This window comes from Streptomyces capparidis, assembly GCF_054782095.1.
In genome coordinates, this window is record NZ_BAAGTD010000058.1 from 1 (window position 1) to 43,652 (window position 43,652).

Sequence of the window (43,652 nt, forward strand, 5' to 3'; positions counted from 1 at the left end):
CCCGGCCTCCGCGGCCCGCCGCTGCCGCCGAGGGGCGCGGCCCTACGCCCGCTGGGCCGGGCGCCGCCGCCTCGTCGCCGCCGACCAGTTCCTGCGGGGCGCCTGCTACGCCGCGGGCGCCACCGCGGTGAGCCTGCTCGCCCTGTGGCTGCGCACCCGCTGAGCCCGCCGCCGCGGGCGGAGGTCAGGACGGCGGGACCACCGCGCCGTCCAGCACCGGGGCCAGCTCGGTGACGACGGCGTCCAGTGGGCCGGTGTCCCGGTGGGCGCGCGCCAGCACGATGGCGCCCTCCAGCGCGCTGATCATCACCACGGCGAGGGAGTCGGCCCGCGCGGGGGGCACGCCCATCCCGGCGAGGGCGTCCCGCACCGGCCGCTGCCAGGTCAGGAAGGCGCTGCTGGCCGCCTCCCGCAGGCCGTCGCTGACCGCGGCCGTGTCCGTGGTGGCCGCGGCGACCGGGCACCCGCGGTCGAACCCGGAGCGGGTGAACTCGGTGCGCCACTGGTCGGCCATCGCGGCGAACAGGCCGGACGGGGTGGGCGGCTCCAGGGCCGCCATGAAGTGCGCGACCCGGCCCGCCGCGAACTCGCCGGCCCAGCCGATCGCCTCCCGCACCAACTGCTCCTTGCCGCCGGGAAAGTAGTGCTGGAGCGAGCCGCGGGGCGCCTCGGCGCGGGCGACGATCTCCCGCAGACCGGTGGCGCTCACCCCTTGGGCGCGGATGAGCTGGGCGGCGCTGTACACGATCCGCTCGCGTGGCGACCACTGCCTGCGCGCCATCGCCTCTCCCTGCCGCCGTTGCCCCGCGCCGCCGTTCCGGCTGTCATCGTAGGGGGTCGGGCCGGCCGCCCCCGTCCCCCCGCTCCCGCGGCAGCCCACCGCTGAGACCCACCGGGTTGCCCGCGGGGATCAGCCCCGAGCGCAGCACCGTCCCGGCCAGCGGCGCCAGCAGCTCGCCCAGCCGCACGGCGGAGTCCCGGCCCAGGGCCCGCCAGGGCCGCTCGGCGGCGTCGTCGGTCGCCTGCTCGACCGCGGCGCGCCCGGCCGCGCCCGCCGCGGTGAGGCGCCCCTGCCCGTCCAGCCACCCGCGCTCCCGCAGTTCCGCCCCGGCGGCCCGCCACCGCGGCACGTCCCACTTGCGGCCCTCGCGCAGCAGCTCGCCGTCCGACTCCCCGGCGGCGGCCTTGAGCACCATCGCGGCCACCGGCCCGACACCGTGGGCGACCAAGGCCGCGACATGCCCGTCGCCGCGGTGCTCGCGCAGCGTGGTGCACGCCTGCCACAGCCGCAGGTGGGGCTCGGCGGGGCGGGGCAGCGCCTGGTTGGCCGCGCCGAGCACCCGGCCCTCGGTGTCGGCGGCCTCGGCGGCCCGCCAGGCCAGGTCGGCGGCCTCGGCCAGTTCCGGGCCGTCGATCGCGTCGGCGCCGAGCAGCCGCCGCGCGGCGCCGTCCACCGCCCGCAGCCGGGCCGCCAGCACCCGCTCCGGAGTGGCGTACTTCCAGGCGTCCGGTATCGCGCGCGCCACCCGCTCGGGGTGGAAGACGTAGAACGCGCTGTTCACCACGGCGCCGCCGACCGGGCCCAGTGGCGCGGCGCGCAGGGCGAAGTACCCCATCCAGAAGCCGCGCAGCCCGGCGGCGTCCGCCTCCCGCCGCGCCTCGGGGGTGAAGTACACCAGGTCGTGCACCGGCTCGTAGCGCTCCCACATCCAGCGGGCGAGGCCGCCTTCCACGCCGGTTCTCGCGTCGGCTCGCACATCGGCTCCCACGGTGTCCGTGGCGCGTCCGCCCTTGACCATGACGGCTGTCATAGCCAAGCATGGGTCATGACAGTCGTCATAACAACACCGCCGGCGCGGCCCGCGCCGTGCGGTGGTACCCGTCCCCGGACCGGCCGGGCGGCGGTGCGGCAAGCGAGGCGGGACGGCGCCGCGGCGGAGCTCCGCCGCGCCCTTCCCCTTCCCTACGTGGTGAGGCGAGTTTCATGACGGTCGACGTACCCGCGAAGGTCGGGTTCCTCGGGCTCGGGCTGATGGGGGAGCCCATGGCGCTCAACCTCGCCAGGAGCGGCACGCCCCTGGTCGTCTGGAACCGGAGCCCCGCCAGGTGCGCGGCCGTGCGCGCGGCCGGCGCCGAGGTCGCCGCCGACCCCGCCGAGGTGTTCCGCACCTGCGCCACGGTGTTCCTCATGCTCGCCGACGAGCCGGCCGTCGACGCGGTGCTCGGGCGGCGCGGCTCCGCCTTCGGCGTCGGCGTCGCGGGGCGCACGGTCGTCCACATGGGCACCACCGCGCCCGGCTGGTCCAGGGCGCTGGGCGCGGACGTCGAGGCCGCGGGCGGCCGGTACGTGGAGGCGCCGGTCTCCGGCTCCCGCGGGCCCGCGCGGGACGGCACCCTGGTCGCGATGCTCGCGGGCGACGGCGCGGCGGCCGAGGCCGTGCGGCCGCTGCTCGCGCCGATGTGCCGGGACGCCGTGTACTGCGGGCCGGTGCCCGGCGGGCTGCTGATGAAGCTGTCCGTCAACATCTTCCTGATCACCATGGTGACCGGACTCGCCGAGGCGGCGCACTTCGCGGCCAGGCACGGCCTGGACATGGACCGCTTCCTGGCCGTGCACGACGCGGGCCCCATGGCCAGCGACGTGTCCCGGGCGAAGCTCCGCAAGATCGTGACCGGGGACTACTCCGCGCAGGCCGCCGCCGACGACGTGCTGAAGAACAACCGGCTGATCCACCAGGCGGCGCGGGAGGCCGGACTGCCCTCCCCGCTCCTGGCGGTCTGCCACGACCTGTTCGACCGCACGGTGGCCCTGGGCGAGGCCAAGTCGGACATGGTGGCGGTGCTCAAGGCCATCGAGGCGCTCACCGAGTGAGCCCCGCGGACCCCGGGCCGAACAGCCGCGGCGGCACGGCGTCCGCCAGCGCCCGGTAGCCGACCGGGTTCAGATGCAGGTGGTCACCGGTGTCGTAGGCGGGCAGCAGCCGCCGCGGCTGGTCCGGGTCCCGGGCGGCGCGGTCGAAGTCGAGCACCGCGTCGAACCGGCCGCTGGTGCGGATCCACTCGTTGACGGTCTCCCGGGCGCGCTCCCGGTGCCCGTCCGGGTCGTCGTAGTTGGTGTTGCCGCCGAACGGCGTCAGCGTCGCGCCGTACACCCGCAGGCCCTTGGCGTGGGCCCGCAGCACGATCTGGTCGTAGGCCGTGATCAGGTCCTGCGCCACCCGCCGCTGGGCCTGTTCCGTGGCCTCGGCCGTGCCGATGTCGTTGACGCCCTCGTAGACCACCAGCCAGGTGGCGCCGCTGCGGGCGAGCACGTCGCGGTCCAGCCGGGCCAGGGCCGCCGGGCCGAGGCCGTCGTTGAGCACCCGGTTGCCGCCCAGCGCCTGGTTCACCACCGCGACGCCCTGGGTGGGCCGCCGCGCGTGCAGGCGCTCCAGCAGTTGGTCCGGCCAGCGGTCGTTCCCGTTGGTGGTGGAGCCCCGGCCGTCGGTCAGCGAGTCGCCCAGCATCACGGCCGACCCGGTGCCGCGCCCGGACCACACCTCCACGCCGCTGAGGAAGTACCAGTGGTCCACGGGCGTGGCGCCGGGCAGGTCGGTGTCCCGGACGTGGTCGCCCCGCAGCAGGTGCGAGGTGGTGCGCGAACCGGGGTGCGAGGTGACGTCCTCGGACGCCTGGCCCTCGGCCAGGTACACCGTCACCGTCAGGTTGGTGCGGGGCTCGACCGCGAAGTCCAGCGGGTCGGACACCATGTGCGTGCCCTTCGGCACCACCACCGAGGACCTGCCGTGGAACGTCACCGGCCGGGAGCTGCCCGGGCGGATGGCGCTGACTCCGGCCCGCCCGTCGGCGGGGAGGGCCACCGAGACGGATGTGATCGGCAGCGGCGCGCCGCCGAAGGCGTTCGACAGGTGCAGCCGCACCCGGTCGCCGCCCAGCGAGACGTGCACGGTCTGGCGCAGCGTGGTGTCCGCGAGGACCAGGCCGTCCTGGGTGAACGGCGCGGGCGGCATGTTGTGCGGCTCCGTCAACTGCGGGGCCGCCGTCCAGGTGTCCACCCAGTGTCCCCGCGCGGACGCGGCGGGGACGGCCTCCCCGGGGCGCGGCCCCGGAGCCGTGTGCCCCACGGCCGTGGACAGGGCGGCCGCGGCGGCGAGGAGCGCCGCGACGAGCAGGCCGACCAGCGGCGAGATCCGGTTCATGGCTCGGGCACCCTCCGTCGCAACTCCCCGCGGGGTCCGGCCGCCACCGGCCCGCCGCGGCGCATGACACGAACTCAGGCGGGCACCCACGCCACTTCCGCCCCGCCGCGAGCGAAGCTAAGCCGGTCGAGTTCCCCCGTCAAGGCGGCGGCAGGCTTTTTTGAACGAGTCCGGACAAACCGGGGTAATGCCCCGCGGTGACGGCGGGGCGCGGCCGGCCGGGGCCGTTGGTGTGAACGGGCGCCCGGGTCAGCGGTGCTGCGGCCGGGTCGCCGGGCCGAGCGGTTACGGTCGGCGTGTTCCCAGGTGGCGCACGGTCCCGGTGGTCGGGTGCCCTGTCGCGAGCGGACGGCGGGGGCGCCGCACGACCGTGAGCCCCGGTCCATCCACGACAGGCAAGGACGGTCCACCATGGCCAGCAGCACCGAGACCGGCGAGGTCACCGGCACCAAGGACAAGGACTACAACCTCATCTGGTACGTCGAGAGCTGCCTCAACAACGCCCTGCGCCTGGAGACCTACGTCCAGGACGCGGAGCGGGCGGGCGACCAGGAGCTGGCGGAGCTGTTCCGCAAGGCCCAGGCCGACAGCCGCAAGGGCGCCGAACTGGGCAAGCAACTGCTGCGCGGCCGCCTCGGCGCCTGACCCGGAGGCGGGCGGGCGCCGCGGGGAACCGCTCGGGAAAGTGCGCCCGGCGCGCCCGGAACCGCCCCCGCGACGGGCCCGCGCGGGGGCGCCCGCGGCCTTTCCCCCGTCCCCCCGCCGGGGGTGCCGCCCGCCCCGCCCGGGCCCCGCACACGGCCCGCCGACGGATCCCGCTCACCCAGGCTGACCTGGGCATTCACCTCGTCCGCCCCTACGATTCCCGCATCGCTGAAAGGGGATCGGACGATGGACCGGAACATCCGCACCGTCGAGGACGTGCTCCAGCTCCTGGACGGCCTGTTCACGCCGGAGGCGGACCGCTGGTCGGCCGGCGCGGCCGGCTGGTGGGACGACTTCTACACCGACCGCTCCCGGCCGGTGCCGTTCTTCGCGGCGAAGCCGGACGAGAACCTGGTCGCGTACCTCGACCGGGGCCTGATCCCCCCGGGCCGCGCCCTCGACCTGGGGTGCGGCCCCGGCCGCAACGCGCTCCACCTCGCCGCGCGGGGCTTCGAGGTGGACGCCGTGGACCTTTCCCCGGCGGCCGTCGCCTGGGCGGAGGAGCGGGCCCGCGAGGCCGGGGCCGAGGTCCGCCTCCACCGCGGCGACGCGTTCGCCCTCGCCTCCTCCGGTGCCCTCGGCGGCCCGTACGACCTGGTGTACGACTCGGGCTGCTTCCACCATCTCCCGCCCCACCGGCGGGTCAGCTACCTGTCCCTGCTGGACCGTGTGCTCGCGCCCGGCGGCGCGTTCGCGCTCACCTGCTTCGCGGCCGGGGCCATGGGTTCCGAGCTGTCCGACGCCGACTTCTACCGGCAGGCCCGCCTGGACGGCGGCCTCGCCTACACCCCGGAGTCGCTGCGCCGGATCTTCGCGGACCTGACCGAGGTGGAGCTGCGCCGCATGCGCGACGAGCCGCCGGGGTCACCCCGCTTCGGCGAGCCGTTCCTGTGGACGGCCCTGTTCCGCCGCGGCCCCGGGCCCGCCCCGGCCTGACCGCGCCGCCGCCCTCACCCCCGGACCCGCCGCCGCCCGTCGCGGGCGCCCGGCCGGTGAGGCGCGCGTCACACCGGACCCGCCAACACCCCCTGACCAGGCCCGTGGTCCTCCGCACGCCCGGCCGTCGCCGCCCGGCGGGCCTTGACACCCGCGCGCGGCCCCCCGCAGGATGCCTCGCGTGAACCTGTCAGACAGCCAGACAGGTGGGGCGGTGCCCCGTCGTGTCAGCGCGATGGAAGCGGTCCTCACCCACCTCCGCTCCGCCATCGAGCGGGGAGAATACGCCATAGGGGACAAGCTCCCCTCCGAGGCCGAGCTGTGCCGCGCGCTCGGGGTCAGCCGCCCGCTGCTGCGCGAGGCGCTGCGCGCCCTCCAGGTGATGGGCCTCACCGCCTCACGGACCGGCAAGGGCACGTTCGTGATCTCCAACGGGCCGGCGCAGAACCCCACCTTCGGCGACTACTCGGCGAGCGACCTGCTGGAGGTCCGGCGGCACGTCGAGATCCCGATGGCCGGGTACGCGGCCGTGCGCCGCACCCCGGAGGACCTCGACCGCCTCCAGCACCTGCTGGAGCGCATGGAGCGGGAGACCGACACCACGGCGTGGGTGGCGATGGACACCCTCTTCCACATCACCGTGGCCCAGGCGGCGCGCAACCCGGTGTTCCGCAAGGTCATCGAGGAGATCCGGGACGCGCTCGCCCGGCAGTCCGCGTTCCTCAACGACATCGGCGGCCGCCGCGAGCGCTCCAACCTCGAGCACCGGGCGATCGTCGAGGCCCTGATCGAGGGCTCCCGGCAGGAGGCCGTGGACGCGATGAGCCACCACTTGGAGTGCGTCGAGTCCACCCTCACCTCCATCGTGCGGGCCGATCCCACCGAACCACCGAAAGAAGACGGAAGCCAGGCATGAGCAAGCAGAGCCTGCTGCGAGAAGAGCCCCGGAAGACCCCGGCCGCGCACGTCGACGCGGGCGACGCCGGCTACAGCAAGTCGCTGAAGGCCCGGCACATCAACATGATCGCCATCGGCGGCGCCATCGGCACCGGGCTGTTCCTGGGCGCCGGCGGGCGGCTCGTGGACGCCGGCCCCTCCCTGGCCATCGCCTACGCGGTCTGCGGCCTGTTCGCGTTCCTGGTGGTGCGGGCGCTCGGCGAACTCGTCCTGCACCGCCCCTCCTCCGGGGCGTTCGTCTCCTACGCGCGGGAGTTCCTCGGCGAGAAGGGGGCGTACACCGCCGGCTGGATGTACTTCCTGAACTGGGCGACCACCGGCATCGCCGACATCACCGCCGTCGCCACCTACACGCACTACTGGGGCATGTTCACCGACGTCCCGCAGTGGGTGATCGCCCTGATCGCCCTCGCGGTCGTGCTCATGGTGAACCTCATCTCCGTGAAGATCTTCGGTGAGCTGGAGTTCTGGTTCGCGATCGTCAAGGTCGGCGCGCTGGTGCTGTTCATGGCGATCGGCATCTTCCTCCTCGTCACCCGCCAGCCCGTGGACGGCCACACCCCCGGCCTGTCCGTGATCGGCGACCACGGCGGGGTGTTCCCGCACGGCCTGCTCCCGATGCTGCTGGTCGTCCAGGGCGTGGTGTTCGCCTACGCCTCGGTCGAGCTGGTCGGCGTCGCGGCGGGGGAGACCGAGGAGCCCGAGAAGATCATGCCGAGGGCCATCAACTCCATCATGTGGCGGGTGGCCCTGTTCTACGTCGGCTCCGTGGTGCTGCTGTCGCTGCTGCTGCCCTCGGACCTGTACTCGTCCGACGAGAGCCCGTTCGTGACCGTCCTGTCCAACATCGGCGTCCCCGCCGCGGGCGGCGTGATGAACCTCGTGGTGCTCACCGCCGCCATGTCCAGCCTCAACTCCGGTCTGTACTCCACCGGCCGGATCCTGCGCTCGATGGCCATGGCAGGGTCCGCGCCCCGCTTCACCGGCGTGATGAGCCGCACCCAGGTCCCCTACGGCGGCATCCTGCTCACCTCGTCCGTCTGCGTGCTGGGCGTCGGGCTGAACTACGTCGTGCCCAGCCAGGCGTTCGAGATCGTGCTGAACTTCGCCGCGATCGGCATCCTCAGCACCTGGGCCATGATCATGGTCTGCCACCTGATCTTCTGGCGGCGGGCGCAGGCCGGCCTGCTCAGCCGGCCCGGCTACCGGCTGCCCGGCTCCCCGTACACCGAGGTCGTCACCCTGGTCTTCCTCGCCTCCGTCCTGGTGCTGATGTGGGCCGACGGCGGACCGGGGCGGCTCACCGTGATGGCGCTGCCCGCCCTCGCCGCCGCGCTGGTCGCCGGCTGGTTCTGCGTCCGCGGCCGGGTCGACGCCGTACGGGACGCCGCCGAGGCCGCCGGACCGGAGCGCTGACCCGCCCCGCGGTCACCGTCCCGCGCCACCGCCGCGCACCAGCACCAGCACCAGCAGTACCAGCACCGAAAGGAACCATGGACAACGCCACCTGGCAGCGCCCCGCCCCCGCCGCGGGGCGCGCCCCGCTGGAACCGCCCGCCGTCCGCGAACCCGCCCATGTGCCGGTGGCGCACGTGGTGCGCGCCGGCATCGTCGAGAGCGTCCACCACGGCTCGGTCGTGGTGCTGGACGCCGACGGCGGCGTGCGGTTCCGGGCCGGTGACATCGACGCCGCGTTCTACCCGCGCTCCGCGCTCAAGCCCGTCCAGGCCGTCGGCATGCTGCGCGCCGGGCTGCCCCTGGACGGCGAGCTGCTGGCGCTGGCCGCGGCCAGCCACTCAGCGCAGGAGCGGCACCTCGACGGCGCCCGCCGCATCCTGCGGGCGGCCGGCGCCACCGAGGCCGACCTGCGCAACGTCCCCGACCTGCCCCACGACCCCGCCGTGCGCGAGGAGTGGCTGCGCCGGGGCCTTTCCCCGTCCCGTCTCGCCCAGAACTGCTCGGGCAAGCACGCCGCGATGCTGCTCACCGCCAGGCTGCGGAACTGGTCCACCGGCGACTACCTCGACCCCGGCCACCCGCTCCAGCGCGAGATCGCCCGCACCGTGGAGGACCTCACCGGGCAGGCGATCGCGAGGGTGACGGCCGACGGGTGCGGCGCGCCGCTGTTCTCCGTCTCCCTGCGCGGGCTCACCCGCGCGGTCGCGCGGATCGCCGCCGCCCGCCCGGGCACGCCCGAGGCCCGGGTCGCCGACGCCGTGCGGCAGCACCCGGAGATGGCCGCGGGCACCGGCCGGGACGTGGTCCGCCTGATGCGGGCGGTGCCCGGCCTGCTCGCCAAGGACGGGTTCGAGGGCGTGCAGGTGGCCGCGCTGCCCGACGGCCGGGCCGTGGGCGTGAAGATCGCCGACGGCGGCGACCGCGCCCGGATGCCCGTCACCGCCGCGGCGCTCGCCCTGTGCGGGGCCGACCCGCGCGCCCTGGCCGACTTCACCGGCGCGCCGGTGCTCGGCGGCGGCGAGGTCGTCGGCGGCCTGCGCCCCGCGGGCCCGCTCGCCGCGGCCGTCCCGCCCCCGCCGGCCGCCTGACCCCGGCCGCGTCCCCCACCCACCACCAGCGAGGAACCACCCGGACGATGAACGCCAGCCATCGCATGGAACACGACCTGCTCGGCGAGCGCGAAGTGCCCGCGGACGCCTACTGGGGCATCCACACCCTGCGCGCCCGCGAGAACTTCCCCATCACCGGCACGCCCATCTCCGCCCACCCGCACCTGATCGACGCGCTCGCCGCGGTCAAGGAGGCCGCGGCGCGCGCCAACGAGGACCTCGGCCTGCTCGCCCCGGAGAAGGCCGACGCGATCGCCGCCGCCTGCCGCGAGATCCGCGACGGCCGCCTGCACGACCAGTTCGTCGTGGACGTCCTCCAGGGCGGTGCCGGGACCTCGACGAACATGAACGCCAACGAGGTGATCGCCAACCGGGCGCTGGAGATCCTCGGCCACGCCAGGGGCGACTACCGGCACCTGCACCCGAACGAGCACGTCAACCTCGGCCAGTCCACCAACGACGTCTACCCGACCGCCGTCAACGTCGCCACCGTCCTCGCGGCGCGGGAGCTGCTCGCGGCCATGTCCGTCCTGCGGGACGCCTTCGCCGCCAAGGCCGCCGAGTTCCGCGACGTGCTGAAGATGGGCCGCACCCAGCTCCAGGACGCGGTCCCCATGACGCTGGGCCAGGAGTTCTCCTGCTACGCGGTGATGCTGGACGAGGACATCAGCCGGCTGTCGGAGGCCGTCCTGCTCGTGCACGAGATCAACCTGGGCGCCACCGCCATCGGCACCGGGCTCAACGCCCCCGACGGCTACGCCGAGGCCGCCCGCCGCCACCTCGCCGACCTCACCGGGCTGCCGCTGGTGACCGCCGCCAACCTGGTCGAGGCCACCCAGGACTGCGGGGCGTTCGTGCACCTGTCCGGCGTGCTGAAGCGGATCGCCGTCAAGCTCTCCAAGAGCTGCAACGACCTGCGGCTGCTGTCCTCGGGCCCGCGCGCCGGGCTGAACGAGATCAACCTGCCCCCGGTGCAGGCCGGGTCGAGCATCATGCCCGGCAAGGTGAACCCCGTCGTCCCCGAGGTCGTCAACCAGGTGGCCTTCCAGGTCATCGGCAACGACGTCACCATCACCATGGCCGCCGAGGCGGGGCAGCTCCAGCTCAACGCGTTCGAGCCGGTGATCTGGCACGCGCTGGCGGAGAGCATCACCCACCTGCGGAACGCCTGCCTGGTGCTGGCCCGCCGCTGCGTGTCCGGGATCACCGCGAACACCGAGACGCTGCGCGCGGCGGTGGAGAACTCCATCGGCCTGGTCACCGCCCTGAACCCGCACATCGGCTACGGCGCCGCCACCGGCATCGCCAAGGAGGCGCTGGCCACCGGGCGGGGCGTGGCCGAACTCGTCCTGGAGAAGGGCCTGATACCGCCCGACCGGCTGGCCGAGCTGCTGCGCCCCGAGCAGCTCGCGGGCGCCGCCCCCACCGGGCCGGGGCGGCCCCCGGAGGGGGACCCGGCCTGACGCGCTTCCGCCGCCCCGGGCGCGTGACCGAACGCGCCCCGGGCTCGTTGGCCGGGCATGAAGAAAGCCCATATGATCATCGCCACCGGTCTGGCCGCCGCCGCGGCGGCCCTCACCGCTCCGAGCGCGTCCGCCGCCGTGCTGGACGCCTCCGCGAACGCCTCCGTGTACGGCGTCCACGTCGGGACGGACACCACCGTGATGAACTCGGTCCTGTTCGGGAACCGGACGCACCTCACGGCGGGCCCGGCCCACCTCCGGGCGCACCAGGCCATCCGCTGACCCTCCGTCCGGCCCGCCCCGGCCCCGCACGGCGCCGGGGCGGGCCGGACACCCGCGTCGCGGCCCCCGGCACCGCCGCCGGGCCGGTGCCCCCGCGGCCGGTGGCCTCACCGGTGGCCTAGGGTGTCGGGCCGTGACATCCCATGATCCAAGCACCCCGCCCGGCCCCGCCCCGCAGCCCGACCCCCACCTCCCGGTGCTGACCCGCCAGCAGGCCGACCGGCTGCGCGGCCTCGCCGCCGCGTACTTCGCCCGCCGCGGCACATCCGTCGCCGTGGACGGCGCGAGCCTGCGCACCGAGGACCGCCTCCTGGCGCTGGAGAACCTCGCCCACCTGTGCCGCTCGTCCGCCGACGACCGGTGGCCCGAGCTGGTCGACAGCCACTTCACCGCCCTGCTCGCCGTGAACCCCGACCCCGGCCCCGCCGACCAGGTGCTGCGCAACGCGTACCTGCGGCTCATACCGGACGACGCGCTGCCGCCCGAGGTGATGCGCGGCTTCAGCTACGTCCGCCCCGCGGCCGACGGGCTGCTGGAGGCGATCGCCCTCGACGAGCCCGACACCGTCCGGCTGCTGGACGACCGGGACGTGGCCGCCGTGGGCATGGAGCGGCTGCGCCCCGCCGCGCGCGCCAACCTGCTCGCCCTGCCGGTCGGGCACGAGACCGTGCGGGGCCAGGGCGGCGCGACGCTGCACGTCCTGCGCGGCCGGTCCCTGTTCGTGGCCGGGAAGGCGCTGGTGCTGGACGAGGTGATGCGCACGGTGCTGGGCCACGAGCCGCCGGACGAGGGCGCGCTGCTGGCCGTGCCCACCCGCCACCACCTCGCCTTCCACCCGATCGCCGACGGCCGGGTGGTCGACGCCGTCAACGACCTGGCGGGCTTCGGCCTGCGCACCTACCAGGACAATCCCGGCTCGCTCTCCCCCCGGGTGTACTGGTGGCACCGGGGCACCCTCACGTCCCTGACCGTCATCGACCACGCCACTCGGGTGTTCTCCATCGAGCCCCCCGAAGAGCTGATGGCGATCATGCGGCGCCTGCACGCGTCCGCGAGCTGACCCGGCGCTCCCGCGCCGTCCCGGCCGCTCGGTTCCGTCCCGGCCGCTGAGCGCCGCAGGCCCCGCCCGCGGCCGGGACCGCGCCGTCCACCTCCCGACACCTGCTCATTAACCGGTTCGTTGACGCAGTCGCAGCGGACCGCCGCAGGCGATGCGACTCCCGCCCATGTCCCGCATTTTCGGCAGTTGACGACCGAAGGCTCAGACCTTTACTCCCACCTGAACCGGTTCTGCGCAAAGCGTTGTGGTCCCCGCGGCCTCCTTCTACGCTGAGGTCCGCGCCGAACCCGGGGGAGGACGACCCCCGCGGTCCGGTCCGCGCCCCGTGGGCGTCCGCGGGGCCGCGTTCCCTGCGCCACTCGCGGACGGGCGCCCCGGCCGCCGCCACGCACCGCCCTGCATGGCGCACCCCCGCCCCTCCGCCCGGACCCACCGGGCCGGCACTCCACCGGGAGTCGGTCATGAGAGCACGGCACACCTGTAGATCCCGAACGGCCGCCGTCGCCGCGGCGCTCCTGGGCGTCCTGCTGTCGATGCTCGCGGTCTCACAGCCCGCGCACGCCGCCACGGGCCTGCACGTCGGCAACGGCCGGCTGCTCGAGGGCAACGGCAACGACTTCGTCATGCGCGGCGTCAACCACGCCCACACCTGGTACACCGACCGGACCGCCACGTCGCTGCGGGACATCAAGGCCCTCGGCGCCAACACCGTCCGGGTGGTCCTCAGCTCCGGGGACCGGTGGACCAGGAACGACACCGCCGACGTGGCCAACGTCGTCTCCCAGTGCAAGGCGAACCGGCTGATCTGCGTGCTGGAGGTGCACGACACCACCGGTTACGGCGAGCAGAGCGGCGCCGTCACCCTCTCCCGCGCGGCCGACTACTGGATCAGTGTCAAGAGCGCCCTGGACGGCCAGGAGAACCACGTCGTCGTCAACATCGGGAACGAGCCCTACGGCAACACCAACGCCTCCGGCTGGACCGCCGACACCAAGGCCGCCATCGCCAAGCTCCGCAACGCGGGCTTCCAGCACACCCTGATGGTGGACGCGCCCAACTGGGGCCAGGACTGGTCGTTCACCATGCGGGACAACGCCGCGTCGGTGTTCGCGTCCGACCCCGCGCGCAACACGGTGTTCTCCATCCACATGTACGGCGTGTTCGACACGGCCGCCGAGATCAGTGACTACCTGAACCGCTTCGTGGCCGCCAAGCTGCCGCTGGTGGTCGGCGAGTTCGGCCACAACCACTCCGACGGCGACCCCGACGAGAACGCCATCCTCGCCACCGCCCAGTCGCTCGGCATCGGCTACCTCGGCTGGTCCTGGAGCGGCAACGGCGGGGGCGTGGAGTACCTGGACATGGCGACCGGCTTCAACGCCTCGGCGCTGACCTCCTGGGGCCAGCGCATCTTCAACGGGACCAACGGCATCAAGGCCACCTCCAAGGAGGCCACCGTCTACGGCGGCGGCGGTGGCCCCGACATCGCGGCGCCCACCGCGCCCGGCACCCCCGCGGCCTCCGGCGTGACCTCCACCAGCGCCACGCTGTCCTGGGCCGCCGCCACCGACAACGTCGGGGTGACCGGCTACGACGTGGTCCGGGTCAACGGCTCCACGGAGACCGCGGCCGCCACCACCTCGGGCACCTCCGTCACGGTGACCGGGCTGAGCGCGGGCACCACCTACTCCTTCGCCGTCTACGCCCGCGACGCGGCCGGCAACCGCTCCCCGCGCTCGGCCGCCGTCTCGGTGACCACCACGACCGGCGGCGGCCCCGCCGCCTCCTGCGCCGTGGACTACCGGATCACCGGCCAGTGGCCGGGCGGCTTCCAGGCGGACGTCACCATCCGCAACACCGGCACCTCGGCGGTGCGGGGCTGGACGCTGGGCTGGAGCTTCACCGGCGGGCAGACCGTCACCAACCTGTGGGGCGGCACCGTCCGGCAGAGCGGCGCGGACGTGACCGTGACCTCCGCCGACTACACCGCCGCCATCCCGGCGAACGGCTCGGTGAGCATCGGCTTCACCGGCACCTCGACCGGCGGCAACCCCCGCCCCGCGGCGTTCACCCTGAACGGCGCGGCCTGCTCCGTGCCCTCCTGACCGCGCCCTTCCCCCCACCCGTGGCCCGCTCGCCGCACCGGTGAGCGGGCCGTGCGCCGTCCCGGGGACGGGTCAGCCGCGGAAGAGGCGCCAGAACGCGGCGGCCGCCTCCTCGGCGGGCACGGGCGAGTCGTCGGCGACCCAGTGGGCGAGGACGCCGACCAGGGCCCCGGCCAGATACGCGGCGTGTACGTCCGCCGGCACCCCGGCGGGCCCCGGCGGGCGCCTGCCGTCGCGGAACGCCGCGGTGAGCTCGGCCGTCAGGAGCTCCCGCATCCGCGCCCCGAACAGCGCGCTGCCCTGGGCGCCCAGCATCCGCCGGTACAGGGCGGCGCTGTCGGCGACGTGCCGGAACAGCCCGGTCAGCGGGGGAGGGGGCGCGTCGCGGTCCGCGTCCCTCGGGCACGCGGCCGCCGCCCGGGCCACCTGGGCCACGGCGTCCTCCATCGCGTCGGTCACCAGCGCGTCCACGTCCGGGAAGTGCTTGTAGACCGTGGCCCGGTTCACCCCGGCGAGCCGCGCGACCTCGGCCATGGTGATCGCGCCGGGCTCCTTGTCCGTGACCAGTTCGAGGATCGCGGTGCGCAGCCGGGCCCTGCTGCGCACCGCACGGGGATCGTGCACGTTCATGCCGTCCAACACTAGCCGACAGATGTCGCTTTACTGAGCGACAGTTGTCGATTAGTGTTCCGGACATGCGCATCGAAATATGGGCAGACGTGGTCTGCGCCTGGGCCTACATCGGCAAACGGCGTCTCGAGGCGGCCCTGCGGCGCCCGGGGGCGGCTCCCACCGCGGTGGAGGTGGTCTGGCGGCCGCTGAGGATCGACCCGGGCGCGCCCGCCCAGGCCGTCCCGCTGGAGGAGGCGCTGCGGGACCCGGTGGCGGACGAGGCCCTGCGCCGGTGCGCCCCCGGCCTGTCGCCCGAGGAGAACCGGGTGCGGGTCTCCCGGATCGCCGCCGAGGAGGGGATCGGGCCCCGCTGGGGCGCGGTGTGGCGGGCCAGCAGCCACGACGCGCACCGCCTGCTGGTCCTGGCGCTGGAGCACGGCGGCGCCCCGTTGCAGAACCGGGTGGCCGAGGAGGTGATGCGGGCGCACTTCGTCGAGGGCGCCGACATCAGCTCCCGCCGCGCCCTGGACGGCATAGCGGCCAGGTCCGGCTTCGCCGAGGGCGGCGCCCTGCTGGCCACCGGGGCGGGCGAGCGCGAGGTGCGGGAGCTGCTGCTGACCGGCAGGGCCCGCGGCATCGCCACCTCACCGACGCTCGTGGTCGGCAATCGCGCCCTCGCCGGTGCCCAACCGCCCGAGACCATGGCGGAGTTCCTCGCCGGTGGCGGCCCCGCGCGCCCGCTGCCCGAGGAGGTCAGGCGCCTGCGGGACGCCGAGTCGCTGCTGGAGCAGCGCGACGCGCTGGGCGCTCTCACCCTGCTCGAGCCCCTGCTCGACGCGCACGGCGGCGACCCCGGCGTCCTGCTGCTGGCGGCCCGCGCCTACTTCCACTCCGCCCAGCTCGCACGCGCCCGCCGGACCCTGGAGCGGCTGGTCGCCGACCGGCCGGACGACTCCTACGCCCGTCTCCTGCTCGGCCGCACCCTCCAGCGCCAGGGCCTGGCGGACCAGGCCGCACCCCACCTGAGGCTGGCCGCGGCCATGACGCCCGACTACGCGTGAGGGGGAGCGGCGGCGGCGCTCCCGTACGGGGGAGCGCCGCCGCGGCGCCCGGATCGGGCGCGGTCCCCCCCGCGGTGAAACGCCGTGCAGCGGGAAGGAGGCTGCTCGTGACACCCACGCAGTCCAGGGATCCGACCGCACAGGAGGTCCAGACGTGCCCGTCACCTTCCGCAAGTCGCTGCGCATCCTCCCCGGCGTGCGCCTGAACCTGAACGGCAGATCGTGGTCCATCACGGTGGGCAAGGGGAGGGGCCCCAGGCGCACCTGGTCGAGCACCGGCCGCCGCACCACCTCCATGGACCTGCCCGGCCCGTTCGGCTACCGCCGCACCAGGGGCCGCCGCACTTACCGCTGACCCGGCGCCCGCGGCCCCGCGCCGGGACAATCGCGACCGGCACCGCCCCGCTCCGCGCTACGCTGCGGCCCTCTGCCGCCGACGCCCGAGGAGCCCGGATGAGTGCGCAGTGGCGGACGCTGACGGAGCGGGACCTGGCGGCGGTGGCCGCGCTGGCCGGTCGGTGCGCCGCCGCCGACGGCGGGCTGCCGCTCACGGCGTCCGCGGACTTCCTGCGCCGGCGCTGGTTCGGGGACGGCGCGGTGGCCCTCGGCGCTCTCGGCGAGGACGGTCTGCTCGCGGCCGGCCGTGTGCGCACGGCTGACGGCGGGCCGGCCGCCTCCGGCCTGGTCGCCCCGGAGCGCCGGGGCCGCGGGCTGGGGGCGGACCTGCTGGACCGGCTGCTCCGCGAGGCCGGGCGCCGCCCCGGCCGGCCGCGCCTGGAGACGGAGTCGCTGACCGGCCCGGCCGCCGAGCTGTTCGCGGCGCGCGGCTTCCACCAGGTGTTCGCCGAGGACGTGCTCCGCCGCGACCTGCGCCTCCCGCTCCCGCTCGCGCCGCTGCCCGCCGGTGTGGTGACCCGGACGTGGGCCGACACGGGCGGGGCGGGTTTCCACGACGCGTACCGGGCGTCGTTCGCCGACCGTCCGGGCGGGCCCGGCCGCTCCGAGCGCGAGTGGCGGCGGTGGACGGCCGCCGAGGGCTTCCTGCCCGGCTGCTCGCTCGTGGCCCACGGCGCCGACGGCGCCGCCGCGGGGTTCGTGACCTGCGCGGAGGGCTTCCTCGTCCAGGTCGGCGTGGTGCCGCGGTGGCGGCGCCGGGGGCTGGCCAGGGCGCTCGCCGCCGCCGCTCTCGAGGGCATGCGCCCCGGCGGCGGCGAGGTGTTCCTCGACGTGAACGTGGACAACCCCGCCTCGGCCGCTCTCTTCCGCGGCCTCGGCTTCACCGCCGTCGCCAGGCGCGCCCGCTTCGAGCCCCGCCCCGGCGGCTGAGACGCGGGCCGCGCCCCGCCCCGCGCGGCCCGCCGACCGGACGCACACCACCCCGCCCCGGCCGGATGATCACGTTCAGGGCACCATTGCCCCGGGTGCCGCCAGGGGACGCGGCCGCGGCGGTTAGGGTACGCCGGGCGCCCAAGTGGCGGCACAGTGATCATTGTTCGCGAGGGAGGAGACTGTCGTGGCGGATATCGAGGCGGCCAAGGCGACGTTCGCGCGGTTCGACGCCAACCAGGACGGGCTGGTGACTCCGGAGGAGTTCAAGCACGCGATGGCCGAGATGGGCGATCCGTATGTCACGGGCCCGGTCGCGGAGGCCGTGATCGCGGCGAAGGACACCGACAAGGACGGCCTGCTGTCCTTCGAGGAGTTCTGGACGGCACTTCAGAAGAGCTGACGACCGCCGGAGAGGCGGGCGCCCCGGCCCTTCGCAGGCGGGGCGCCCGTGTTCGTTCGCCGCCCGCCCCTCCTCCTCGCGCCGCGCCCGCCCTCGCCGTGGCCGATCTTTCACCGCGCCGTCACCTGCTCGATGGCCAGTGCGCGGGCGAACGGGTAAAAACTGTTCTGCGCATGCCAAGCCGCCCCGGGCGCCACCCCGCGGACCGGCGCCGACCCACCCGCCCCGCGCGGGCGGACGAGCAGGAGGACGCAGTGAACAGAAGGTCGCTCGCCCGCAAGGCCCCACTCATCCTCGGCAGCGCCATCGCCCTGGTGATCGCCTTCCCCAGCAGCGCACTCGCCGTTCCTCCCACGGCACTGCCCGCCAACGCCGACAGCTTCGAGCGCACGTACCAGCCGGCCTACGACTACGACACCGACGGCTGCTACTCCACTCCCGCCATCGGCCCCGACGGGACCCTCAACCCCGGCCTCAACCCGTCCGGAGCCCTGAACGGCCAGTGCCGCGACGCCTCGGACCTCGACAACACCAACGGGTACTCCCGCTACAAGTGCAACAACGGCTGGTGCGCCGTCATGTACGGCCTGTACTTCGAGAAGGACCAGGCGACGATCGGCGGGCACCGGCACGACTGGGAGCACGTCGTGGTGTGGGTGCAGGACAACCAGGCCCAGTACGTGGCCACCTCCGCCCACGGCGCGTTCGTCGTGCACAGCCGCGACCGGATCCGCTGGGAGGGCACGCACCCCAAGATCGTCTACCACAAGGACGGCCTGAGCACGCACGCCTTCCGCGCCGCTAACGCCAACGACGAGCCGCCGGAGAACCACTACCGCACCTGGCAGTACCCCGCACTGGTCGGCTGGAACGGCTACCCCGCGGGCCTGCGCGACCGGCTCAGCCAGGCGGACTTCGGCAGCGCGAACTTCGGTCTCAAGGACGGCAGCTTCAACGCCCACCTCGCGAAGGCCAAGCCGGCCGGCATCCCGTTCGACCCCTACGCCTGACGCCCGACGGCGCGCGGCGGGCGGCACGGCGCCCGCCGCGCACCCCCACCGGGCGCAACCCCCCGTCAGCACACCTCCCGGTACGGCACCTCCGGCAGGTGCACCCGCCACTGTTCGCGGGTGAGCCCGCCCCCGGTGCGCCCGCACACGGAGACCGCGACCCGCCCCGGGTCCACGGAGTACCGCCGCAGCGCCACATGCGTCCCGGCCAGCAGCAGCGTCCGCCCGTCCCGGCTGAAGACCAGGTCCCGGATGGCCTCGCCGAAGGTGGGCACGAACGAGCCCACGGGGCGGGCGGTGGCCACGTCCCACAGGCGCAGGGTGCCCCGGGCGCCACCCACGGCGAGCATGCTCCCGTCGGGGGAGAAGGCGAGCGCCGTGACGGGATCGGCGTCCTGCCACGCCTCGTCCCGCACCGTCCCGGCGAGCACCCCGAGGCGCTGCCCGGCGTCCGCGTCCCACAGGGACACCCAGCCGGCCTCGTCCCCCGCCGCGAGGCGGTCGCCGACGGGGGAGAAGCCGAGGACCGTCACGGTCTCCGGGCTCAGCGGCCGGCTGAGGTCGCGGCCGGAGGGCAGCTCCGCCACCTGGCCGTGCACCGTCGCCAGCAGCCGCCCGTCGGGCCGCAGGAACAGGCCGCGCGAGGAGGGCGCCCGGCCCGGCCTCGGCGGCGAGGTGAGGCGGATGGACACGCGCACCCCCCGCCTTATGTCCCACTCCTCCCAGCGGCTCGCCCCGAACCGGTGCGCCAGCAGCCGCACGCCGCGCGGATCGAGGGCGATGCCCGCGACGGGCCGCTCCGCCACGTCGCCGGTGACGTCCAGGTACGCCTTCTGCCGCGGCCTGACGGTGTCCCAGATCCGCACCCGGACGCGGTGCCCGCGCCCGTCGGCGCCGCCGCGCGGAGCCGCCGCGTAGGCGAACCTCCTCCCGTCGGCGCTGAAGGCCGTCAGCACGGTGCACTCGCCCACCCGCGCCGGTGCGCAGGACACCGCAGGCAGCCGCAGCCGCCGACCACCCGCGCGGGTGGGCCGCAACTCGACCTCGAACCGGTCGCCCGCGCGCACCGCGCGCGCCAGCAGCCGGCCGTCCGGGCTCAACTGCGCCGCGTCCGCGTACTCCTCACGGCGCGGGGCGGCGGGGCCCCGCGCGAAGGACACGGTCCGCACCGCCAGGACGGCACCGCCGGAGGACGCCAGATAGCGGACCACGCCGCGCGCCGCGTCGATCCGCAACTGCGCGACCCGCTCCTGGCGCGGGGTGAACCGGAACACCTCGCGCGGCCGGCCGTCGATCCGCCACATCCGGATGCCGGTGTCACCGCTCACCGCCGCGTACCCGCCGTCCGCGCTGAACGCGAGCTCGCGCGGCGCCTCGGTGCGCAGCTCCGGCAGTTGTCCGCCGGTGGCGGTGTCCCACATCCGCACGGCGTCACCGGTGAGCACGGCGAACCGGCGGCCGTGCGGGCCGAACCGCATGGGACGCGGCGAGGAGCAGGCGCTCGGGGCGGCCGCCCGCACCCAGGGGGCGTCCACCCGCCGCCCGGCGCGCACGTCCCACACCTGGAAGCCGCCGGCGGCCGTGCACAGCGCCGCGAGCCGGTCGTCGGGGCTCACCGCCACCCGCGCCAGGCGCGCCCCGGCCCCCGGTGCCCCCGTGGGGGTGTCCCCCCGGTCCGCTCCGGCGCCCGCGTGCCGCACGAACCGCGGCCGCACCCCGCGTTCGAACAGCGGACGCCGGCGCTCGACGTCCCACAGTCGCAGCGACCCGTTCCCGGCGACGGTGACCGTCCGGCCGCTGGGGTTGAAGGCGGCGGAAACCGGTCCGCTCCCGCCGGCCGGCCGTAAGTCCGCGCCGACCGGATCGCCCGAGGACACATCGAACACCGAGACGGCGTCCTCCGAGCCAGCCAGCACTAGGCGGCCGTCGGGCGACACGTCCACCTGGCTGCCCGGCGGCAGGAACACCGACGCGGACGTGGCGGCCTCGCGCGCGGGGACGTCCCACCGCCGCAGCGGCGCGCCCGCCTTGAACGACTCTCCGGCGTTCGGGCTCAGCGTGGTCATGGTGCGGCCCTCGGCGCCGAGGAACACCTGCCCCGCGCCGACGTCGTCGGGCACCGGCAGCAGGTCCTGGTGCGCCTGGGTGGCCGCGTCGAACAGCGCCGCCCTGGTCTCCGCGGTGTCGCTGACCCGCCAGGCGGCCACGCTCAGCCGCATGGCCAGCACCGGGTCCGAGGCCCGCATCGAGGCGGCCAGGACGGCTATGCGGCGCGCGCCCGCCTCGGCGCGGCGGCGGTCGCCCTCCCGGTTCTCCTGCCACGCCACCACCCCCGCCAGCAGCGCGAGCACCACCACCGCGGCCACCGCCGCCACCGAGGCCCGATGGCGCCGGCGCTCCCGGGCGACGGCGGCCCGGCTGGCGAGGAGGAACTCCCGCTCGCCCGGCGCGAGGTCCACCGCGCCGCCGGGCGGGCCGAACGCCTCCAGCGCTTCCGCCAGGCGCAGCCCCCGGTACAGGGCGCCCGGATCCCGGCCCACCTCGCGCCACCCGTCCGCGGCCCGCGCCAGCCGGTGGCGCAGCACCAGCCGCCGCCGGTCCTCCTCGATCCAGCCGCGAAGCCGGGGCCAGGCCGACAGCAGCGCCTCGTGCGCCAGCTCGACGCCGTGTCCGTCCAGGGTGATCAGGCGGGCCCGGCACAGCCGCTCGAGCACCTGCCCGGCCCCGTCGCCCAGCGCAGCCTCCAGCTCGGCCCGGCCCGCGGGGCGGCGGGTGTCGGGCGCGCCCTCGCCCGGTGCGACCAGGCGCAGCAGCACCCGCCGGACCAGCAACCGCTGCTCCGGCGTCAGCCGGGCGTACAGCCCCTCGGCCGTCTGCGCGATCGCGCCGTGCAGCCCGCCCGCGGCACGGTACCCCTCCATCGTCAGCGTACGGCCGCGGCGGCGGCGCCAGGTCTCCAGCAGGGCGTGGGACATCAGCGGCAGCCCGCCCACGTCGCCGCCCGCCTCGGCGACCAGCGTCGCCGTCAGGGCCCGCTCCACGACCAGCCCCCGGGCGGCGGCCGGTTTCACCACGACCTGCCGCAACTCCTCCGCGCCCATCGGCCCGACCGGCACGCTCGCCCGGCTCAGCACCGCGGTCAGACCCCGGTGCCGCAGGCACCGGCCGTAGAAGTCCGCCCGCACGCCGAGCACCACCCGCAGCCGGCTGCCGGGGGCCTCTGCGGCGAGCAGCGCGTCGACGAACCCCTCCCGCTCGGCCGGGTCGGAGCAGAGGGTGAACACCTCCTCGAACTGGTCCACCACCACCCAGGTGTCGCCGTCGTCCGCGGCCGGGAGCAGCCGCTCGCGGTGCGTGGACCACGGCCGCGCGCCGGGCGTGAGGACCCGGATCGCCGCCGGGCGCGGCAGGCCCTCCCGGGCCTGCCGGAGCCGGGGGATGAGCCCGGCCCGCAGCAGCGAGGACTTCCCGCTGCCGGAGGGCCCGAGCACGGCGACGCACCGGCGGGCGAGGGCGAGTTCCACCAGGTCGTCCACGAGACCGTCCCGGCCGAAGAACAGCTCGCTGTCGCCCGGCTCGTACCGCGCCAGCCCCCGGTAGGGCGGGCCCGCGCCGTCCTCGTCGTCCTCGCCCGGCCCCGCCGCCCGCCGCTCCTCGTCGGCGGCGGCGCGCCACCGCCGCTCCCACTCCCCGCGGTCCCCGCCGCACGCCTCGGCGTACGCCAGCGCGACCGGGAGCGACGGCAGCTTCTCGCCCGAGGCCGCGGCGGCCAGGGCCGCCACCGAGTACCCGGCGTCCCGCGCCATCGCCCGGTAGGTGGGCCCGCCCGCCTCCTGCCGCAGCTTGCGCAACTCGAACGCGAACCGCTGCACCGGTCCCGCGGCCGGATCCACCGGTTTCTCACGACGCCCCACGCAGGACCCCCTCACCCGCGCCGGCGGCCCCCCGCCGCCGGGCGTGGCCATGTTACGCACCCTGTCTCCACCGCAAATCATGACAAACCGCCACGGATTGTTTGTCCACGCGCTGGCAACGGGTTGCTGGACAACTTCCGGACAACTGAACTCGAAGACCGAGGCGCGCCGAAGGGACGCCTCCGGGCGCACGCCGACCAGGACGCCCCCGCCCACCCCGAATCCCCCGGGCCGCGCCACGCGCCCCGGGCCCGGCGGCGTTCCGGCTCCCACCGACAGGTGTCGGTGAAGAGGGGAGGAGCCGGAACGCCGTCCCCACCGCCCGCCCGCCCCACCGCGTGACGCGGGCGGACCGCGGGCCGGGACGGCGGACCGGGACGGCGGGATGAGGCCGCGTCGTCCCGGCGCGTCGGCCCGTACGATCCGCGGCATGGGCCGCGTGCCGCCGTACCCGATCGGCCGCACCGGCGGCCCGCCGCCACGGGTCCGCCGCCACGGGTCCGCGCGGCCGCGCCGACGCGCCGACGCGCCGACGCGACGTCGGTGGCGCACCGCCTCGGTGGCGGCCGGCCGGGGATCCACTGGGAGGGCTTCGGGGGCCTCGGGTCTGCTGCGTGCCGCTGACCGACCCCGACCGGAGGCAGGCCGTCCCGGCGCGTGACGGGGTGGGGGCGGGCCGGGTGGCGGGCCCGTTGCCGCCGACTCGTGGTTAGTCGCGGGGGCGCCGCCGCCGGGACGGGGTGGCGGAGCGGAGGACGCGGGCCGAGCGGTCGCCCCGCGCGGTCGTGTGCCCCGGCGCCCGGGGTGCCGTCGGGTGAACGCGCGGAAAACCGTCCGTGGTCCAGACCTTGACCATTGGTCCAGACCTTTCCTACGCTGCTCGGCAGTGTGATGGGCATGACACGCGGCGGGTGACTCCGCCGCTCACCTCGCACGACGCGACCGCCTGACCTCGTCGGGCGGATCACGGACGCACAGGTCCCCGAACGTCCGTCCTCTCCCAGGAGCACCCTTGAGTACCGGAACCCCGCAACGCAGACGCAGCCGCATCCCCCGCACGAGAGCCGCCGCGGCGCTCACCGCGCTGCTGCTCCCCCTCGCCCTGATCGTCGGCCTCGCCGCCCCCGCCCACGCCGCGGAGGCCACCGCCACCTACACCAAGGTCGCCGACTGGGGCACCGGCTTCGAGGGCAAGTGGACGGTGAAGAACACCGGCACCGCGCCCCTGTCGAGCTGGACCGTCGAGTGGGACTACCCGTCGGGCACCGCGGTCACCTCCGCCTGGGACGCCGACGTCACCAGCACCCCGTCCGGCTCCGGCACCCACTGGACGGCGAAGAACAAGAGCTGGAACGGCCCGCTCGCCCCCGGCGCCAGCATCAGCTTCGGCTTCAACGGCACCGGCTCCGGCTCCCCCGCCAACTGCCGCGTCAACGGGGTGCCCTGCGACGGATCCCAGCCCGGCGACACCCCGCCCTCCGCGCCCGGCACGCCCACCCACAGCGGGCTGACCAACACCTCGGTCACCCTGTCGTGGAAGGCCGCCACCGACGACAAGGGCGTCAAGAACTACGACGTGTACCGCGGCTCCACGAGGATCGCCACCGTCACCGGCACCAGCCACACCGACACCGGCCTGACCGCGGGCACCACCTACTCCTACTCCGTGCGGGCCAGGGACACCGCCGACCAGGTCGGCCCGTCCAGCGGCGCCCTCACCGTCACCACCACCGGCGGCGACAACGGCGGAGGCGGCGGGAAGGTCAAGCTCGGCTACTTCATCGAGTGGGGCGTCTACGGCCGCAACTACCACGTGAAGAACATGGTCACCTCCGGCAGCGCCGCCAAGCTCACCCACATCAACTACGCGTTCGGCAACGTCACCTCTGACGGCAAGTGCGCCATGGGTGACGCCGAGGCCGCCACCAGCAAGTTCTACGACGCGGCCACCAGCGTGGACGGCGTCGCCGACACCTGGGACAACGGCGCGCTGCGCGGCAACTTCAACCAGCTCCGCAAGCTGAAGAAGATGTACCCGAACCTGAAGGTGCTGTGGTCCTTCGGCGGCTGGACCTGGTCCGGCAACTTCGGCCAGGCCGCCAAGAACCCGGCGGCGTTCGCCCAGTCCTGCTACGACCTGATCGAGGACCCGCGCTGGGCCGACGTGTTCGACGGCATCGACATCGACTGGGAGTACCCCAACGCGTGCGGCCTGAGCTGTGACACCAGCGGCCCGGCCGCGTTCCGGAACCTGTCGCAGGCGCTGCGCGCCAAGTTCGGCAACGGCAACCTGGTCACCGCCGCCATCACCGCCGACGCCACCAGCGGCGGCAAGATCGACGCGGCCGACTACGGCGGCGCCGCCCAGTACCTCGACTTCTACAACGTCATGACCTACGACTTCTTCGGCGCCTGGGACGCCGACGGGCCCACCGCCCCGCACTCGCCGCTCACCTCCTACAGCGGCATCCCCACCCAGGGCTTCGACTCCGACTCCGCGATCCGGAAGCTCAAGAGCAAGGGCGTCCCCGCGGCCAAGCTCAACCTCGGCATCGGCTTCTACGGCCGCGGCTGGACCGGCGTCACCCAGAGCGCGCCCGGCGGCAGCGCCACCGGCCCCGCGCCCGGCGCCTACGAGCAGGGCATCGAGGACTACAAGATCCTCAAGAACTCCTGCCCCGCCACCGGGACGGTCGCCGGCACCGCCTACGCCCACTGCGGCAACAACTGGTGGAGCTACGACACCCCCGCCACCATCGCCGGGAAGATGTCGTACGTGAAGAGCCAGGGCCTCGGCGGCGCGTTCTTCTGGGAGCTCAGCGGTGACACCGCCAACGGCGAGCTGATGACCGCGATCGACAGCGGCCTGAAGTAGCCCCCGCCCGGCACCCGCCAGGCACCGGGCACCACCGGCACGACGAGCACGACGGGCGGTCCCCGTGACATCGCGGCGGCGATGTCACGGGGACCGTCGCACCGCCGCCCGCTCCTGCGCCGCCCGGACGGCCGCGGACAGGGCGGCCAGGTCGTACGCGCCGTGGTGCCGCCGCCCGTTGACGAAGAACGTCGGCGTCCCGGCCACCCCGCTCAGGTCCGCCGACTCCACGTCCTCCGCCACCCGCGCCGCCCCCCGGTGGGCGCTCAGGAACCGGTGGAACCGCTCCACGTCGAGCCCGAGCTCCTCCGCGTGCCGCAGCAGGTCCCGCGGCGTCAGGGCGTCCTGCGCGGCCAGCAGCCGGTCGTGCATCGGCCAGAACGCGCCCTGCTCCGCGGCGGCCTCGGCCGCCTCGGCGGCGAGCTGCGCGCGGGGGTGCACGTCGTTCAGCGGCAGGTGCCGCCACACGTACCGCACGTCCTGCCCGAAGTCCGCGAGCATCGCGCGCACCGCCCCCTCGGCCCGCCCGCAGTAGGGGCACTCGAAGTCGCCGTACTCCACCACCGTCACCGGTGCCCGCGCCGGGCCGCGCACGTGGTCCCGCTCCGGGTCGGCCGGCGCCGCCAGGTCCACGACGCCCTCGGCGGTGCCCAGCAGCAGCCGCACCCGCGCCGGGCGCGGCAGCGCCCCCGCCACCGCGGTGACCGCCCAGGTCAGCGCGGCGGCGCAGACCACCGCCGCCAGCACCCCCGCCTTGGCCTCCTCGAGCCGCTCCCCGTCGAAGGCGCGGGTGGCGATGAGCAGCGAGACGGTGAACCCGATCCCCGCGATGGTGCCGCCCGCGAGCACCGACCCCCAGCCGACCGGCGGCCGCAGCGCGCCGCGGCTCAGCCGGGCGGCCAGCGCGCAGGCCCCCACCATGCCCACCGGCTTGCCCAGCACATAGCCGAGGACGACACCCAGCGTGACCGGCGAGGTGACCGCCCGCTCCAGCAGGTCCCCGTCGAGCTCGATGCCCGCGTTGGCCAGCGCGAACAGCGGAACCACCGCGAAGCCCACCCACGGGTGGAACGACCGCTGCGACCGCTCGTTCGGCGAGATCGCCGCCGCGATGCCCTGCCGCGCCGTGCGCTCCAGCTCCGGTGTCGGCTGCTCGCGGAAGAGCCGGAACAGGCCGCTGGCCCGCTCCAGGGCGCCCCGCGGCGCCGGGTAGGCGGGGGTGAGCAGGCCCAGCGCCAGCCCGATGACCACCGGGTCCACGCCCGACTCCAGCAGCGCCGCCCACACAGCCGTGCCCAGCACCGCGAACACCGCCCCGTGCCGCCTGCCCGCGGCCCGGGCGAGCAGCAGCACCCCGAACAGGCCGGCCGCCGCGAGCAGCGCGGGCAGGTCAACGTCGTCGCTGTACACGAACGCGATGACGGTGAGCGCCACCAGGTCGTCCACCACCACGGCGGTCAGCAGGAAGGTGCGCAGCCGCCCCGGCAGCCGCCCGCCCAGCAGCGCGAGCAGCCCCAGCGCGAACGCGGTGTCCGTGGACATGGCCACGCCCCAGCCGTGCGCCGTCGGGCGGCCCGCGTTCACCGCGAGGTACACCGCCACCGGCACCAGCATCCCGCTCAGCCCCACCAGCAGCGGCAGCGCCACCCGGTGCCGCTCCCGCAGCTCGCCCATGTCGAACTCGCGGCGCGCCTCCAGGCCGATCACGTAGAAGAACAGGCTCATCAGCCCGCTGTTCACCCACTCGCGCAGCGGCAGGTCGATGCCGTGCCCGCCGAGGGTGACGGACGCCCGGGTGTGCCAGAACGACTCGTACGCCCCCGGCCCGGCGTTCGCCCACACCAGGGCGGCGACCGCGGAGGCCAGCAGGACGGTCGCGCTGCCGCTCTCGGTGCCCAGGAACGCGCGCAGCGGCGTGCGCGGCCCGGCGGGGCGGTCGGTGCGCCCGAAGGGGAACTTTTCGGCCATCGTGCCTGCCATCCGGCCATTGTGCCCCCGCCGCCCCGCCCGGGCGGGAGGCACGGCACCGCACCCGGCGCGCCGCGCCCGCCGCCGGGGCCCGACGGCCGCGCGAGCCCCGCCCCGGCGGGTCCGCGCGGCCGTCCGCTGCCGCTACGGCTGCGGCGCCCGACGGCTCACCCCGGTGACGGGCCGGGGATTGAACCGCGGGTGGTGGCTCTCCGGCGGCGCGAGGTAGGCGGCCGGAAGGCCACCGGTGTCGATGACGATCTGGTCCACCGCGATGGCCGCGTCCACCATGAACAGCCGCAGCACATGCTCGCCCGGCTCGGTGACGGTCACCGTGCCGGTCAGCTTCTCGACGCCCTCCTCCACGTTGCGGGCCCAGGCGTCACCCCGGTTGCCGGTGGCCACGGCCTGCCCGGAAAGGACGGTGACCGGGCCGTCGTCCAGGGCGAAGGCCACCCGGCGGTGTCCGCGCTCGTCCAGGGACGGCAGGCGGAAGACCGTCACCGGGAACGCGCCGGTCCCGAGGAAGCGCACCCGGTACCGCAGCTCCGGTGCCCGGGCGGCGAGGTCGCCGCCGGTGAAGGCGGGCGCGGTCGAGGGCGCCGTCTCCACGGCCGCCGCCCGCCGGCCGAGCCCCCGCACGACCCGCCAGTGCGCGCCGCCGCGGGCCACCCGGCCGTCGAAGTGCGCCGCGTCGATCGAGACGTGGCCGTGGGCCTCGGCGTACCCGCGGGCCCGCGCCCGCCGCCCGTCGTTGCGGACCCGCAGCGGCACCGCGAAGCTCCGCCCGGCACCGGTGAAGGTCACCGACGCCTCGTGCGCGCCCTCGGGCACCGCGTCCCAGTCCAGCTCCACCCACACCCGGGTCTGCTCGGTCACGCGCCCGCCCGCCGCGCTCAGCCGCACCCACGGCGCGTCCGCCCGCGCGCTCCAGTCCACCGGGAGGAAACCGGTGTTGAACACGTCCACGAACCGCTGGTCGCGGGTGTACGAGGAGAAGGACAGCGGCCGCTGCGCCCCGGTGTCGTTGCCCTCGGCCGCCACCCCCAGGCCCGAGGTCTCCTGCCGCGGGACCCGGACCACGCTCGGGCGGCCCGGCGCCTTGGGGATCTGCGACGGGTACGGGTTGACGATCCCGTTCCACTTCCCGCCCGCCACCTCGGTGTTGTACCGCTCGGTGAGCGCCTGCTCCGCGGCGTGGGCGGCTTCGGCCAGGTCCGCGAACCGGTTGGTGCCCGCTCCGCGGCCCTGGCGCACGGCCAGCGCGTTGCGATCCGCCCAGTAGTACTTCAGGTTCATCAGATAGGCGCCGTGCACGGGGTACTCGACCAGCTCGTAGTAGGCGTCCCGGTGGGCGGCCGGCAGCCGCGCCCCCAGCGCCCTGGTCCGCGCCAGCAGCCTGTCGTACGCGGCCATCCGGCCGCCCGCCTCGTCACCGTGCTGGACCACGGAGAACACACCGCGGTCGACGAACTCCGGGCGCCGCTCCGCCGCCAGGCGGTAGTACTCCGTGCGGATGGCGGCGAGCTCCCTGCCGTGGCGGCGCCCGAACTGCCGCCCGGCCCACTCCACCAGGAACTCCTCGACGCTCGCAGGGCCCCACCGGTCCACGTCCCAGGCCATGTCCAGGCAGAAGGACAGCCCGGTCTCGATCGACTTGATGTCGCCGACATTGAAGATCCACATCCGGTCGGCGCCGTGCTCGTACACCCGGCGCAGCTCCTGCCACACCTTGCCGAGCTGCGTGGTGTCCAGCCACAGATAGCTCCTGGGGCGGCCCCAGTAGGAGAGGTGGTAGTAGATGCCGTTGCCGCCCGCGCGCCGCCGCTCCGCCTCGTCCGGCAGTTGGCGCATGTTGCCGTGGTTGTCGTCCGGCCAGATCAGCGTGACGTCGTCGGGGACCCGCACACCCGCGTTGTACAGCTCCAGGACCTCCTTGTACGGGATGAAGATCTGCGGCGCCGCGGCCTCGCCGACCTCCTCGGCGAGGATGCGGCGCTGGTCGGAGATGATGCGGTTCATCACCGCCACCTTCTCCGGGATCGTGGTGGCGTACCGCGTCTCCAGCGCGCTGTCGTGCAGACCGCGCATGCCCAGCGTCCAACTGCTCTCGTAGCCCGCGTTCTGCCGCGCCCGCGCCCTCCAGTACTCGGCGATGACCTCCGGGTTGACCGTGTAGTCGTACACCGGGAGGGAGCCGTCCGCGCCGCGGTGCTCCTCCGCCCACGGCGCCCACTCGTGCACGCCGTTGCGCAGCAGCGCCTCCGGGTGGCTGGAGCCGACCACGATCCCGTACCTGTCGGCCAGCGCGGCGTTCTCCGGGTGCTTGTTGAAGTAGTCGGAGTACGGGTGCATGGCCGGCCACAGGTAGTTGGCCTTCAGACGCAGCAGCAGCTCGAAGACGCGCTTGTACGTCGCCGGGCCGATGTGCTTGTCGGGCTCCAGGGTGAGGTGGGACCAGGTGGTGAGGTTCTGCTCGTCGTTGATGAAGATGCCCCGGTAGCGCACGGACGGTTCGCGGCGCTTGAACGGGCCGCTCGGGACGGTCACGGTGTCCTGGCGCCGCACGGGTACGTCGGCCCACCAGAACCAGGGCGACACGCCGATGCGTTCGGAGGTGTCGTAGACGCCGTAGACGGTGCCGCGCCGGTCGCTGCCCGCGATCACCAGGGCGCGGTCCACGCCGGGCAGCGGGCGGTCCACGACCTGGGTCACCGACGCCTCCCAGCGGCCGGCCACGCCCGAGGTGTCCAGGCGGCCTTCGGCGGCGAGCCGGTCGATGACGGGGCTGGCGCCCAGGGTGCCGACCAGCACCAGCCGTGCGGCCCGGCCCGGGACGGCGTGCCGCAGCGCCGGCCGCACCCCGCTGACCCGCTCCACGTCCACCACCAGGTCCCCGGCCGCCCGGACGACGGCGGGGTCGTCCGCCGCGTCGACGAACACGTCCACCGCGGCCCCGCCGCGCACCAGGGGGAACCCGGCCCCGGTGGAGGACGCGGCCCGGGCGGTCGCCACCGTGCCGGGCAGCAGCGGGGCCACCCCGGCCGCCGCCATCCCGCGGAGGAACGCCTTCCTGGTCCACCGGCGGGACTCGTCGGAGGGCTCGTTGTGCGGCATCGGCATCGGAATCGGCATCAGGCATCCTTTCCGCGCGGCCCCGCGGCGGCTCCTCGTCCGGGCCCCGGCGGGACGTGACGCGCGACTCGCGAAGACGGTGGAGGCACGAGGTTGCTGGCATGCCCTTGCGGAAAGCGCTTGCAGAAAGCGCTTTCCCCCGTCACCTTAGGGCAGCCTCGGGGGAGGCGTCCAGAAGCCCGTGGGGGGTCGGCCGACGGTTCGTTGATCGCCGGGGCGAGGGGAGCGGGGCGGCTTCCGACGACGGGCCGGGTCCCGCGTGACGGTGCTTGCGCGCCCTGTCCGCCGCGCGGGCCGAGTGGGTTTCCTCCGCGTTTGACAGGCTTCCGCGACCGGCGCCTACTGGAAGTGAGGGGCCGGGTCCGGGGGTGCCGGGTGGCGCTTCGCGAGCAGGTGGGCGTGAAGGCTCGAGCACGGCCCGGGGAACCGGTTCTCGAACACAGGCCGGGGGAGCGGTCCGGAGCCGTCCGGGAAACCCGGCGCGGACGCCGACCGGGAAACCGGCCTGGCCACAGGACGTCGGCCGAGGTCTGCCGGACGTCGCTGGGGTGCCCATCGCGGCGCGGGGCCGGGCGGCCGGTGCGGCGACAGGACCGGGAGCCGGTTCGGGCGCCGCCCGGACCTCGCTGCGTGGCCGGTCGGGGATCCGGCGTGGACGCGGGCCACCAGGAGACCGGCGCGGACGTCGCTCGGCTTTGACCCCGGCGCGAGCCGGGGAGCCGGGCCGGCATCGGTGCGAGCCGGGGAACCGGACCGGCATCGGTCCGGTGAGGTGTGCACGGACATTGCCCCGGTACCGGTCCCGGCGCAGGCATCGGCCGGGAGGTCCGCTCGGGCCCCGCCGGGGTCTCCGCCCCGGGCGGGGGTCGGGGAAGCAACCGGCCGGGCGTGGGTCTGGAGGGTCTGTACGGACGTTGCCGGGGCCGGGTGCCGGCGCAGGCACCGGTTGGGAGGTCCGCCCGGACCACCGCCGGGGTGCCGGCCCCGCCGGCCGGCGGACCGGTCCGGATGTTCGGCCGGCGGGTTCGTTCGGGCGCCGTCCGGCTTCGCCCGGGCGCGGGCCGGGATACCGGGCTGGACGCGGGCAGGAGACCGGCGCGGCCATCGGCTGGGAGGTGTGTTCAGGCATCGTCGGGGTACCGGCCCGGAACATGCCGGAAATCCGGCTCGGACTTCGAGCCGGGAACCGGCCCTGCGCATCGAGCCGGGAACCGGCCCGGCGCATCGGCCGCGAAAGCACCCGGAAAAACCGGTCCGCACAAAGATCGAGAAATCAGCCCGTACGCCGGCCTGGATAGGCACGGAGCACCAAAGCCGCGCGGGCGGAAAGTGACACCCGGTCCGCTCCGCCCCGGCACCACAACCCCGTGGGCTGGTGTCGGCGGGTGGGCAGTTGTGGAGGGTTTCGTGATGAGGGGAATCATGCGCGCCGACCACCGGAACGAGCGGGGCGGGCGCATCGCCTTGCCCGGGGAGTGCCGCCGTCCTCTCCGCCGTTCTCCGGGAATTCGCGCCGCGGGAATCCGCGCGGCCGGAGCCGTTCTCCTCCCCGCCGCGGGGCGGTCCCCGGGGAACGGCGCGGTATCCGCCCTTCGCCGCCTGGCGGCGCCGTGAGTGCCGCGAGGGCGGTGGACTCCTTCGACGTGGTCGTCGTCGGTTCGGGTTTCGGCGGCTCGGTGACGGCCTTCCGCCTCGCCGAGGCCGGAGTGCGCGTCTGCCTGCTGGAGCGCGGAAAGGACTATCCACCGGGTTCCTTCCCCCGCTCCCCCCATGACACGGCGAAGAACCTGTGGGATCCCGACTCCGCCCTGTACGGGCTGTACGACCTGTGGAGCTTCTCCAAGCTGGACGCCCTGGTGTCCAGCGGGCTCGGCGGCGGTTCGCTCATCTACGCCAACGTCCTGCTCCGCAAGCCCGAGAAATGGTTCGTGACCGAGAAGGTCGACGGCAGCTACGAGAACTGGCCGGTGACCCGACGCGACCTCGACCCCCATTACCGCGAGGTCGAGCGGATGCTCGGCGTGCGGGACTACCCCGTCACGGAGGAGCCCTACCGCGACACGCCCAAGACCGCTGCCCTCCGGCGGGCGGCGGAGCGGCTCGGGCTGGAGTGGGCGCCCGCGCCGCTGGCGGTCACGTTCGGCAATCCCGGCCGGCCGCCGGTGCCCGGAGTACAGATCGACGGCGGCGAGGACAACCTGCACGGCACCCCCCGCTACACCTGCCGGCTCGTCGGCGAGTGCGACCTGGGCTGCAACTTCGGCAGCAAGAACAGCCTGGACCTCACCTACCTCAGCGCGGCCCGGCGCCTCGACGCCGAGATCCGCACGCTCTGCGAGGTCCGCTCCTTCGAACCGGCCGACCACGGATTCACCGTCACCTACCTTCAACACCGCCCCGCAGGGGACGCCGACCCGGCCGAGCCCCCGCTCCGGCGCACCGTCAGGGCCAGGCGGCTGGTGCTGTCCGCCGGCGCCCTCGGCACCCCCTATCTGCTGCTGCGCAACCGCAGCGCCTTCCCGGCGCTCAGCCCGGCGATCGGTACCCGGTTCTCCGGGAACGGGGACTTCCTCGGGCTGCTGCTCAAGGCGCGCGCCGGACGGCTCCGCGGGGGCGGCGACGCGGCGGAGGAGACGTGGCCGTGGCTGCTGGAGCCGAGCTTCGGGCCCGTCATCACCAGCGCCATGGTCATGCCGGACGCGCACGACGGCGGCGGCGCCACAGGCCGGGGCTTCTACATCGAGGACGCCGGGTACCCGCAGTTCCTCAACTGGCTGGTGGAGCACAACGTGCTGACCATGTCCCGGCAGGTCGGCCGGTTCCTGCTGCGGCGCGTCTGGTCGCAGGCCACCCGCAGCCCGCGCAGCCAGGTGGGCAGGCACGTGTCGGAGGCCATGGGCAAGGGGCTGTTCACGGCCACGTCCCTGCCGCTGCTCGGCATGGGCAGGGACGTGCCCAACGGGCGGCTGTTCCTGCGCGAGGGCCACCTGGACCTGGCCTGGGACCTGGGCCCCTCCGCGGCCTACTTCCACCGGATGAACCGGACGATGAGACAGGTCGCCGGCAGCCTGGGCGGGGTGTACGCGTCCAGCCCGCTGTGGTGGCTCAACCGGCTGATCACCGTGCACCCGCTGGGCGGCGCGCCGATGGGCCGCGACCGCGGCGAGGGCGTGGTGGACTCCCACGGGCGGGTGTACGGCTGCCCCGGTCTGTCGGTCGCCGACGGCTCGGTCATGCCGGGGCCGGTGGGCCCCAACCCGTCGCTGACCATCGCCGCGCTGGCGAACCGGTCGGCGGACCGGCTCATCGCGGACCACGAGAGGCACCCCCGGGGGCCGTCATGACGAACGAGCACCGGCCGCGCCAACGGGACACCGGCGAACCCCGGCCACTCGGCCGGCCCCCCGCCGACCGGCCCCCGGACGGCCCTCCGCGCCGTTCGCTGCTCCTCGCGGGCGGCGGGCTGAAGGTCGCGTTCCAGGCCGGGGTCCTGCAAGTGCTCCTCGACGAGGCCGGGGTGCGCTTCGACCACGTGGACGGCGCCAGCGGAGGCGTGTTCAACCTCGCCATGTACTGCCAGGGCAGGTCGGGGCGGGAGATCGCCGACAACTGGCGGCGGCTGCGCCCGCTGAAAGGCGTCACCCCCAACCGGCGCGAGCTGCTCAAGGGCCCATATGCCCGCTCCCTGTTCACCCTGGACGGGTACCGGCGCCATGTCTTCCCCGACTGGGGCCTGGACTGGGAGCGGATCCGGGCCACCGACCGGGAGGCCACCTTCACCCTGTACGACTTCACCGCCAACGAACTGGTGGCGGTGACCCCCGACCGGATGGACGAGGACCGTCTGTGCGCCGGGGTGTCGCTGCCCATGTGGTTCCCGCCGGTGGTCATCGACGGGCACACCTGGATCGACCCCGTGTTCCTGACGGACGCCAACGTCGAGGAGGCGGTGCGGCGCGGCTGCGACGAACTGTGGATCATCTGGACGGTCAGTGAGCGCCACCGCTGGCGCGACGGCTTCGTGGCCGGCTACTTCCACATCATCGAGACGGTGGCCAACGGCGGGCTGCGGCACTGGCTCCGCCGCATCGAGGCGAGCAACTCGGCGATCCGCGGCGGTGGCCGGGGGGAGTTCGGGCGGCTGATCACCGTACGGCTGATCAAAGCCGAGGTGCCTCTCCACTACCTGGTCAACTTCGGCCGCGACCGGTTCGCGCAGGCCGTGGAGCTCGGCGTCCGGCACGCCCGCGGCTGGTGCGCGGAACAGGGCGTACCTGTCGAGCCCGGACCGGATCCGGGGCGGCCGGACGACTCGGCCCGCCTGCGGTTCAGGGAGCGCATGACGGGCTCGGTCGCCTTCGGCCGGGAGGACTTCGACGCGGCCGGTGCCGCGGACCCCGGCGCGGTCGCCGACCTGGATCTGCGGCTGGCCGTCGAGGTCAGGGGCGTGGACCGCTTCCTCACCGACCCCGGGCACGAGGCCGCCGTGTCGGGCGAGGTGGTCTGCCAGGAGCTCGGCGGACGGCTCCCGGTCCGGCAGGGCACGCTGCGGCTGCTGGTGCAGCACCCCGACCCGCAGCACCTGCGGATGCTCTACCGGCTGCACTTCACCGACCGCGCGGGCCACCCGCTGACGCTCACCGGGTTCAAGGACGTCAGCGAGGACTCCCCGCACGGTCTTTGGCACGACACCACGACCCTGCACACCCGCGTCCTGCGCGGCCACCTCGGCCCCGGGCAGGACGACACGGCGCAGGTGGTGGCCTCCGGTGTCGTCCGCGTCCGCCCGGCCGACTTCGCCAGGCAGCTCACGACGTTCCGCGCCGAGGCGCCGACGGCGGGCGGCCGGGTGACCGCGCTGCGCAGGTTCGGGCAGTTCTTCGCCGGCCGGATGTGGGACGTGTACGCCCAGGGCGTCCTGCCGTGGTCACCCCTGTGACGCGGGCACGCCGAAGCGCCGCCCCGCGCCGGTGGGCGCGGGCGGCCGGTGCGGTCGCCCCCGGGCAGCCGGGTGCCGCGGGCGGCTCCTCACTGCCCCGAGGAGCGGCCTCCTCACTGCCCTGAGGAGGCGTTACCGCGGCTGCCCGCACTATGCGTTCATATCATCGAAACGCGCATGTTGCCACGCGCGTGTGGCGGGAGCCACAGATAGCTGCCGGTGCGTCAGCGGGCCACCGGGGGCGGCAGGCATTTGCTTGACATGCCGCCGCCACTGGGTATTAGGTGGCGATCGAGGATCTTGGCCGGGGCATTGCTGTCCGTGGTCAACACGCCTCGTTGACTGGGGCGTTCGCGTACGTCGGTGCGTGTGTGCTCTTTCGGGGGAAAAGTCAACGGCCGTGCGCGCCTGCGGTGGGACATGCTCCCATGAATGCTGCCCGCGGCAGCTCAGAACACCTCGGAAGATCTCACGCGCATTGACCTGTGCCTTCTGCCCGGTCTGGGCGGGTTTCCATATGGAATTCCATTGGGTACGGGGAGCTTGGCATGGAAGAATCGCGTTCTCTGCGGCGTGAGGAAAGCGATTCCCCGGTATTTCCCTGGGTGATGGCCGCCCCGACCGAGCACGCGCTGCGGTCGGCGGCCCAGCGCCTCAGGGAGCATGTGAGCGCCCGCCCCGAGCTGCGCCCGGCCGACATCGGCTGGGCGTTGGCGACCGGCTCCCCGGCCCCGGGGCCGGCCTCCCGGCACCGCGCGGCGATCGTCGCGGGCGACCGCGAGGCCCACCTGGCGGGCCTGCGCGCACTGGCCGGCGGAACCACCGCCCCGCACCTGCTCCACCACGTCGCCGGATCCGGGTCCGGGGCGGTGTTCGTCTTCCCCGGGCAGGGCGCGCAGTGGGCCGGGATGGCGGGCGAACTGCTGGAGTCCGCCCCCGTGTTCCGCGCGCACCTGGAGCAGTGCGACGAGGCGCTCGCGCCGTACGCCGAACGGTCCGTCACCGAAGTCCTCACCCAAGGCGGGGACGACGGGGACTGGACGCGGCCGGAGGTCGTGCAGCCCGCGCTCGTCGCGGTGATGATCTCGCTGGCGGCGCTGTGGCGCTCCTACGGCGTCGAGCCCGCGGCCGTGGTCGGCCACAGCATCGGCGAGTTCGCCGCCGCCCAGGTCGCGGGCGCCCTGGCGCTGCCGGACGCGATGCGGGGGATCGCCCTGTTCAGCCGGGTCCAGGCCGAGCTGACGGACCGCGGCGGCATGCTCTCCGTGCCGCTGCCCGCGGACCGGCTGCACCCGCTGCTGCGGCCCTGGGGCGACCGGCTGGCCGTCGGCGGCGTCAACAGCCCCTCCTGGACGGTGGTCTCCGGGGACCCGGAGGCGATCGAGGAACTGCGGGCCCGACTGGCGGACCAGGACGTGCGCGGCCGCACCGTCGGCATCCGCTACGCCGCCCACTCCCCGCAGCTCGCCCCCCTGCGCGACCGGCTGCTGCACGACATGGCGACGGTCACCGGGCGCCCCTCGGACATCCCCTTCTACTCGGCGGTGACCGGCGGCCGCATCGACACCGCGGAGCTCGACGCCGGCCACTGGTACCGCAACGCCCGGCAGCCCGTCCTGTTCGACCAGGCCGTCCGCGCCGCGCTCGCCGTGCGGCCCGCGGCGTTCGTCGAGGTGAGCGCCCACCCGGTGCTGACCCTGGGCATGCAGCAGACCCTCGACGACGCGGGCAGCGACGCCGGGGTCCTCGGCACCCTCCGCCGCGACCAGGGCGGCCCGCGCCGGTTCCTGACCGCCGTCGCCGACCTGCACGTGCACGGGGTCACCCCCGACTGGCGGGCCGTCTTCGCCGGAGCCGAGCCGCGGCCCGCGGAGCTGCCCGCCCCCGGACCCGGCCCGCAGGACCCGCCCGCGGTCTCCGCCGCCCCCGCCGAGCGCCTCGCCGCACTGCCCGACCCCGAACTGGACCGCGCCCTGGCCGCCCTGGTCCGCGACGAGCTGACCGCGGTCCTCGGCGAGCCGGCCGGCGGCGACCTCGACCCCGACCGGCCGTTCCGCGACGCGGGCGTGGAGTCCTCCACCGCGCTGGAGCTGCGCAACCGGCTCGTCGGCGCCCTCGGTGTGCGGCTGCCCGCGGCCGTGGTCTTCGACCACCCCACGCCCGCCGCCCTGGTCCGGCGGCTGCGCGCCGGGATCCGCGGCACCGCCGACCCGGCCGCCGACACCGGCGCGGAGGCGCCCGCGCCCGCCCACGACGAGCCCATCGCCGTCATCGGCATGGCGTGCCGGTTCCCCGGCGGCGTGCACAGCCCGGAGGAGCTGTGGCGGCTGCTGGCCTCCGACGGCGACGCCATCACCGGATTCCCCACCAACCGCGGCTGGGACCTGGACGCGCTGTTCGACCCCGACCCCGACCGCCCCGGCACCTCGTACGCCCGCGAGGGCGGCTTCCTGCACGACGCCGACCGGTTCGACGCCGCCTTCTTCGGGATCTCCCCCCGCGAGGCCCAGGCCATGGACCCGCAGCAGCGGCTGCTGCTGGAGACCTCCTGGGAGACGTTCGAACGCGCCGGGATCGACCCCGCCCGGGTCAGGGGCACCCGCACCGGGGTGTTCGTCGGCGCCATGTCGCAGGACTACGGGCCGCGGCTGCACCAGGCCCCCGACGGTGTCGAGGGCTTCGTGCTGACCGGCACCACGGCAGGCGTCGCCTCCGGGCGCATCGCCTACACCTTCGGGCTCGAAGGCCCCGCCGTCACCGTCGACACCGCCTGCTCCTCCTCGCTGGTGGCCCTGCACCTGGCCGCCCAGGCGCTGCGCCAGGGCGACTGCACCCTGGCCCTGGCCGGCGGCGTGACCGTCATGGCCAACCCCGGCATGTTCGCCGAGTTCAGCCGCCAGCGCGGCCTGGCCCGCGACGGGCGGTGCAAGCCGTTCGCCGCAGCGGCGGACGGCACCGCGTGGGCGGAGGGCGCGGGCATGCTGCTGGTGGAGCGGCTGTCCGACGCGCGCCGCCACGGCCACCGGGTGCTGGCCGTCGTCCGCGGCACGGCGGTCAACCAGGACGGCGCGAGCAACGGCCTGTCCGCGCCGAACGGCCCCGCCCAGGAGCGCGTCATCCGGCAGGCCCTCGCCAACGCGGGCCTCGCCCCGCACGACATCGACGCGGTCGAGGCGCACGGCACCGGGACCCGGCTCGGCGACCCCATCGAGGCCGAGGCGCTGCTGGCCACGTACGGGCAGGGCCGCGACGAGGACCGGCCGCTGTGGCTGGGCTCGCTGAAGTCCAACATCGGGCACACCCAGGCCGCCGCGGGCGTCGCCGGAGTGATCAAGACGGTGCTGGCGATGCGGCACGGCGCCCTGCCCCGCATCCTGCACCTGGACGAGCCGACACCCCACGTGGACTGGTCGTCCGGGCGGGTCGTGCCGCTGGCCGAGACCGTGCCCTGGCCGGACCGCGGCGGCGTCCGCAGGGCGGCGGTGTCCTCCTTCGGCATCAGCGGCACCAACGCCCATGTGATCATGGAGCTGGACCGCGGCACCGACGAGCCGCCGACCGGCACCGCCGCCCCAGGCGGCCACCGGGCGGAGAGCGCGGGGACCGTTCCGTGGGTGCTGTCCGCCGCCGCGGAGCCGGCGCTGCGCGCCCAGGCCGCCCGCCTGCGCGCCCACCTGGACGCGCACCCCCGGGCCCGCCTCGCCGACATCGGCCACTCCCTGGCCACCACCCGCGCCGCCTTCCCCCACCGGGCGGTGCTCACGGTCACGGACCGGGACGACGCCGTGCGCGCCCTCACCGCGCTCGCCGAGGGACGGCAGACCCCCGGCCTGGTGCGGGGCACGGCCGGGCCCGGGGCGGCCCGCGAAGCCGTCTTCGTCTTCCCGGGGCAGGGCTCGCAGTGGCCCGGCATGGCCCGCGGGCTCCTCGACTCCTCGCCGGTGTTCACCGCCCGGATACGGGAGTGCGCCGAGGCGCTCGCCCCGCACGTGGACTGGTCGCTCGAGGACGTGCTGCGCGGCGCCCCGGGCGCCCCCGACCTGGACCGGGTGGACGTCGTCCAGCCCGCGCTGTTCGCGGTGATGGTGTCCCTCGCCGAGGTCTGGCGCGCCCACGGCGTGCGCCCCGCGGCCGTGGTCGGGCACTCCCAGGGCGAGATCGCCGCCGCCTGCGTGGCCGGGGCGCTGTCCCTGCCCGACGCCGCCCGCGTGGTCGCCCTGCGCAGCCGGGCGCTGCCCGCCCTGGCCGGCAGCGGCGGCATGATGTCGCTCGCGCTGCCCGCGGCCGAGGTCCGGGAGCTGATCGCCCCCTGGGCGGGCCGCGTGTCGGTGGCCGCCGTCAACGGCGCGTCCTCCACGGTGGTCGCCGGCGACCCGGCGGCCCTCGGCGAGCTGCTCGCCGAGTGCGCCGCCCGCGAGGTGCGGGCCCGCCGCGTCCCCGTCGACTACGCCTCGCACACCCCGCAGGTCGAGGCGATCCGCGAGCACCTGCTCGCCGCCCTCGGCCCCGTCACGCCGCGCGCCGCCGAGGCCCGGTTCTTCTCCACGGTGACCGGCGGGCCGCTCGACACCACCGGCCTGGACGCCGGGTACTGGTACCGCAACCTGCGCGAACCCGTGGAGTTCGAACGCGCCACCCGGTCCCTGCTCGCCGCGGGGCACCGGCTGTTCATCGAGGTCAGCCCGCACTCGGTGCTCACCGTCGGCATCCAGGAGACCGCCGAGGCGGCCGCGGTCGAGGCCGCCGTCGTCGGCACCCTGCGCCGCGACGACGGCGGGCGGCCCCGCCTGCTGACCGCGCTCGCCGAGGCCCACGTCGCCGGCGCCCCCGTGGACTGGGCGGCGGCGTTCGCGGGGCACGACGTGCGCCGGGTGGAGCTGCCCACCTACCCCTTCCAGCGCGAACGCCACTGGCTCACCCCGGCCCCCGGCGGCCGGGACCTCGCCTCGGCCGGTCTCGCCGCGGCCGACCACCCCCTGCTGGCCGCCGCCGTCGAACTGCCGGAGTCGGACGGGCTGCTGCTCACCGGCCGGCTGGCCCTCGACACCCACCCGTGGCTGGCGGACCACATGGTGGCCGGCACGGTCCTCGTCCCCGGCACGGCCTTCGTGGAGATGGCGCTGCACGCCGCCCGCGAGGCCGGCTGCCTCGGCGTCGAGGAGCTCACCATCGCCGCGCCGCTGCCGCTGCCGGAGCGCGGCGGCGTCCACCTGCGGGTCTCGGTGGGGGCGCCCGAGCCGTCCGGCCGCCGGCCGGTGAGCGTCCACGCCCGCCCCGAGGGCGCCCCCGACGCGCCGTGGACCCGGCACGCCGGAGGGTTCCTCACGGCCGCCGGGGCGGGGACGCAGGCCCCTCCCGCGGCCCGCCCGGCCGAGCAGTGGCCGCCCGCCGGCACCCCCCTGCCGCCGGACGAGATGTACGCGGAGCTCGCCGCGGCCGGATACGAGTACGGCCCCGAGTTCCGCGGAGTGCGCGCCGCCTGGCGCCGCCCGCCCCTGCCCGGGGGAACGCCCGGCGGCGAGGTGTTCGCCGAGGTGGCGCTGTCCCCGGCGCAGCAGGACGAGGCGAAACGATTCGGCGTCCATCCCGCCCTGCTGGACGCGGCCCTCCACACCGCCCTGCTCGGCTCTCCCGAGCAGGCCACCCGGCTGCTGCTGCCCTTCGCCTGGACCGGCGTGTCACTGCGCGCCACCGGCGCCACCACCCTGCGGGTGAGGGCCGTGCCGTCCGCCGACGGCGCCCTGACCCTCACCGCGACCGACACCGACGGCCGGCTCGTGGCGGTGGTCGAGTCGCTGACGCTGCGCCCGCTGTCCCCGGACGGCCTGCGCTCCGCCGCGCACCACGGCCTCCACCGCGTGGAGTGGACCCCGGCCGCCCCGGCCGCGCACCGGGAGCCCCCCGCCCGCTGGGCCCTGCTCGGCGCCGCGGCGCACGAGCTGTCCGCCGCCCTCGCCGCGCACGGCGCCGCGCCGGCCGCCCACCCGGACCTCGCCGCCCTCGTCGCCGCGGTGGAAGCCGGCGCACCGGCCCCCGACGTCCTGCTGACGGTGCACGCCCCGTCCCACGCGGCGGACGGCACCGGCCCCGGCCCCGCGGCACAGGCGCGGGCGGCCACCAGCCGCCTGCTGTCCCTGGCGCAGTCCGTCCTGGCCGACGACCGGTTCGGCGGCACCCGCCTGGTCGTCCTCACCCGGGGCGCCGTCGCCACCGGACCCGGCGACACCGCCGTGGACCTCGTCCACGCCCCCGCGTGGGGCCTGATCCGGTCGGCGCAGACCGAGCACCCCGGCCGCTTCCAGCTCATCGACCTGGACGACGAGCACGGTTCCCCCGCCGCGCTGCACGCCGCCGTGACCTCCGGCGCCCCGCAGGCGGCCGTGCGCCGCGGCACGGTGACCGTCCCCCGGCTCGTCCCCGCGGCAGCCGAACCCGGCTCCGCCGCCCCCGGCATCGACCCCGAAGGCACCGTCCTGATCACCGGCGGCACCGGCACCCTCGGCGGCCTCCTCGCCCGCCACCTGGTCACCGGGCACGGCGTCACCCGGCTCCTCCTGACCGGGCGGCGCGGCCCCGACGCCGAGGGCGCCACCGAACTGCGGGACGAGCTGACCGCCCTCGGCGCCCACGTCACCGTCGCCGCCTGCGACGCCGCCGACCGCGACGCGCTCGCCGCCCTGCTGGCCCGCGTCCCCGCGGAGCACCCGCTCACCGCCGTGCTCCACGCCGCCGGGGTCACCGACGACGGCGTCGTCGAGGCGCTCACCCCCGAGCGGGTGGACCGGGTGATGCTGCCGAAGACCGACGCCGCCTGGAACCTGCACGAGCTCACCCGGGACGCCAACCTCTCCGCGTTCGTCCTCTTCTCCTCCGTCAACGGCGTGCTCGGCGGCCCCGGCCAGGCCAACTACGCCGCGGCCAACACCTTCTGCGACGCCCTGGCCCACCACCGCCGCGCCCAGGGGCTGCCCGCCACCTCACTGGCCTGGGGCCTGTGGGCGCCCGCCAGCGGCATGACCGCCGCCATGACCGAGGCCGACCGCGCGCGCATGGCCCGCTCCGGCGTCCTGCCCATGCCCGCAGAGCAGGGCCTGGCGCTGTTCGACACCGCCGTCCGGCGCGCCGACGCCCTGCTCGTCCCCGCGCGGCTGGACCTCGCCGGGCTGCGCGCCCACCCCACCGGCCGCCCCGTGCCGGACATGCTGCGCCACCTGGTGCCCGCCACCCCCCACCGGGCCGCCCCCGGCACCGGCGACCGCGACGGCGGGACGTTCACCGACCGGCTCGCCCGCCTCCCGGAGACAGGGCGGCTCCACCTCGTCCAGGATCTCGTGCGCGAGCGCACGGCCGCCGTCCTCGGCCACTCCTCGGCGGCCGCGATCGGCGACGACCAGCCCTTCCGGGAACTCGGGTACGACTCCCTGACCGCCGTCGAACTGCGCAACCAGCTCGGTGCGGCCGTCGGCCTGCGACTGCCCCCCACCCTGATCTTCGACCACCCCACCCCGGCCGCCGTGGCCGCGTACCTGCGCGCCGAACTGCTGGGCACGCCGGACACCACCACCCCCGACACCGATGCGCGGCCCGGCCCGCGCCCCCTGCCGCCGGACGACGAGCCGATCGCGATCGTCGGCATGGCCTGCCGCTACCCGGGCGGGGTGGCCTCGCCCGAGGACCTGTGGCGGCTGGTGCTGGACGGCGCCGACGGCGTGGGGGAGTTCCCCGCGGACCGCGGCTGGGACCTGGACGGGCTGTTCGACGCGGACCCGGAGCGGGTGGGGACGTCCTACGCCCGGGAGGGCGGGTTCCTGTACGACGCCGGGCTGTTCGACCCGGCGCTGTTCGGGATCTCCCCGCGCGAGGCACTGGCGATGGACCCGCAGCAGCGGCTGCTGCTGGAGACCTCGTGGGAGGTGTTCGAGCGGGCGGGCATCGACCCGGCGACGCTCAAGGGCTCCCGGACCGGAGTGTTCGCCGGGCTGATGTACCACGACTACTCCGCCCACGCCGACCGGATGCCCGACGAGGCCGAAGGCTACGCCCTCACCGGCACGGCGGGCAGCGTGGTGTCGGGCCGGGTGGCGTACACGTTCGGGCTCGAAGGGCCCGCGGTGACGGTGGACACGGCGTGTTCG

General features: G+C 75.4%; 26 protein-coding genes. 19 read left to right on the forward strand and 7 right to left on the reverse strand.

The features are described 5' to 3' along the window. Window positions 1-184: 184 nt before the first annotated feature. Both ACYVO2_RS32225 and ACYVO2_RS32230 read right to left on the reverse strand, forming a co-directional pair. Window positions 185-781: a TetR/AcrR family transcriptional regulator gene (locus ACYVO2_RS32225; RefSeq protein WP_461011621.1), complete on the reverse strand. Its 597-nt coding sequence runs from the start codon at window positions 779-781 to the stop codon at window positions 185-187. Between the two features lie 43 nt (window positions 782-824). Next, a complete protein-coding gene (locus ACYVO2_RS32230) occupies window positions 825-1,709 on the reverse strand; it encodes an SCO6745 family protein (RefSeq protein WP_461011645.1) in 885 nt (294 codons plus the stop codon). A gap of 275 nt (window positions 1,710-1,984) precedes the next feature. On the opposite strand from ACYVO2_RS32230, the gene ACYVO2_RS32235 reads away from it, so the two are divergent. Continuing rightward, window positions 1,985-2,872, forward strand: a complete 888-nt coding sequence (locus ACYVO2_RS32235; protein ID WP_461011622.1) for an NAD(P)-dependent oxidoreductase — start codon at window positions 1,985-1,987, stop codon at window positions 2,870-2,872. Here the strand turns inward: ACYVO2_RS32235 and ACYVO2_RS32240 are convergent. Next, window positions 2,862-4,199 (reverse strand): SGNH/GDSL hydrolase family protein, encoded by a 1,338-nt coding sequence (locus tag ACYVO2_RS32240; RefSeq protein WP_461011623.1) that lies wholly within the window; start codon window positions 4,197-4,199, stop codon window positions 2,862-2,864. The genes ACYVO2_RS32235 and ACYVO2_RS32240 overlap by 11 nt on opposite strands. Window positions 4,200-4,610: 411 nt before the next feature. Between ACYVO2_RS32240 and ACYVO2_RS32245 the strand changes: the two genes are divergently transcribed. The 9 genes from ACYVO2_RS32245 to ACYVO2_RS32285 all read left to right on the forward strand — a co-directional run bounded on the left by ACYVO2_RS32245 (window position 4,611) and on the right by ACYVO2_RS32285 (window position 14,274). Continuing rightward, complete coding sequence (locus tag ACYVO2_RS32245) at window positions 4,611-4,844, forward strand: hypothetical protein (RefSeq protein ID WP_461011624.1); 234 nt, start codon at window positions 4,611-4,613, stop codon at window positions 4,842-4,844. Window positions 4,845-5,090: 246 nt separating this feature from the next. Beyond that, window positions 5,091-5,840, forward strand: a complete 750-nt coding sequence (locus ACYVO2_RS32250; protein ID WP_461011625.1) for a class I SAM-dependent methyltransferase — start codon at window positions 5,091-5,093, stop codon at window positions 5,838-5,840. 181 nt (window positions 5,841-6,021) lie between these two features. Next, window positions 6,022-6,756 (forward strand): FadR/GntR family transcriptional regulator, encoded by a 735-nt coding sequence (locus ACYVO2_RS32255; protein ID WP_461011626.1) that lies wholly within the window; start codon window positions 6,022-6,024, stop codon window positions 6,754-6,756. Further along, entirely contained in the window at window positions 6,753-8,213 is a 1,461-nt protein-coding gene (locus ACYVO2_RS32260; protein WP_461011627.1) for an amino acid permease, read from the forward strand. The genes ACYVO2_RS32255 and ACYVO2_RS32260 overlap by 4 nt, the downstream gene beginning before the upstream one ends. A 77-nt stretch (window positions 8,214-8,290) precedes the next feature. Next, window positions 8,291-9,343 carry an asparaginase gene (locus ACYVO2_RS32265; protein ID WP_461011628.1) on the forward strand — a complete coding sequence of 351 codons (1,053 nt, stop codon included), beginning with the start codon at window positions 8,291-8,293 and terminating at the stop codon, window positions 9,341-9,343. Window positions 9,344-9,390: 47 nt separating this feature from the next. Continuing rightward, the gene (aspA, locus tag ACYVO2_RS32270; protein WP_461011629.1) at window positions 9,391-10,827 is read left to right on the forward strand and encodes an aspartate ammonia-lyase; all 1,437 of its coding nucleotides are present in this window, start codon (window positions 9,391-9,393) and stop codon (window positions 10,825-10,827) included. A gap of 57 nt (window positions 10,828-10,884) precedes the next feature. Continuing rightward, entirely contained in the window at window positions 10,885-11,109 is a 225-nt protein-coding gene (locus ACYVO2_RS32275) for a hypothetical protein (protein ID WP_461011630.1), read from the forward strand. A gap of 133 nt (window positions 11,110-11,242) precedes the next feature. Next, window positions 11,243-12,169: a hypothetical protein gene (locus tag ACYVO2_RS32280; RefSeq protein WP_461011631.1), complete on the forward strand. Its 927-nt coding sequence runs from the start codon at window positions 11,243-11,245 to the stop codon at window positions 12,167-12,169. Between the two features lie 461 nt (window positions 12,170-12,630). Further along, window positions 12,631-14,274, forward strand: coding sequence for a cellulase family glycosylhydrolase (locus ACYVO2_RS32285; RefSeq protein ID WP_461011632.1), 1,644 nt, complete (start codon window positions 12,631-12,633; stop codon window positions 14,272-14,274). Between the two features lie 72 nt (window positions 14,275-14,346). Here ACYVO2_RS32285 and ACYVO2_RS32290 read toward each other — a convergent pair whose 3' ends face one another. Continuing rightward, window positions 14,347-14,904, reverse strand: coding sequence for a TetR/AcrR family transcriptional regulator (locus ACYVO2_RS32290; protein ID WP_461011633.1), 558 nt, complete (start codon window positions 14,902-14,904; stop codon window positions 14,347-14,349). A 65-nt stretch (window positions 14,905-14,969) separates the two neighbouring features. Between ACYVO2_RS32290 and ACYVO2_RS32295 the strand changes: the two genes are divergently transcribed. The 5 genes from ACYVO2_RS32295 (at window position 14,970) to ACYVO2_RS32315 (ending at window position 18,686) form a co-directional block, all read left to right on the forward strand. Continuing rightward, on the forward strand, window positions 14,970-15,947 hold the full coding sequence (locus tag ACYVO2_RS32295) for a DsbA family oxidoreductase (protein ID WP_461011634.1): 978 nt from the start codon (window positions 14,970-14,972) through the stop codon (window positions 15,945-15,947). 154 nt (window positions 15,948-16,101) lie between these two features. Continuing rightward, the gene (locus ACYVO2_RS32300; protein ID WP_461011635.1) at window positions 16,102-16,302 is read left to right on the forward strand and encodes a DUF4236 domain-containing protein; all 201 of its coding nucleotides are present in this window, start codon (window positions 16,102-16,104) and stop codon (window positions 16,300-16,302) included. 98 nt (window positions 16,303-16,400) lie between these two features. Next, the gene (locus tag ACYVO2_RS32305) at window positions 16,401-17,273 is read left to right on the forward strand and encodes a GNAT family N-acetyltransferase (RefSeq protein WP_461011636.1); all 873 of its coding nucleotides are present in this window, start codon (window positions 16,401-16,403) and stop codon (window positions 17,271-17,273) included. Between the two features lie 187 nt (window positions 17,274-17,460). Beyond that, window positions 17,461-17,676 (forward strand): EF-hand domain-containing protein, encoded by a 216-nt coding sequence (locus ACYVO2_RS32310; protein WP_461011637.1) that lies wholly within the window; start codon window positions 17,461-17,463, stop codon window positions 17,674-17,676. Between the two features lie 254 nt (window positions 17,677-17,930). Further along, a complete protein-coding gene (locus tag ACYVO2_RS32315; RefSeq protein ID WP_461011638.1) occupies window positions 17,931-18,686 on the forward strand; it encodes an NPP1 family protein in 756 nt (251 codons plus the stop codon). Between the two features lie 65 nt (window positions 18,687-18,751). Here ACYVO2_RS32315 and ACYVO2_RS32320 read toward each other — a convergent pair whose 3' ends face one another. Continuing rightward, window positions 18,752-22,600 (reverse strand): nSTAND1 domain-containing NTPase, encoded by a 3,849-nt coding sequence (locus ACYVO2_RS32320; RefSeq protein WP_461011639.1) that lies wholly within the window; start codon window positions 22,598-22,600, stop codon window positions 18,752-18,754. A gap of 1,012 nt (window positions 22,601-23,612) precedes the next feature. Here ACYVO2_RS32320 and ACYVO2_RS32325 point away from each other — a divergent pair. Continuing rightward, complete coding sequence (locus ACYVO2_RS32325) at window positions 23,613-25,475, forward strand: glycosyl hydrolase family 18 protein (protein ID WP_461011640.1); 1,863 nt, start codon at window positions 23,613-23,615, stop codon at window positions 25,473-25,475. Between the two features lie 84 nt (window positions 25,476-25,559). Here ACYVO2_RS32325 and nhaA read toward each other — a convergent pair whose 3' ends face one another. Both nhaA and ACYVO2_RS32335 read right to left on the reverse strand, forming a co-directional pair. After that, window positions 25,560-27,455, reverse strand: coding sequence for a Na+/H+ antiporter NhaA (gene nhaA, locus ACYVO2_RS32330; RefSeq protein ID WP_461011641.1), 1,896 nt, complete (start codon window positions 27,453-27,455; stop codon window positions 25,560-25,562). A 132-nt stretch (window positions 27,456-27,587) separates the two neighbouring features. Beyond that, entirely contained in the window at window positions 27,588-30,497 is a 2,910-nt protein-coding gene (locus ACYVO2_RS32335; RefSeq protein ID WP_461011646.1) for a glycosyl hydrolase 115 family protein, read from the reverse strand. Window positions 30,498-32,188: 1,691 nt separating this feature from the next. Here ACYVO2_RS32335 and ACYVO2_RS32340 point away from each other — a divergent pair. The 3 genes from ACYVO2_RS32340 to ACYVO2_RS32350 form a co-directional block, all read left to right on the forward strand. Next, window positions 32,189-33,922, forward strand: a complete 1,734-nt coding sequence (locus ACYVO2_RS32340; RefSeq protein ID WP_461011642.1) for a GMC oxidoreductase — start codon at window positions 32,189-32,191, stop codon at window positions 33,920-33,922. Continuing rightward, complete coding sequence (locus tag ACYVO2_RS32345) at window positions 33,919-35,517, forward strand: patatin-like phospholipase family protein (RefSeq protein ID WP_461011643.1); 1,599 nt, start codon at window positions 33,919-33,921, stop codon at window positions 35,515-35,517. Before ACYVO2_RS32340 ends, ACYVO2_RS32345 begins: the two co-directional genes overlap by 4 nt. Before the next feature lie 608 nt (window positions 35,518-36,125). Further along, window positions 36,126-43,652 (forward strand): SDR family NAD(P)-dependent oxidoreductase (locus tag ACYVO2_RS32350; RefSeq protein WP_461011644.1); only part of this gene is annotated, 7,527 nt, incomplete at its 3' end.

Bases quoted from the DNA above. Each gene is read 5' to 3' on its own strand.
- ACYVO2_RS32225 (WP_461011621.1), bottom strand. From the start codon at position 781: ATGGCGCGCAGGCAGTGGTCGCCACGCGAGCGGATCGTGTACAGCGCC.
- ACYVO2_RS32230 (WP_461011645.1), bottom strand. From the start codon at position 1,709: ATGTGGGAGCGCTACGAGCCGGTGCACGACCTGGTGTACTTCACCCCC.
- ACYVO2_RS32235 (WP_461011622.1), top strand. From the start codon at position 1,985: ATGACGGTCGACGTACCCGCGAAGGTCGGGTTCCTCGGGCTCGGGCTG.
- ACYVO2_RS32240 (WP_461011623.1), bottom strand. From the start codon at position 4,199: ATGAACCGGATCTCGCCGCTGGTCGGCCTGCTCGTCGCGGCGCTCCTC.
- ACYVO2_RS32245 (WP_461011624.1), top strand. From the start codon at position 4,611: ATGGCCAGCAGCACCGAGACCGGCGAGGTCACCGGCACCAAGGACAAG.
- ACYVO2_RS32250 (WP_461011625.1), top strand. From the start codon at position 5,091: ATGGACCGGAACATCCGCACCGTCGAGGACGTGCTCCAGCTCCTGGAC.
- ACYVO2_RS32260 (WP_461011627.1), top strand. From the start codon at position 6,753: ATGAGCAAGCAGAGCCTGCTGCGAGAAGAGCCCCGGAAGACCCCGGCC.
- ACYVO2_RS32265 (WP_461011628.1), top strand. From the start codon at position 8,291: ATGGACAACGCCACCTGGCAGCGCCCCGCCCCCGCCGCGGGGCGCGCC.
- aspA (WP_461011629.1), top strand. From the start codon at position 9,391: ATGAACGCCAGCCATCGCATGGAACACGACCTGCTCGGCGAGCGCGAA.
- ACYVO2_RS32275 (WP_461011630.1), top strand. From the start codon at position 10,885: ATGAAGAAAGCCCATATGATCATCGCCACCGGTCTGGCCGCCGCCGCG.
- ACYVO2_RS32285 (WP_461011632.1), top strand. From the start codon at position 12,631: ATGAGAGCACGGCACACCTGTAGATCCCGAACGGCCGCCGTCGCCGCG.
- ACYVO2_RS32290 (WP_461011633.1), bottom strand. From the start codon at position 14,904: ATGAACGTGCACGATCCCCGTGCGGTGCGCAGCAGGGCCCGGCTGCGC.
- ACYVO2_RS32295 (WP_461011634.1), top strand. From the start codon at position 14,970: ATGCGCATCGAAATATGGGCAGACGTGGTCTGCGCCTGGGCCTACATC.
- ACYVO2_RS32305 (WP_461011636.1), top strand. From the start codon at position 16,401: ATGAGTGCGCAGTGGCGGACGCTGACGGAGCGGGACCTGGCGGCGGTG.
- nhaA (WP_461011641.1), bottom strand. From the start codon at position 27,455: ATGGCAGGCACGATGGCCGAAAAGTTCCCCTTCGGGCGCACCGACCGC.
- ACYVO2_RS32335 (WP_461011646.1), bottom strand. From the start codon at position 30,497: ATGGCGGCGGCCGGGGTGGCCCCGCTGCTGCCCGGCACGGTGGCGACC.
- ACYVO2_RS32345 (WP_461011643.1), top strand. From the start codon at position 33,919: ATGACGAACGAGCACCGGCCGCGCCAACGGGACACCGGCGAACCCCGG.